Here is a 57,671-nt window from a genome sequence, read left to right on the forward strand (position 1 = left end):
CTGCGGCGCGGGGTGTGCATATTACGCTTTCCCGCTTCAGAGTCAAGCGTTTATTTTCGCTATTCTCTGCTGACCCGGCGGCGTGTGTGCCGTTGTTCCGTGTCAGTGGAGGCGCATTATAGGGAGTTATTCTGACGTGACAAGAGGAAATTTAAAAAAAGTTTTCATCCGCGTTTTTTTTCACCAACAGAGGTGAAATCAAGCTACAAATTGTTCTATTTGATGTATCTGCAACCACAATCACATTCGCGGTGGCATAATTATCAGCATGAATCTTTAAGGAATAAAAGCGATGCCATTAAGCGCGCAACAGCTGGCCGCCCAAAAAAACCTGTCTTATGTGCTGGCCGAAAAGCTGGCTCAGCGGATTTTAGCGGGTAAATATGCCCCGGGAAGCATCCTGCCGGGTGAAATGGAGCTGGGTGAGCAGTTTGGGGTGAGCCGTACCGCCGTGCGCGAAGCGGTGAAAACCCTGACGGCAAAAGGTATGGTGCTTCCGCGCCCTCGTATTGGCACACGCGTGATGCCACAAAGTAACTGGAATTTTCTCGATCAGGAGCTGCTCTCCTGGTGGATGACGGAAGACAACTTTCATCAGGTTATCGATCACTTTCTGGTAATGCGCAGTAGCCTTGAGCCTCAGGCATGTCTGCTTGCTGCCACGCTTGGAACAGCAGAGCAGAAAGCGCAGCTTAACGCGTTGATGGAAGAGATGGTGTTCCTGAAAAAACACTTCAACCGCGAACGCTGGGTTGAGGTCGATATGGCCTGGCATGAACATATCTATATGATGAGCGCCAATCCGTTCCTCACCTCTTTTGCCTCGTTATTCCATTCGGTGTACCACACTTACTTTACCTCTATTACACAAGACGACGTGGTAAAACTGGAATGGCACCAGGCGATAGTGGATGCCATTCAGGAAAGCGACGGCCAGCGAGCCCTGAGTGCGTGCCAGGCATTGCTGGCAGCGCCAACCCACCAGCAGGTAAATAAATGACAAAGAAAAAAGCGCGCAGCATGGCCGGATTGCCGTGGATTGCAGCCATGGCGTTTTTTATGCAGGCACTGGATGCCACCATCCTCAACACCGCGCTTCCCGCTATTGCGCAAAGCCTCAACCGTTCCCCGCTGGCGATGCAGTCCGCCATCATCAGCTATACCCTGACGGTCGCGATGCTGATCCCTGTTAGCGGCTGGCTGGCCGACCGCTTCGGCACCCGCAGAGTTTTCATGCTGGCCGTAACGCTCTTTACGCTCGGTTCGCTGGCCTGTGCGCTCTCCTCGTCCTTAACGGAGCTGGTTATCTTCCGCGTATTACAGGGCATTGGCGGTGCGATGATGATGCCCGTGGCGCGTCTTGCCCTGCTGCGAGCCTACCCGCGAAGCGAACTGCTTCCCGTGCTTAACTTCGTCACCATGCCGGGTTTGGTAGGGCCGATACTTGGCCCGGTACTCGGTGGCGTGTTTGTCACCTGGGCAAGCTGGCACTGGATCTTCCTGATTAATATTCCGATTGGCGTAGCGGGGCTGCTGTATGCCCGCAAATATATGCCGAACTTCACCACGCCAAGGCGCAGTTTCGATATGGGCGGCTTCTTCCTGTTTGGCCTGAGCCTGGTGCTCTTCTCCAGCGGGATGGAGCTGTTTGGCGAGAAGATCGTCGCGACGTGGATGGCGCTCTCCGTTATCCTCGCCGGGATTCTGCTTTTCCTTCTTTATATACGTCATGCGCGCCGCCATCCGACGCCGTTAATCTCTCTTGGGCTCTTCAACACCCGAACGTTTTCCGTCGGGATCGCGGGAAACATTGCCTCGCGTCTGGGGACGGGCTGCGTACCGTTCCTGATGCCGCTGATGCTGCAGGTTGGTTTCGGCTATCCGGCTCTGATTGCCGGCTGCATGATGGCGCCCACGGCGATGGGATCGATTCTGGCAAAATCGACCGTGACGCAGGTGCTACGCTGGTTTGGCTATCGCAAAACGCTGGTTGGCGTGACGGTCTTTATCGGTCTGATGATTGCGCAGTTCTCGCTGCAGTCCGCCTCGCTTCCCGTCTGGATGCTGATCCTGCCGCTGTTTGTGCTGGGCATGGCGATGTCGACGCAGTTCACATCGATGAACACCATCACCCTTGCGGATCTGACCGACGAGAACGCCAGTAGCGGCAACAGCGTGCTGGCAGTCACCCAGCAGTTGTCGATCAGTTTAGGGGTTGCCGTGAGTGCGGCGGTACTGCGGTTTTATGAAGGTTTCGACAGCGCGAACACCGTCGAGCAGTTCCACTATACCTTTATCACCATGGGCGCACTCACCGTCGTTTCAGCGCTGGTCTTTATGCTGTTAAAACCGAAAGACGGCCGAAACCTGATTAAAGAGCGTCACAAAGAGAAAGCTAAACCGAACCGCGTTCCATCAGAACAGGAGTAAGCTGTAGGCGCTGCTGCTGCAGCGTGGGCTGAGCCATTCGGTGGATCAACACATCGATGGCCAGCTCGCCCAGTTCATCTTTTGGCTGATGAATGGTGGTGAGCGGCGGCGTCATATAGCTGGCCAGCTCGATATCATCGTAGCCGATTACCGCCATATCATGGGGAACGCGCAAACCGGCCTGATATAACGCCTGATAGGCGCCAAACGCCATGGCGTCGTTGCCGATAAACACCGCCTGCGGACGCTGCGGTTGCGCCAGCAGCGTCTGCATCGCTTCAAAACCACCGTGAAACTCAAAATCACCGGTAATACGATACCCTTCCGGCACGGAAAGTCCCGCCCGCGCCATCGCGGCGAGATATCCTTCCAGACGCAAACGCGCCGGGGTTTTGTCCAGCGGACCGGTAATGCAGGCAATGCGGGTATAGCCTTTATCGATCAAATACTGAGTGGCCATATCGCCCCCCAGCAGAGAATTATCCTGAATGAGATCGCTGGTGCCGTCGAACGGCGCCCAGTCCATCATCACCGTGGGAATGGAGGGATAACGCTGGATAATCTCTTTCGAAGGCTGGTGCGTTTCGGTACACAGCAGCAGTAGCCCGTCGACGCGTTTTTGCATCAGCGTTTCCAGGTTACGGTTCATGCGCTGCTCGTCCCCTTCGGTATTGCACAGCACCAGGCTGTAGCCACGCTCGAAGCAGCTGCGCTCCACGCCGCGAACCAGCTCAGAATAAAAGGGGTTGGTACTGGCGGTGATCAGCATACCGATCGTACGCGTCTGGTTGAGCTTAAGGCTGCGCGCCAGTGCAGACGGCGCATAGTTGAGATCTTTTACTGCCGCTTCGACTTTTTCCCGAATCGCCTCGCTGACGAAGCGATCGTTATTAATGACGTGAGACACCGTCGAGGTAGAAACGCCCGCCAGGCGGGCGACATCTTTCATTGTGGCCAAGCGTTACTCCTGCTGACTTAAGAATTCATCGATCTCTTTACGCCACGGAACGGAAGGCTGAGCGCCCTTGCGCGTCACCGCAATCGCGGCAGCGGCATGCGCGAAGCGGATCGCATCATCCATTTTCTTGCCTTCCAGCAGCGCGGTCACCAGCGCACCATTGAAGGTGTCTCCCGCTGCGATGGTATCAATCGCCTTCACCTTAAAGCCCGGCACGCGACGGCCTTCACCGTTTACGCTTGCCCATACCCCACGGCTGCCCAGGGTGATGATCACGGTTCCGATGCCTTTGTCGTGCAGCGCACGCGCGGCTCTCGCGGCATCGTCATCGTTTTCAACGCGAATGCCCGTCAGCTTTTCGGCTTCGGTTTCGTTCGGCGTGATGATATCCACCAGCGCCAGCAGCTCGTCTGATAATACACGGGCTGGAGCCGGGTTAAGTACGACAGTGGTATGATTTTCATGCGCAATTTTGGCCGCGGCCAGCACGCTTTCAACCGGCGACTCCAGCTGCATCAGCAGGGCCTCGGCGCCGCCAATGATTGCACGTTGCGCTTCCACGCGCTCCGTCGTCAGCGCTGCGTTAGCGCCAGCATGAATACCGATGACATTCTCACCTTCTGCGTTGACGAAAATCAGCGCCACGCCGGTAGATTCCCCTGCAACAACGCTGACCGGTGCGATATCGATGTTGTCGCTCGCCAGCTGCTTGCGTACGCGCTCGCCGGTATCGTCATCACCCGTGCAGGCGATAAACGCAATATTCGCCCCGCTGCGACCGGCAGCGACGGCCTGGTTTGCCCCTTTACCGCCGAATGCGACCTGATACTGGTTGCCCGTGACGGTTTCGCCCGGTGCAGGGAACGATTCAAGGTTAAGAATGTGATCGGCATTGATACTGCCAAGGACGACGAGGTTGCCTGCGGTTTTCATGTATTGAGGTGTCCATCTGAGAGCGCCACCGGTATTACCCGGTGGCGTATGCCACACTTTTCTTTTATTTGGTGTCCCTCAGGCAGCCAGCGACTGCCTGAATCGCCTTTACTGCTTAATGACCAGTTTCAGGTCAACAGGATATTTGGCCTGAACTTTTTCGCCCTTCAGCACTTTATCGGCAGTTTGCACGCCAGTCGCGCCAATCTGCTCAGGCAGCTGAGCGATGGTCGCAGCCAGTTTGCCATCATTTACTGCTTTTTCACCATCCGGCGTGCCGTCAAATCCGACAACCATCACATCAGATTTACCTGCAGTCTGCAGAGCGCGCAGCGCACCCAGCGCCATTTCGTCGTTCTGCGCGAATACCGCCTGCACGTCAGGATGTGCGGTCAGCAGGTTCTGCATGACGTTCAGACCTTTAGTACGGTCGAAGTCTGCCGGCTGGCTGGCCAACACGTTGAATTTGTGCGCTGCAACCGCCTGCTGGAAGCCTTCGCCACGCTCGCGGGCGGCAGACGTACCGGCAATCCCCTGCAGTTCGATGACTTTAGCGCCTTCACCGGCTTTCTTCGCGATATAGTCACCCGCAATTTTGCCGCCCAGCACGTTGTCAGATGCGATATGGCTCACCACGTCGCCTTTCGTTGCCTGACGGTCCAGAGTGATCACCGGGATCTTCGCCTGGTTTGCCATCTTCACGGCGTTGCCTACGGCATCGGAATCGGTTGGGTTGATCAGCAGAATTTTGGTACCACGAACGGTTAAGTCCTGAACGTTAGCCAGCTCTTTCGCCGGGTTGTTCTGTGAATCCAGTACCACCAGGTTGTAGCCCAGTTTATCGGCTTCTTTCTGCGCTCCATCCTTCAGGGAGACGAAGAACGGGTTGTTCAGGGTAGAGACAACCAGCGCGATGGTATCTTTCGCCATGGCGTTAGCACTTACGGTTGCGCTCAGCGCGACAGCAGAAACCAGGGTAGCCAGTTTTTTCATGTTCATATCTAAGATGTCCTGTAGTGTCGTCAGTTACTGTTTTTTGTTGTCTACCAGTACCGCCAGCAAAATCACCACTGCCTTAACGATCATCTGGTAATAGGAGGAAACACCTAACAAATTCAAACCATTATTCAGGAAACCGAGAATCAGTGCGCCGATCAATGTCCCAACAATGCGACCTTTACCGCCCGCCAGACTCGTACCGCCCAGAACCACTGCTGCAATAGCATCCAGCTCATACCCCGTACCCGCCGTCGGCTGCGCGGAAGAGAGGCGCGCCACTTCGATGATGCCCGCCAGTGACGCCAGCAGACCGCACAGGGAGTACACGATAACTTTGACTTTATTAACGCTAATCCCGGACAAGCGCGTTGCCGCTTCGTTACCGCCCAGCGCATAGATATAACGACCCAGACGGGTATGGTGCAGCATGTACCACGCCGCCAGGAAGACGATAGCCATGATCCAGACCGGGGTCGGGACACCCAGCGGGCGACCGATACCGAACCAGCCAAACAGATCGGCGTTATCGGTGAAGCCGGTATTGACCGGGCTGCCGTTGGTATACACCATGGTCACACCGCGCAGCAGCAGCATCATCACCAGCGTCGCGATGAACGCCTGAACGCGGCCTTTTGCCACAATCACGCCGGTGACGGCACCAATCGCCGCGCCTGCCGCCAGGGCCGCGGCCACGGCCACCAGCGCGTTGACTTCAATCCCGACCAGCGAAGCGGCGATCGCGCCGGTGAGGGCCAGCAGGGAACCGACGGACAGATCGATCCCTGAGGTCAAAATCACCAGCGTCATGCCGACCGCCATAATGGCGTTCACCGACGTCTGCTGCAGAATGTTGAACAGGTTATTTACGGTGAAGAAATTCGGGCTCATGGTCGACACAATCGCGATCAGCACCAGCAGGGCAATGAGCGATTTTTGTTCCATCAGCCACGCCTTTGTGAAATAGCGGCGACCAGAAACAGCCTGGGTAGTCATCTTCTTACTCCTGATTCACGCGATTAAGCTTGCCCACAGCGGCAGCCATCAGAACTTCCTGGGTGGCCTGCTCGCGAGTGAATTCACCGCCGAGATGCCCTTCATGCATGACGATAATGCGATCGCTCATGCCCAATACTTCTGGCATCTCGGAAGAGACCAGAATGATGCTCAGACCGTCGGCCTTGAACTGGTTAATCAGCTGATAGATCTCTTTCTTCGCCCCCACGTCCACGCCGCGGGTTGGCTCATCGAGGATCAACACTTTCGGGCGCGTCATCAGCCCGCGAGCAATCGCCACTTTCTGCTGATTCCCGCCGGACAACAGGCCAATCGCCTGCTCCATCGACGGCGTTTTAACATTAAAGAGACGGATAAAATCGCTGACCGCCTGCTGCTCGTCTTTATGCTTCAGGCTGCCGCCGCTGCGGCTGAAATAGCGCAGCGCGGTCAGGGACATGTTCTCTTTTACCGACATGCCCAGCACTAAGCCGTCGCGTTTGCGGTCTTCGGAGATATAGACGATGCCGTTCGCCAGACCATCCTGCGGGGAGCGGGTGACCACTTCATGGCCGTCGAGGGTGACATAACCGCTGGTGCGCGGCAGTGCGCCGTACAACACTTTCATCAGCTCGGTACGTCCCGCGCCCATCAGGCCCGCCACGCCCAGGATCTCGCCCTGGCGCAGGGTAAAGGTCACGTCGTTCACACCCGGGCCGCAGAGGTTATCCACCTTCAGGCGGATCTCACCCGGCGCTTTATCCAGATGCGGATACTGATCTTCAAGCTTGCGTCCCACCATCATTTCGATGAGCGTATCTTCCGTCAGCGTGGCCACTTCTCGCTCGGCAATAAACTGCCCGTCGCGGAAGACGGTGACGTCATCGCAGATTTCAAAGATCTCTTTCATGCGGTGAGAGATATAGACAATCCCGCGCCCCTGTGATTTCAGCTCGCGGATAACGCGGAACAGGGATTCGGTTTCGGTATCGGTCAGGGCGTCGGTCGGTTCATCCATAATGATGACCTTCGACTCAAAGCTCAGCACCTTCGCGATTTCCACCATCTGCTGATCGCCGATGGAGAGATCGCCGACCAGCCGGTCGCTCTTAAAGCGCAGGTTCAGCTTCGCCAGCAGCTTGTCGGCTTCGGCGTACATGGTTTTCCAGTCGATCTTACCGAAGCGATTCACGAACTCACGGCCGAGGAAGATGTTCTCCGCAATGGTGAGCTGCGGGATCAGGTTCAGCTCCTGGTGAATAATGCCGATACCCGCTTCCTGAGAAGATTTCGGGCCGTTAAAGGTGGTCTCTTTACCCAGCCAGAGGAGCGAACCGGCATCGCGTTGATAGATACCGGTCAGCACTTTCATCATGGTGGATTTGCCGGCGCCGTTTTCGCCCACCAGCGCCATTACGCGCCCGGGGTAAACGTTCAGCGCCGCGCCGGAGAGGGCTTTTACGCCCGGGAACGACTTATCGATCCCTTTGAGTTGCAGTAATGCGTCCATGATGGCCTCAGAAGGTGACGCCAGCACAGAGAATGATATTCGCATACGGGGAACACTCCCCGCTGCGAATCACCGCCTGACTGTCTGCGGTTTGTTGTTTGAATTGTTCGTGCGTTGTGTAACGAATTTCGATGGTGTTTCCCTGGTGTTGTTGCAGCTGCTCAAGATGGCTGAGCAACGTTTCGTGGAGCTGCGGATTATGTTGTTTGATTTCCGCCGCGAGAATAGCCGCCTCAACCTGCATCTCCGCGGTCACCACGTCCAGTACCTGCATAAACGAAGGAACACCCTGCGTTAACGCCATATCAATACGGGTTGTGCTGCGCGGAACCGGTAAGCCTGCATCGCAAACCACCAGCGTATCGGTATGCCCAAGACGGGAAATAACCGACGAGATTTCTGAGTTGAGTACAGTGCCTTTCTTCATTTTCTTGCTCCACTAGCGAAACGTTTCGCTAAAAGGAGTGTAGCGCCAGAAATGTTCAGAAAACCACCATGACGTAACAGATTTGTGATCGACGTCGAAACGTTTCGCTAAGTGAAATATTGATGGGAGAAATTGCCCTGCGGCGCTTCGCTTGCACGGGCCTACGGGTTTGGTAGGCCGGGTAAGCGCAGCGCCACCCGGCATTTTCGAAAGGACTTAAATCTCGACCTGCGTACCCAGCTCTATCACGCGGTTAGGCGGGATCTCAAACTGGTCAGGAGCGCGCAGGGCGTTACGCTGCAGGATGAGATACAGCTTACCGCGCAGGCGCAGGTACCACGGGCGCTTACCGATGATCAGCGACTCGTGGGACATAAAGAACGACGTCTCCATCATCCGGCAGCTTAAGCCTTCCAGACCGCAGCGGTGGAACACCTCTTCCACGTTCGGCGTTTCGCGCCAGCCGTAGCTTGCCACCACGCGCCAGAAGGTCGGGGAGAGCTGCTCAATCTGCACGCGGCGTACGTTGTGAACATATGGCGCATCTTCGGTGCGCAGCGTCAGCAGGATCACGCGCTCGTGCAGCACTTTGTTGTGCTTGAGGTTATGCATCAGCGCGAACGGGATCACGTTCAGGGCGCGAGACATGTACACCGCGGTGCCGGGCACGCGGACCGGCGGGGATTTCTCCAGCGAAGCGATCATCGCCTCCAGAGAATTCCCGTGCTCATGCATACGGCGCAGCAGGCGGAAGCGCTCGCTTTTCCAGGTGGTCATGACGATGAACATCACCAGCCCCAGCGTCAGCGGCAGCCAGCCGCCGGAGACAATCTTGTCGAGGTTCGCAGAGAACAGCGGCACGTCAATACACAGGAAGCCCACCAGAATCATCGCCACGAGGAATTTATTCCAGTGCCAGTTACGGTACGCCACCGTGGTGGAGAGAAGCGATGTCAGCACCATGGTGCCGGTTACCGCAATACCGTACGCCGCCGCCAGGTTGCTGGAGTGCTCGAAGCTGACAATCACAATCACAACAGCGAAGTAGAGCAGCCAGTTAACGAACGGGATGTAGATCTGGCCCGACTCCATCTCTGAGGTATGAATGATGCGCATCGGTGAGAGATACCCCAGACGCACGGCCTGGCGCGTCAGAGAAAACACGCCGGAAATCACCGCCTGAGAGGCAATGACGGTCGCCAGCGTCGCCAGGATCAGCATCGGCACCAGCGCCCAGTCAGGTGCCAGCAGGAAGAACGGGTTCTTGATCGCCTCCGGGTTTTTGAGCAACAGCGCGCCCTGGCCGAAGTAGTTGAGCACCAGCGACGGCAGCACAACCAAAAACCAGGCCACGCGGATAGGCAGCTTTCCGAAGTGACCCATATCCGCATACAGCGCTTCCACACCGGTGATGGAGAGCACGACCGCCCCCAGCGCCACGAAGGAAACTACTTTGTATTCGAGGAAGAAATGCACGGCCCAGTATGGGTTCAGCGCATGCAGCACTTCCGGGTTCGCGATAATGCTGCGTAAACCGAGCGCCGCCAGGATCAGGAACCAGGCCAGCATAATCGGTGCAAACAGTTTTCCCACCAGCCCGGTACCGTGCTTCTGGATCACAAACAGCAGCGTCAACACGATTATCGCCAGCGGGACCACCCACGTATCAAGCTGTGGCGCGATGATCTCCAGCCCCTCTATCGCCGAGAGGACCGAAATCGCGGGCGTGATAACCACCTCTCCATAGAAGAAGCTGCCGCCAATCAGGCCGATAATCACCAGCACGGAGGTCATTCTGGCGGAGGTGTTGCGCCCTGCAAGGGACATCAGGGTCAGGATACCGCCTTCGCCCGCGTTATCAGCGCGCATAACGAAGGAGAGATACTTAACGGAAACGACCAGAATCAGCAGCCAGAAGATGAGGGACAGGAAGCCAAACACGGCATCGCGCTCAACACCAAAGCCAAACTGGCCGGACAAACATTCACGAAGCGTATAAAGCGGGCTGGTGCCAATATCACCGTAGACAACCCCGATCGCCGCAAGCGTAATTGCGGGTAATGATTGCTTATTATCAGTGCTCATAGACTAGTCTTTTCGTTTAAATAACAAATGTGTTCCTGGTCCCTTGGCCCACAAAAAGCGCACAGTATGCACGATTCATTGCAAAATCGTACCCCTAAATGCAACCGCATTAATGTAGCGCAAAGAAAATTGCGCCGCACTTCAGCCTATTACCAGCCCTGACTGAAACGTCTATACTCGCTTCAATTGGCCGCCACGACGGCGAAAGGATGCAAAACTATTATGGCTCACTCACATTTATTAGCAGAAAGAATTTCCCGCCTCAGCAGCGCGCTGGAGAAAGGCCTTTTCGAGCGTAGCCACGCCATTCGCCTGTGTTTACTGGCAGCATTGAGCGGTGAAAGCGTGTTTCTGCTTGGGCCGCCGGGCATCGCCAAAAGCCTGATTGCCCGCAGGCTTAAGTTTGCTTTTAAGAACGCCCGCGCGTTTGAATACCTGATGACCCGCTTTTCCACCCCGGAAGAGGTGTTTGGCCCCCTTTCCATTCAGGCGCTGAAAGATGAAGGACGCTACGAGCGCCTGACAGCGGGGTATCTGCCTGAGGCAGAAATTGTCTTCCTTGATGAGATCTGGAAAGCCGGCCCGGCCATTCTGAACACCCTGCTCACGGCGATAAACGAACGTCGGTTCCGCAACGGCGCCAGTGAAGAGAAAATCCCGATGCGCCTGCTGGTGGCCGCCTCAAACGAACTGCCTGAAGCCGACAGCAGCCTGGAAGCGCTGTATGACCGTATGCTGATCCGCCTGTGGCTGGACAAAGTGCAGGATAAGTCCAATTTCCGTTCCATGCTGGTCAGCCAGCAGGATGAGAACGAGAACCCGGTAGCAGCGTCATTGCAGGTATCAGACGAGGAGTATTACCAGTGGCAGGAAGAGATCGGTAAAATTAAGCTGCCTGATTCCGTCTTCGAGCTGATCTTCATGCTGCGCCAGCAGCTTGATTTACTGCCCTCTGCCCCCTATGTCTCCGATCGCCGCTGGAAAAAAGCGATCCGCCTGCTGCAGGCCAGCGCCCTGTTCAGCGGTCGCGATGCCGTTGCGCCCATCGATCTGATCCTGCTGAAAGACTGCCTCTGGCACGACGCGGAAGGCATGAATCTGATGCAGCAGCAGCTCGACGTTTTGATGACCGGACACGCCTGGGGACAGCAGGCGATGCTCAACCAACTGGGGGCGATTGCCCAGCGGCGCATCCAGCTTCAGCAGCAGCAAAGTGATAAAACCGCGCTGAAAGTGAATCGCCTGGGGGGGATGTTCGCCCGCAAACCGCACTATGAATTACCCCCTGAACTCACCAGCCCGACGCTGACCCTGCTGCTTCAGCAGCCGCTCAAGCTGCATGATATGCAGGTGGTGCACGTGACGATTGAGCGCGAGACGCTGGCGCAGTGGCTGGATAAGGGTGGAGAGATCCGTGGAAAGCTCAACGGCATCGGTTTCGCGCAGCCGCTGACCATGGAAGTGGACAGCAGCCAGCACCTGGTGATCCGCGACGTCAGCCTGCAGGGCTCGCGTCTTGCGCTTCCGGGAACCGCCTCTGAGAGCGTCCCCGAAGAGATTAAGCAGCAGCTGGACGCGCTGGACACCGAATGGCACCAGCAGCACACCCGCTTTAGCGAGCAGCAAAAATGCCTCTTTATCCATAGCGACTGGTTAGGCCGCATCGAAGCCAGCCTGCAGGACGTCAGCGCGCAGATCAAACAGGCGCGTCAATGCTAACCCTGGATACGCTTAACGTCATGCTGGCCGTCAGCGAGGAAGGGTTGATCGAAGAAGTGGTGATCACCCTTCTGGCTTCACCGCAGCTGGCGGCCTTCTTTGAAAAATTTCCGAAGCTCAAAAAGGCGATGACCGACGATCTTCCGCGCTGGCGGGATAACCTGCGTCAACGGTTTAAAGAGACCGAAGTCCCCCCTGAGTTAACGGAAGAAGTGGCCTGCTATCAGCAGTGCCAGCGACTTTCCACGTCGCAGTTTATCGTCCAGCTTCCGCAAACCCTGACGTTGCTCGACAAGGTCCACTCCCCGTTTGCCAGCCAGGCCCGGGGGCTGGTCACGGACAACGCCACGTTCACTCCCGCACTGCACACCCTCTTTTTACAGCGCTGGCGCCTCAGCCTGGTGGTGCAGGCCACGACGCTAAACCAGCAGTTGCTGGATGAAGAGCGCGAGCAGCTGCTCAGTGAAGTTCAGGAACGCATGACCTTAAGCGGCCAGCTTGAGCAGGTGCTGGTGGAAAATGAGAACGCGGCAGGGCGTCTCTGGGATATGAGCGCCGGCCAGCTCCGGCGCGGGGACTATCAGCTGATCGTCAAGTACGGCGATTTTCTGGCGCAGCAGCCCGAGCTGATGAAGCTTGCAGAACAGCTGGGACGTTCAAGGGAGGCAAAGTCGGTTCCAAAGAAAGACGCCCCGATGGAAACCTTCCGCACCCTGGTGCGTGAGCCGGCCACCGTTCCAGAGCAGGTCGACGGGCTCCAGCAGAGCGATGATATTCTGCGCCTGCTGCCCACGGAGCTGAGCACGCTCGGGATGACCGAGCTGGAGTACGAGTTTTACCGTCGGCTGGTGGAAAAACAGCTCCTCACCTACCGGCTGCACGGCGAAGCCTGGCGCGAGAAAGTCAGCCAGCGGCCGGTCATTCATCAGGATTTTGACGAGCAGCCGCGCGGGCCATTTATTGTCTGCGTGGATACGTCCGGCTCCATGGGCGGGTTTAACGAGCAGTGTGCAAAGGCGTTCTGTCTGGCGCTGATGCGCGTGGCGCTCGCCGATCGCCGCCGCTGCTTCATCATGCTGTTCTCCAGCGAAGTCGTGGGCTATGAGCTGACGAACCAGCAGGGGATCGAGCAGGCAATCCGCTTCCTGAGCCAACGCTTTCGCGGCGGAACCGATCTGGCCAGCTGTTTTCGCAGCATCGTAGAGCGGATGCAGGGCGGCGACTGGTATGACGCTGACGCGGTAGTGATATCCGATTTTATTGCCCAGCGGCTGCCGGATGACGTGGTCAATAAAGTGAAGGAATTACAGCGTGTGCATCAGCACCGTTTTCATGCGGTGGCGATGTCCGCCCATGGAAAACCCGGCATCATGCGCATCTTCGATCATATCTGGCGCTTTGATACCGGGTTGCGTAGCCGCCTGCTCAGACGCTGGCAGCGTTAATTACAGAAGAGAACCGACGCTTTCACGCACCTGCTGCGGCCAGACGCCACACTGCACCTGACCAATATGGGGCAGCTGTAGCAGCAGCATGGTCAGACGGGACTGGCCGATACCGCCGCCAATCGTCTGCGGCATTTCCCCACGCAGCAGCGCCTGGTGCCACTCCAGTTTGAGACGATCTTCATCTCCAGTCACCGCCAGCTGGCGCTTCAGCGCGTCAGCATCCACGCGGATCCCCATAGAAGAAAGCTCGAATGCGTCTTCCAGCACCGGGTTCCAGACCAGAATATCGCCGTTCAGCCCGGCAAATTCGCCCTCACCGGTGGTGCTCCAGTCATCATAATCCGGCGCACGAACGTCGTGGCGTTTGCCATCAGACAGTTTGCCGCCGATCCCAATCAGGAACACCGCCCCGAGCTCTTTGGCGATCGCCCGCTCGCGGCCTTTGGCATCCAGATCCGGGAAACGGGTCAGCAATTCCTGGCTGTGTACAAAGTGGATCGTTTCCGGCAGGAACGGCGGCAGACCAAACGCTTTGCTTACGGCCGCTTCGGTCGCTTTGATCCCGGCGTAGATCGCCTCAACGGTAGACTTCAGCGTGCCAACGTGGCGCTCACCATCGCCCATCACGCGCTCCCAGTCCCACTGGTCAACGTAAACGGAATGAATGGGAGACAGGCGGTCTTCATCGGGGCGAAGGGCTTTCATGTGCGTGTAGAGCCCTTCGCCCGCGCTGAAGTCATGTTGTCCCAGGGTCTGACGCTTCCACTTCGCCAGTGAATGAACCACTTCGAACTGGGCGTCTGGCAGCGTTTTCACTTTTACCTGTACCGCTTTTTCGCATCCAGAGAGGTTATCCTGCGTCCCGTCACCCACGCGGCTGAGGATCGGGGCCTGGACTTCAATCAGCCCAAGCTTCTCTTCCAGCTGGCGGGAAAAATGGGATTTTACGAAACTGATCTGGCGTTGTTTTGCGATGTAAGCGGTTTTCATTATTTATACTCCTGCGTCCTGTTGATATTGATTAAGCAACAGAAATGGCACCTTATTCAATAACCCATCAACAAAAAGCCGCCTTCACTTTTGATTCGATAAAATAAGGCGCTAGAATAGAGTGATTCATTAATCTTCATAAGAAAAAGCTATGGAAAATTATCAGATCGACAATCTCGACCGCGGCATTCTGGAGGCGTTAATGGCCAATGCCCGTACCGCCTACGCCGAACTGGCGAAACAGTTTGGCGTCAGCCCGGGAACCATTCACGTTCGCGTAGAGAAGATGAAGCAGGCGGGGATCATTACCGGCGCGCGCATTGACGTCAGCCCGAAGCAGCTGGGTTACGACGTCTGCTGCTTCATCGGCATCATTCTAAAAAGCGCCAAAGACTACCCTTCCGCCCTGGCGAAACTGAACGCGCTGGATGAAGTCACCGAGGCGTACTACACCACCGGGCACTACAGCATCTTTATTAAGGTCATGTGCCGCTCCATCGACGCCCTTCAGCAGGTACTTATCAACAAGATCCAAACAATCGATGAAATTCAGTCCACCGAGACACTGATCTCCCTGCAAAACCCGATCATGCGTACCATCCGCCCGTGATCGGGCAAATTCATTCCCACATTTTCCACAGGTAGATCCCAACTCGTTCACAGCGTACAATGGCCGTCTCTTTATCTGAGCGAGCGATCAATGGCGGACATTACCCTTATCAGCGGCAGCACCCTTGGCGGTGCGGAATACGTAGCGGAACATCTGGCTGAAAAGCTGGAAGAGGCGGGCTTTTCCACGGAAACCCTGCACGGCCCGTTGCTGGAAGATCTCCCGACTGACGGGGTCTGGCTGCTGATCACCTCCACGCACGGCGCGGGCGATCTGCCGGATAACCTGCAACCTTTATATGATGAACTGCTGGAACAGCAGCCCGACCTGTCAAACGTCCGTTTTGGCGCAGTGGGGATCGGCAGTCGTGAATATGACACCTTTTGCGGGGCAATAGAGAAAGTCGAAGCCGCTGTGACCTCCTGCGGAGCAAAACAGCTGGGTGAAACGCTCAAGATCAACATCCTCGATCATGACATTCCGGAGGATCCAGCCGAGATCTGGCTCGCGGAATGGAAAAAATTACTCAAAAACGATTAAAGATCGCGCGAACAGATGTGGATAACTCTGGTTAAAAGCTCGTATTAACCCGTAGTTATCCAAAGAACAACCGTAGCGCAGTTTTTAGCCTGTGTATAAAGTCGCGATCTGATCCCAGCTTATACGGCCCAGGATCACCGATCATTCACAGCAAACGATCCTTTCTAACTGCATGATCTTCTTTATGAGATCGGACTTATCCACACGGGTTCGCGATCCTAATAAGAGATCACAATAGAACAGATCTCTAAATAAAAAGATCTTCTTTTTAATAGCCCAGGATCCCAATGCTTTCTCGAAAGACTAAAGTTGAGTAGAATCCACGGCCCGGGCTTCAATCCATTTTCTTACCGCTTTACGCGAGGCAGACCACCATGTTTTATCAGGATCCTTTTGACGTCATCATCATTGGCGGGGGTCACGCAGGCACTGAGGCCGCAATGGCCGCAGCGCGAATGGGTCAGCAGACCCTGCTTTTGACACACAATATCGACACGCTGGGACAAATGTCCTGTAATCCGGCGATTGGCGGCATTGGGAAAGGACACCTGGTAAAAGAAGTGGATGCACTTGGCGGCCTGATGGCGAAGGCGATCGATCACGCAGGCATTCAGTTTAGGATACTAAACGCCAGTAAAGGCCCCGCTGTGCGTGCGACCCGTGCTCAGGCAGACCGCGTACTTTATCGCCAGGCGGTACGTACCGCGCTGGAGAACCAGCCGAACCTGATGATCTTCCAGCAGGCGGTTGAAGATCTTATCGTTGAGAACGATCGCGTCGTGGGCGCCGTGACCCAGATGGGCCTCAAATTCCGCGCCAAAGCCGTGGTGTTGACCGTGGGTACCTTCCTTGACGGTAAAATTCATATTGGTCTGGATAACTACAGCGGCGGCCGTGCTGGCGATCCGCCGTCTATCCCATTATCTCGCCGTCTGCGCGAGCTGCCGCTGCGCGTCAGCCGCCTGAAAACCGGCACGCCGCCGCGTATTGATGCGCGCACCATTGATTTCAGCGTGCTGGCGCAACAGCACGGTGATAACCCAATGCCGGTCTTCTCGTTTATGGGCAATGCGGCACAGCATCCGCAGCAGGTGCCGTGCTACATCACGCACACCAACGAGAAAACCCATGACGTGATCCGCAATAACCTCGATCGCAGCCCGATGTACGCTGGCGTGATCGAAGGGATCGGTCCACGCTACTGCCCGTCGATCGAAGACAAAGTGATGCGCTTTGCCGATCGCAACCAGCACCAGATCTTCCTGGAGCCGGAAGGGTTGACCTCAAACGAAATTTACCCGAACGGCATCTCCACCAGCCTGCCGTTCGACGTACAGATGCAAATTGTTCGCTCAATGCAGGGCATGGAGAACGCAAAAATCGTTCGCCCTGGCTACGCTATTGAGTACGATTTCTTCGATCCGCGTGACCTGAAGCCGACCCTGGAGAGCAAATTCATCCACGGTCTGTTCTTCGCGGGTCAGATTAACGGCACCACCGGCTACGAAGAAGCGGCTGCACAGGGCCTGCTTGCCGGTCTGAACGCCGCGCGCTTCTCTGCTGAGAAAGAGGGCTGGGCTCCGGCGCGTTCTCAAGCTTATCTGGGCGTGCTGGTTGACGATCTCTGCACGCTGGGTACCAAAGAACCGTACCGTATGTTTACCTCTCGCGCGGAATATCGCCTGATGCTGCGTGAAGATAACGCCGACCTGCGTCTGACCGAAATGGGCCGCGAGCTGGGTCTGGTCGATGACGAGCGCTGGGCGCGCTTCAACGAGAAGCTGGAGCGCATTGAGCAGGAACGTCAGCGTCTGAAAACCACATGGGTGAATCCGCAGGCGGAAACCGCTGCTGAAGTGAACGCTCACTTAACCGCGCCGCTGTCGCGCGAAGCCAGCGGTGAAGATCTGCTGCGCCGTCCAGAAGTCACCTACGAGAACCTGGTCAAACTGACCGCGTTCGCGCCGGGCCTGGAAGACGCTGAAGCGGCAGAGCAGGTCGAGATCCAGGTGAAGTACGAAGGTTACATCGCCCGTCAGCAGGATGAGATCGAAAAACAGCAGCGTAACGAAAACACGCTGCTGCCGGAAATGCTGGACTACCGCCAGGTGACGGGCCTTTCCAACGAAGTGATCGCCAAGCTGAACGATCACAAACCGGTGTCGATCGGTCAGGCATCCCGCATCTCGGGCGTGACCCCGGCGGCGATTTCGATCCTGCTGGTGTGGCTGAAAAAGCAGGGCATGCTGCGCCGTAGCGCATAATTGACATTGCTTTTGGCGGGTGGCGCTTCGCTGACCCGCCCTACTTATTCGTAGGCCCGGTAAGCGGCAGCGCCACCGGGCAAAAAAACTCTCAACAGGTATTCACCGTGCTCAACAAACTCTCTCGTCTGCTGGATCAGGCAGGTATTTCGCTCACCGATCACCAGAAAAATCAGCTGGTGGCCTATGTCGATATGCTGAATAAATGGAACAAAGCGTACAACCTGACGTCTGTTCGCGACCCCAACGAGATGCTCGTTCGCCACATTCTCGACAGCATCGTGGTTGCTCCCTGGCTAAAAGGTGAACGCTATATCGACGTGGGGACGGGCCCTGGTCTGCCGGGTATTCCGCTGTCGATTGTTCGCCCTGAGAGCCATTTCACGCTGCTGGACAGCCTTGGCAAACGCGTGCGCTTTTTGCGCCAGGTACAGCATGAGCTGAAGCTTGAAAACATCACGCCCGTGCAGAGCAGGGTAGAGGAGTTCCCGGCAGAGCCGCCGTTTGACGGGGTTATCAGCCGCGCATTTGCGTCGCTCAACGATATGGTGAGCTGGTGCAAGCACTTACCTGCGGAGAATGGCCGCTTTTATGCGCTGAAAGGGCAGTTGCCAGGCGATGAGATTGAACAGCTTCCGGACGGTTTTGCTGTCGAGTCTATTGAGAAATTACAGATTCCTCAGCTCGAAGGCGAACGTCACCTGGTGATAATTAAGCCAAACAATTTTTAAAAAATTAATAAAAAATGTGGAATTCGTGCTGTTCTTATCATGTTAAAAAACAGCACAACTACCGGGGATTTACCGAGGAGCTTTTAACCTCTGCTTCACTAAGGTTTTTCTTCCGGTTAACGAAGCAACCGTTATTCACCGAGAAGATAGTCATCTTTGAAAATATAAGTCTGCTAAAAGTGGAAGGCAGTAACCAGAACGCAATGTTAATTATTTATTAAGAATGTCAATAAAAGGTTTTTATTGTGTACTGGGCTGTTTTGAAAATAGTTGCGACATTTTGCGTTTAATTTCATAAAGATAAATTTCTGCGATTTGCGCCTTTGATAAATACAACCTTATCGCAAATGTGTGTTTTGTGATCTCGTGCACGCTTTATCGACAACGTTTTCGCGCTGTTTGCAGTTTTGGTCGAAGGTTGACGCTTTCAGCGAAAGTTAAAAAATAGCGGTGGGGAAAAATATTTAAACATTTATTCACCTTTTCGCTACTTAATGTTTGAAATCACGGGTGCGCACCGTATAATTTGACCGCTTTTTGATGCTTGACTCTGAGCCTTAAAGGACGTTTTATACGACACGCGGCATACCTCGAAGGGAGCAGGAGTAAAAACGTGATGTCTGTGTCGCTCTTGAGTAGAAACGTTGCTCGTAAGCTTCTGTTCATTCAGTTTCTGGCTGTGATAGCAAGTGGACTGCTGTTTAGCCTCAAAGACCCCTTCTGGGGCATCTCCGCCGTGTGCGGGGGTTTGGCGGTTGTGCTGCCAAACGTGTTGTTTATGATTTTTGCCTGGCGTCATCAGGCGCATACACCTGCCAAAGGCCGCGTGGCCTGGTCCTTCGCCCTCGGCGAAGTGTGTAAGGTGTTGCTGACCTTTGCTCTACTGGTGATGGCGCTGGCGGTTTTGAAAGTGGTCTTCATGCCGCTGATAGCAACGTGGGTTTTGGTGCTGGTGGTACAAGTTCTGGCTCCAGCTGTAATCAATAACAAAGGGTAAAAGGCATCATGGCTTCAGAAAATATGACGCCGCAGGATTACATAGGTCACCATCTGAATAACCTTCAGCTGGACCTGCGTACATTCTCGCTGGTGGATCCACATAACCCCCCGGCCACCTTCTGGACGATCAACATCGACTCCATGTTCTTCTCGGTGGTTTTGGGTCTTCTGTTCCTGGCCATGTTCCGCGGTGTTGCTAAACGAGCGACCAGCGGTGTACCAGGGAAATTCCAGACCTTCATCGAAATGATCATCGGCTTCGTCCATGGCAGCGTCAAAGACATGTACCATGGCAAGAGCAAGCTGATTGCTCCGCTGGCGCTGACCGTGTTCGTTTGGGTCTTCCTGATGAACCTGATGGACCTGCTGCCAATCGATCTGCTGCCGTTTATTGGCGAGCACATCTTCGGCCTGCCTGCACTGCGTGTTGTACCGTCTGCGGACGTGAACATCACCCTGTCGATGGCGCTGGGCGTGTTTATCCTGATTCTTTTCTACAGCATCAAAATGAAAGGCGTAAGCGGCTTTGTGAAAGAGCTTACCTTGCAGCCGTTCAACCACTGGGCGTTTATTCCGGTCAACCTGATCCTGGAAGGCGTTAGCCTGCTGTCCAAACCTGTTTCACTGGGTCTGCGACTGTTCGGCAACATGTATGCGGGTGAGCTGATTTTCATTCTGATCGCGGGTCTTCTGCCGTGGTGGTCACAGTGGGTTCTGAATGTGCCGTGGGCCATTTTCCACATCCTGATCATTACGCTGCAAGCCTTTATCTTCATGGTTCTGACGATCGTCTATCTGTCGATGGCGTCTGAAGAGCACTGATTTTTTACCAACACTACTACGTTTTAATTGAAACAAACTGGAGACTGTCATGGAAAACCTGAATATGGATCTGCTGTACATGGCTGCCGCTGTGATGATGGGTCTGGCGGCTATCGGTGCTGCGATCGGTATCGGCATCCTCGGGGGCAAATTCCTGGAAGGCGCTGCGCGTCAACCTGATCTGATTCCTCTGCTGCGTACTCAGTTCTTTATCGTTATGGGTCTGGTGGATGCTATCCCAATGATCGCTGTAGGTCTGGGTCTGTACGTGATGTTTGCTGTCGCGTAGTAGTAGTTTTAAAACCCTAAGCCACAGATATTAAAGAGGTATTGTGCTGTGAACATGAACGCAACAATCCTCGGCCAGGCCATCGCGTTTATTCTCTTTGTCTGGTTCTGCATGAAGTATGTATGGCCGCCTTTAATGGCAGCCATCGAAAAACGTCAGAAAGAAATTGCTGACGGTCTGGCTTCTGCAGAACGCGCTAAGAAAGATTTGGACCTTGCACAGGCCAACGCGACAGACCAGCTGAAAAAAGCGAAAGCGGAAGCTCAGGTTATCATCGAACAGGCTAACAAACGCCGTTCGCAGATCCTGGACGAAGCGAAAGCTGAAGCAGAACAGGAACGTACTAAGATCGTGACACAGGCTCAGGCTGAAATTGAAGCTGAGCGTAAACGTGCTCGTGAAGAACTGCGTAAGCAGGTTGCGATTCTGGCTGTTGCTGGCGCCGAGAAGATCATCGAACGTTCCGTGGATGAAGCTGCTAACAGCGACATCGTGGACAAACTTGTCGCTGAACTGTAAGGAGGGAGGGGCTGATGTCTGAATTTGTTACGGTAGCTCGCCCCTACGCCAAAGCAGCTTTTGACTTTGCTATCGAACACCAAAATGTCGATCGCTGGCAGAATATGCTGGCGTTTGCCGCTGAGGTGACGAAAAACGAACAAATGGCCGAGTTGCTTTCCGGTGCGTTAGCACCTGAAACCCTCGCCGCGTCGTTTATCGCCGTGTGCGGAGAGCAACTGGATGCCAACGGCCAGAACCTGATTAAGGTGATGGCAGAGAATGGTCGTCTCCGTGTGCTCCCGGATGTTCTCGAGCAGTTTGAGCACTTACGTGCCCTTAGTGAAGCTACCGCTGAAGTCGAAGTGACTTCTGCGACTGAACTGAGTGACGAACAGCTTGCGAAAATTACCGCCGCGATGGAAAAACGTCTGTCACGCAAAGTTAAGCTGAATTGCAAAATCGATAAGTCTGTAATGGCAGGCGTAATCATCCGCTCGGGTGATATGGTCATTGATGGCAGCGTACGCGGCCGTCTTGAGCGCCTTGCAGACGTCTTGCAGTCTTAAGGGGACTGGAGCATGCAACTGAATTCCACCGAAATCAGCGAACTGATCAAGCAGCGCATTGCTCAGTTCAATGTTGTGAGTGAAGCTCACAACGAAGGTACTATTGTTTCTGTAAGTGACGGTGTTATCCGCATCCACGGCCTGGCCGATTGTATGCAGGGTGAGATGATTTCCCTGCCGGGTAACCGTTACGCTATCGCACTGAACCTGGAGCGCGACTCCGTTGGTGCAGTTGTGATGGGTCCATACGCTGACCTCGCCGAAGGCATGAAGGTTAAGTGTACTGGCCGTATTCTGGAAGTACCGGTTGGCCGTGGCCTGCTGGGTCGCGTTGTTAACACCCTGGGTGCGCCAATCGACGGTAAAGGTCCGGTTGAGCACGATGGCTTCTCCCCAATCGAAGTTATCGCACCAGGCGTTATCGACCGTCAGTCCGTAGATCAGCCTGTTCAGACAGGTTATAAGTCCGTTGACGCCATGATCCCAATCGGTCGTGGTCAGCGTGAACTGATCATCGGTGACCGTCAGACCGGTAAAACCGCGATGGCAATCGACGCCATCATCAACCAGCGTGATTCCGGCATCAAATGTGTGTACGTGGCTATCGGCCAGAAAGCGTCCACCATTTCTAACGTGGTTCGTAAACTGGAAGAGCACGGCGCGCTGTCTAACACCATTGTTGTTGTGGCGACCGCTTCTGAATCTGCTGCACTGCAATACCTGGCACCATACGCCGGTTGCGCAATGGGCGAATACTTCCGTGACCGCGGTGAAGATGCGCTGATCGTATACGATGACCTATCTAAACAGGCTGTTGCTTATCGTCAGGTTTCCCTGCTGCTCCGTCGTCCACCTGGACGTGAAGCGTTCCCTGGCGACGTATTCTACCTCCACTCTCGTCTGCTGGAGCGTGCTTCCCGCGTTAACGCGGAATACGTCGAGAACTTCACCAAAGGTGAAGTGAAGGGTAAAACGGGCTCTCTGACCGCGCTGCCGATCATTGAAACCCAGGCGGGTGACGTTTCTGCGTTCGTTCCGACCAACGTAATCTCCATTACCGATGGTCAGATCTTCCTGGAAACCAACCTGTTTAACTCCGGTATTCGTCCGGCGGTTAACCCGGGTATCTCCGTATCCCGTGTTGGTGGTGCTGCTCAGACCAAGATCATCAAGAAACTGTCCGGTGGTATCCGTACCGCGCTGGCACAGTATCGCGAACTGGCTGCGTTCTCTCAGTTCGCATCCGATCTGGACGAAGCAACCCGTAAACAGCTGAGCCACGGTCAGAAAGTGACCGAACTGCTGAAGCAGAAACAGTACGCACCAATGTCTGTTGCTCAGCAGGGCCTGGTACTGTTCGCGGCTGAACGCGGTTACCTCGAAGATGTGGAACTGGCGAAAATCGGTAGCTTCGAAGCCGCTCTGCTGGCTTACGTCGACCGTGATCACGCTCCGCTGATGCAAGAGATCAACCAGACCGGTGGCTATAACGACGAAATCGAAGGCAAGCTGAAAGCTATCCTCGATTCCTTCAAAGCAACCCAATCCTGGTAATCGTCCGGCGGCTTGTCTCAGGACAAGCCGCCTGGCATTGAGGAGAAGCTCATGGCCGGCGCAAAAGAGATACGTAGTAAGATCGCAAGCGTCCAGAACACGCAAAAGATCACTAAAGCGATGGAGATGGTCGCCGCTTCCAAAATGCGTAAATCGCAGGATCGCATGGCGGCCAGCCGTCCTTATGCAGAAACCATGCGCAAAGTGATTGGTCACCTTGCAAACGGTAATCTGGAATATAAGCACCCTTACCTGGAAGAACGCGACGTTAAGCGCGTGGGCTACCTGGTGGTGTCGACCGACCGTGGTCTGTGTGGCGGCTTGAACATTAACCTGTTCAAAAAACTGCTGGCGGATATGAAAGCATGGTCTGAAAAAGGCGTTCAGTGCGATATCGCAATGATCGGCTCTAAAGGCGTCTCTTTCTTTAACTCCGTTGGTGGCAACATTGTCGCTCAGGTGACCGGTATGGGTGATAACCCGTCCCTGTCCGAACTGATCGGCCCGGTTAAAGTGATGTTGCAGGCCTATGATGAAGGCCGTCTGGACAGACTGTACGTTGTCAGCAACAAATTCATTAACACTATGTCTCAGGTTCCAACGCTCACTCAGATGCTGCCGTTACCGGCATCAGAAGATGACGAGCTGAAGCAAAAAGCCTGGGATTACCTGTATGAACCCGATCCGAAACCGCTGCTGGATACCCTGCTGCGTCGTTACGTTGAATCTCAGGTTTATCAGGGCGTTGTAGAAAACCTGGCCAGCGAGCAGGCCGCACGAATGGTGGCGATGAAAGCCGCGACCGATAATGGCGGCAGCCTGATTAAAGAGCTGCAGTTGGTTTACAACAAAGCTCGTCAGGCCAGCATTACTCAGGAACTCACCGAGATCGTCTCGGGGGCCGCCGCGGTTTAACCAGGTTTACGAATTACGTAGAGGATTCAAGATGGCTACTGGAAAGATTGTCCAGGTAATCGGCGCCGTGGTGGACGTCGAGTTCCCTCAGGACGCCGTACCACGCGTGTACGACGCGCTTGAGGTACAGAATGGTAACGAGAGCCTGGTGCTGGAAGTTCAGCAGCAGCTCGGCGGCGGTATCGTGCGTACCATCGCGATGGGTTCTTCCGACGGTCTGCGTCGTGGTCTGGAAGTAAAAGACCTTGAGCACCCGATCGAAGTCCCGGTAGGTAAAGCAACACTGGGTCGTATCATGAACGTATTGGGTCAGCCAATCGACATGAAAGGCGACATCGGTGAAGAAGAGCGTTGGGCTATCCACCGCGCGGCACCTTCCTACGAAGAGCTGTCCAGCTCTCAGGAACTGCTGGAAACCGGTATCAAAGTTATCGACCTGATGTGTCCGTTTGCGAAGGGCGGTAAAGTGGGTCTGTTCGGTGGTGCGGGTGTAGGTAAAACCGTAAACATGATGGAGCTGATCCGTAACATCGCGATCGAGCACTCCGGTTACTCCGTATTTGCGGGCGTAGGTGAACGTACTCGTGAGGGTAACGACTTCTACCACGAAATGACCGACTCCAACGTTCTGGACAAAGTATCCCTGGTTTACGGCCAGATGAACGAGCCACCTGGAAACCGTCTGCGCGTTGCGCTGACCGGCCTGACGATGGCTGAGAAGTTCCGTGACGAAGGCCGTGACGTTCTGCTGTTCGTTGATAACATCTATCGTTACACCCTGGCCGGTACTGAAGTATCTGCACTGCTGGGTCGTATGCCTTCAGCGGTAGGTTATCAGCCAACGCTGGCGGAAGAGATGGGTGTTCTTCAGGAACGTATCACCTCTACCAAAACCGGTTCTATCACCTCCGTTCAGGCGGTATACGTACCTGCGGATGACTTGACTGACCCATCTCCAGCCACCACCTTTGCGCACTTAGATGCAACCGTGGTACTGAGCCGTCAGATCGCGTCTCTGGGTATCTACCCAGCCGTTGACCCGCTGGACTCCACCAGCCGTCAGCTGGATCCACTGGTTGTTGGTCAGGAACACTACGACACCGCGCGTGGCGTACAGTCCCTGCTGCAGCGTTACCAGGAACTGAAAGACATCATCGCCATCCTGGGTATGGATGAACTGTCTGAAGAAGACAAACTGGTTGTAGCACGTGCGCGTAAGATCCAGCGCTTCCTGTCCCAGCCGTTCTTCGTTGCGGAAGTATTCACCGGTTCTCCGGGTAAATACGTTTCCCTGAAAGACACCATCCGTGGCTTTAAAGGCATCATGGAAGGCGAATACGATCACCTGCCAGAGCAGGCGTTCTACATGGTTGGTTCCATCGAAGAAGCTGTGGAAAAAGCCAAAAAACTTTAACGCCTTAATCGGAGGGTGATATGGCAATGACTTACCACCTGGACGTCGTCAGCGCAGAGCAACAAATGTTCTCTGGTCTGGTCGAGAAAATCCAGGTAACGGGTAGTGAAGGTGAGCTGGGTATTTTCCCGGGTCACGCACCGCTGCTCACCGCCATTAAGCCTGGTATGATCCGCATCGTTAAACAGTTCGGTCACGAAGAGTTTATCTATCTGTCCGGCGGCATTCTTGAAGTGCAGCCTGGTAGTGTGACCGTTCTGGCCGATACCGCTATTCGTGGCCAGGATCTCGACGAAGCGCGAGCCCTGGAGTCGAAGCGTAAGGCTGAAGAGCACATTAGCAGCTCTCATGGCGACGTGGATTACGCTCAGGCGTCTGCGGAGCTGGCCAAAGCGATCGCGAAACTGCGCGTTATCGAGTTGACCAAAAAAGCGATGTAACACCGGCTTGAAAAGCACAAAAGCCAGTCTGGATACCAGGCTGGCTTTTTTTTTCGGCCTTAATTCATGATGAAAAAGATGTAGAATTTTAAGCATCAAACGTTTTTACTTCTCACTCAAACTACCGTCAGGATGCGTATGTCAAACAGTGCGATGAGCGTGGTGATCCTTGCCGCAGGCAAAGGGACCCGCATGTATTCCGATCTGCCTAAAGTGCTTCACACGCTTGCAGGAAAGCCAATGGTGCAGCACGTCATTGATGCAGCGAATGAATTGGGCGCCAGTCAGGTCCACCTGGTCTACGGCCACGGCGGCGATCTGCTTAAAAAGACGCTGAGCGACGACAAGCTCAACTGGGTGCTTCAGGCCGAGCAGTTGGGTACAGGCCATGCCATGCAGCAGGCAGCGCCCTTCTTTGCGGATGACGAAGACATTTTGATGCTCTACGGCGATGTCCCGCTGATCTCCGTTGAAACGCTGACTCGCCTGCGTGAAGCCAAACCGCAGGGCGGCATCGGTTTATTAACCGTCGTGCTGGACGATCCAACCGGTTATGGCCGTATCACCCGTGAAAACGGCAACGTTACGGGTATTGTTGAGCATAAAGATGCCAGCGAGGCGCAGCGTCAGATTCAGGAGATCAACACCGGTATCCTGATTGCCAATGGTGCGGATATGAAGCGCTGGCTGTCGAAGCTCAATAACAATAACGCCCAGGGTGAATACTACATCACCGACATTATTGCTATGGCATACCTGGAAGGGCGCGAGATTGCGGCGGTCCATCCGGCGCGCATCAGCGAAACCGAAGGGGTGAACAACCGTCTTCAACTCTCCCGTCTTGAGCGCGTTTATCAGTCCGAACAGGCCGAGAGACTCCTTCTGGCTGGCGTGATGCTGCGCGATCCGGCGCGTTTCGATCTGCGTGGCACGTTATCTCACGGGCGCGACGTTGAAATTGATACTAACGTCATCCTCGAGGGTAACGTGACGCTGGGCAACCGCGTCAAAATTGGCGCTGGCTGCGTGATCAAAAACAGCGTCATTGGTGACGACTGTGAAATCAGCCCGTACAGCGTGGTGGAAGATGCCCGTCTGGATGTGGCCTGTACCATAGGCCCGTTTGCGCGTTTGCGCCCGGGCGCTGAGCTGCTGGAAGGCTCACATGTTGGAAACTTCGTTGAGATGAAAAAAGCGCGTCTGGGTAAAGGCTCAAAAGCCGGTCATTTAACCTATCTGGGCGACGCGGAAATTGGTGACAACGTCAACATTGGCGCAGGCACAATCACCTGTAACTATGACGGCGCCAATAAGTTTAAAACCATCATCGGTGATGATGTGTTTGTCGGTTCCGACACCCAGCTGGTGGCACCTGTTACCGTGGGTAACGGCGTAACGATTGCCGCCGGGACAACCGTTACGCGCGATATCGCCGATAACGAACTGGTATTAAGCCGTGTGCCGCAGGTGCACAAGCAGGGCTGGAAACGTCCTGTGAAGAAGAAGTAACAACAAGGCGGGTGGCGCTATGCTTACCCGCCCTACGATTGAGTAGGCCTGATAAGGCGTAGCCGTCATCAGGCAAACCCGGGTGAGGAGATAAACATATATCTCCCCCCACAAGCAGTACCCATAAAAATAACCCCACTCTCTACAAGGCTCGGGGCGCCCGGAAAGGGCAAATACAGGTCAGCGACAACGCAGGCATTATGCCTAAATTCGGAATCTAAAATTATGTGTGGAATTGTTGGCGCAGTTGCGCAGCGTGATATTGCTGAAATCCTTCTCGAAGGTTTACGTCGTCTGGAATACCGTGGTTACGACTCTGCCGGTCTGGCTGTTGTCGATGCAGAAGGTCATATGACCCGTCTGCGCCGTCTCGGTAAAGTGCAGATGCTGGCCCAGGCCGCGGAAGAACATCCGCTGCACGGGGGAACCGGTATTGCGCACACCCGCTGGGCGACGCACGGCGAACCGTCTGAAGGCAACGCGCACCCGCATGTGTCTGAACACATCGTGGTCGTGCACAATGGCATTATCGAAAACCACGAACCGCTGCGTGAAGCACTGAAAGCGCGCGGCTACACCTTCGTCTCTGAAACTGACACCGAAGTGATTGCTCACCTGGTGCACTGGGAACTTGAGCAGGGCGGTACGCTGCGTGATGCGGTGCTGCGTGCTATTCCTCAGCTGCGCGGTGCGTACGGTACGGTGATCATGGATTCCCGCGACCCGTCCACGCTGCTGGCCGCGCGTTCCGGTAGCCCGATGGTTATCGGTCTGGGCATGGGTGAAAACTTTATTGCTTCCGATCAGCTGGCACTTCTGCCGGTCACCCGTCGCTTTATCTTCCTCGAAGAGGGGGATATCGCCGAAGTGACTCGCCGTAGCGTGACCGTGTTCGATACCAAAGGCGAGCAGGTGAAACGTCAGGAGATCGAATCGAATCTGCAGTACGACGCGGGCGACAAAGGCGCTTACCGTCACTACATGCAGAAAGAGATTTACGAGCAGCCAAACGCCATCAAAAACACCCTGACCGGGCGCATCAGCCATGGTGAAGTGGATCTGAGCGAGCTGGGCGCAAACGCGAACGAACTGCTCAGCAAGGTTGAGCATATTCAGATCGTGGCCTGCGGCACCTCCTACAACTCCGGTATGGTCTCTCGCTACTGGTTTGAATCTCTGGCGGGCGTGCCGTGCGACGTAGAAATTGCGTCTGAGTTCCGCTATCGCAAATCTGCCGTGCGTCGTAACAGCCTGATGATCACCCTTTCCCAGTCAGGTGAAACGGCAGATACCCTGGCGGCGCTGCGTCTCTCTAAAGAGCTGGGTTATCTGGGTTCTCTGGCCATCTGTAACGTCCCGGGCTCATCGCTGGTGCGTGAATCCGATCTGGCGCTGATGACCAAAGCGGGTACCGAAATCGGCGTGGCCTCCACCAAGGCGTTTACCACTCAGCTGACGGTTCTGCTGATGCTGGTGGCGAAACTGGCGCGTCTGAAAGGTGAAGATGCCTCTGTTGAGCATGACATCGTTCACGGTCTGCAGGCGCTGCCGAGCCGTATTGAGCAGATGCTCTCCCAGGACAAACGCATTGAAGCTCTGGCGGAAGATTTCTCTGACAAACATCACGCCCTGTTCCTGGGCCGTGGCGATCAGTATCCGATTGCGCTGGAAGGCGCGCTGAAGCTGAAAGAGATCTCTTACATTCACGCTGAAGCCTATGCGGCAGGCGAGCTGAAACACGGTCCGTTGGCGCTGATTGACGCGGATATGCCGGTTATCGTCGTGGCACCGAACAACGAACTGCTGGAAAAACTGAAGTCCAACATCGAAGAAGTCCGCGCCCGTGGCGGCGTGTTGTACGTCTTTGCTGATAAAGATGCCGGTTTCGCCAGCAGCGACAACATGCACATCATCGAGATGCCGCATGTGGAAGAGGTGATTGCGCCGATCTTCTACACCGTTCCGCTGCAGCTGCTGGCCTATCACGTGGCGCTGATCAAAGGCACCGACGTTGACCAGCCGCGTAACCTGGCGAAGTCCGTTACAGTAGAATAATCTCCAGCCTACCCGAGGCTGCCAGTATTCTGGCAGCCTCATAGTCCTCCCCTCAGCGATTACTTCTTTTTATCGCAGCCTGTTTCTTTTTTCATGTTTCCTTACATTATTGCGTCATCTGATTGTCTCGCCGATTTCTGCTTAAAAAATAATCTTATTTAGCGGTGGCAAAGAAAAGATATTGATAAATTCTCAAAAAAACAGAAAAGAGACATCAATAGCATTTTTTAATTATTTTTTATTCTTATTTGTAAGGGGTTTTTTATTTTTCGTTTTTATTATTTTATTTTAAAGATATTTCATGAGAGAAAACGTGTTTGTCATAGGGCAGGAATGAATTGTACTATCGCCACGCTTTAAAGGATGGTGTGTTTTATTTGAATGTGTAAATGAAACGCATACAAATAATATAAATTATGGAGAGTTTCATGAAATTAAACGTTATAGCCACTTCGCTGGTTTTATCTTCCGCCCTGTTTTCAGGTGCGACATTAGCGGCTGACGGTACTGTTCATTTCCGTGGCGAGGTGATTGATTCTACCTGTACAGTCACGACTGATACCAGCAACCAGACTGTTAATATTGGTCGTGTGGCAGCCACTACTTTCGCAGGTATTGATTCCACCGCGTCTGTTAAAGATTTCCACATCCGTCTGGAAGGCTGCCCGGCAACCTATACTCAGGCGGCAGTACGCTTTGACGGGACGGAAGATAAAGATACCATCGGTAAAGGTTATCTCTCAATCGGTACGCCGGTGAACGAAGACGGTACGGACGGCGAGTTCACTGGCAGCGGCGACGCCATTGCCGCGACGGGCGTGGCGATTAAACTGTTCAACCTGAGCGATGATACCGCGATCCCTTTGTATAACAATTCTAAATACGTTGCCATTGCTGATGGTAAAGCGGATATGGGATTCAAAGCGAAATTCGTCCAGACTCTGGCAACAGTGACGCCGGGTACTGCGAATGCTGACTCTCAGTTTACTATTGAATATCTGAAATAATCAGCGATTATGGATTCGGAGCCTGTTAAGAACTTATTAACAGGCTCCTTTATATATAAGGACATTGGATTATGCCAGGGCGTATAGTGAATGTATTAATAGCGTGTTGTCTTACGGGTATTTCTACACTGGCATCGGCAGGTGTGGTTATTGGTGGCACACGAGTGATTTATTTGAGTGATAAATCCGACACAACCATTACTGTCAAAAATAACGAAGCGGCTATCCCTTATCTTATTCAAACATGGGTTGACCCCTTCAATAATACAGGAACCGCGAAAAAACCACCGTTTACCGTCATTCCACCGGTATCTCGTCTGGAGGCTGGGCAGGAAAAAATTCTGCGCATTATGAAAACCGAGGGCAATTTACCGCAGGATCGGGAGTCGGTGTTCTGGCTGAACATCAAAAATATTCCCCCGGCGAGCAATAAGCCGAACGCGATGGAAATCGCCATTAAGACGCGTATCAAGCTGTTCTGGCGTCCGGCCTCGTTGAACATCACCCCGGAGCACGCCGCTACGCAGGTGAAGTGGCACAGAGAAAATCGGCAGTTGGTAGTTGAAAATCCCACGCCGCTAAATATCAACGTTATGAATGTGACAGTGGACGGCAAAGATGTGCCACTCAATATCGTCCATCCCTTTGAAACCCTGCGTTTACCCTTACCGGAAGGCGTGAATGGCCATGCGCTGGTGTGGCGGTATGTGAATGATTTCGGTGCGATTAGCCAGGATTTAAAAGCAGCGCTTTAAGCAAAGGATGGTTTATTTATGGAGTGTTCCCGTATTTTCATCGCGTTTGCTTCCGGGGTGGTGCTTGGTTTATCCGCCGAGACGGCAGCGAGGGATATGTTTAACCCTGCGTTGCTTGAAATCGATCATCCTGTGGACGTTGATATCCACCAGTTTAACCGCGCGAACAATCTACCTGCCGGGAACTATAAGGTCAGTATTCATGTTAACGGCGAATATGTTGACCGCCGGGAGGTGACCTTTGTCGAAGATACTGCCACCAGCAACCTTCATCCTTGCTTCTCAGACGTCAAGACCGTGCTCGCTGAGCTTGGGGTAAAAGTGGCGGCTATCAAGGCCCTTAACGACATAGATGACAAAGCCTGTCTGAACCCCGCGCCGCTCGTTCCCGGCTCAAGCTGGACGTTTGATACGGATAAACTCCAGCTTAACGTCACGTTGCCGCAAATCTATATTGATGTATCGGCGCGCGGCTATATCAGTCCCTCACGCTGGGATGAGGGCATCAATGCGCTTATGGTGAACTACGATTTTTCCGGCTCCAGCACGGTGCATTCGAACGAGGATGTTAACGACGATTTTTATTATCTGAACCTGCGCAACGGTGCCAACCTGGGGGCATGGCGTTTACGTAACTACAGTACGCTAAACGTGACCGATGGCGAGTCTTCGTATCATTCGATCAATACCTATTTACAGCGCGATATCGCCGCGTTACGCAGCCAAATCATGCTGGGGGATACGTGGACCGCAAGCGACGTGTTTGACAGCACGCAACTGCGTGGTATGCGTCTCTACACGGATGATGACATGCTGCCTTCGAGCCTGACGGGGTTTGCGCCAGTGGTTCGCGGCGTGGCGAAAAGCAATGCGACCGTGATTGTGCGGCAAAACGGTTACATCATTTACCAGTCTGCCGTACCGCAGGGAGCGTTTGCGCTCAAGGATTTAAACACTACCAATTCGGGTGGCGATCTGGATGTTACCATCAAAGAAGAGGATGGCAGCGAGCAACATTTTACCCAGCCTTACGCCTCACTGGCGATCCTGAAGCGTGAAGATCAAACCGATGTCGATATCAGCGCGGGTGAACTGCGCGATCAAAACGATTTTCAGCCGACCGTTTTTCAGGCGCAGGTGTTACACGGTTTTCCTGCGGGTATTACCCTCTACGGGGGCGTGCAGGGAACCAGCGATTACACCTCCGCCGCGCTTGGCGTGGGGAAAGATATGGGTTCGCTGGGCGCCATTTCGCTGGACGTAACGCATGCCCGCGCGCGGTTTGAGGACGATGACGAAAGCGGGCAATCTTACCGTTTTCTCTATTCCAAACGTTTTGATGAAACTAACACAACGTTTCGGCTGGTGGGCTACCGCTACTCCACAGAGGGCTACTACACCCTGAACGAATGGGCGTCCCGGCAAAATAACGAGAGCGACTTCTGGACGACAGGTAACCGCCGTAGCCGTCTGGAGGGAACATGGACGCAGACCTTTGGCGACGGGATGGGAAATATTTATCTTACCCTTAGCCGCCAGCAGTACTGGAAGACGAATGAAGTCGAGCGGCTGGTGCAGCTGGGCTACAGCAATAGCTGGCGCTCTATTTCCTGGAACGTCTCCTGGAACTACACCGATTCACTCACCTCGGCCCAAAATAGCACCGACACTGACATCAGCGACAGCCAGGGCAGCGAACAGATTTTTATGCTCTCTCTCTCCATACCGTTGTCAGGCTGGCTGCATGATAGCTACGTCAACTATGGGTACACCCAAAACAACCATGGAAAAGGGATGCACCAGGTGGGGCTGAGCGGTAACGCGCTGGATGCGCACAACCTCTCCTGGAACGTTCAGCAGTCTTACGATGCGGATAACGAAGATTACAACAACAACGCTGGGGTGGGCTATGACGGCACATATGGTTCGGTAAACGCCAGTTACGACTATACCCAGGACAACCAGCGCCTCAACTATGGAATGAAGGGCGGGATTCTGGCCCACAGCGATGGCATAACTTTCTCTCAGGAGCTGGGGGAAACCGTCGCGCTGGTTAAAGCCCCGGGAGCTTCCGGCCTGGCGCTGGAGAATGGTACGGGTAAGGCGACGGACTGGCGCGGCTATACGGTACAGACGCAGCTCAATGCCTACGATGAAAACAGAGTGGAGATCGACAGCGATTACTTTGCGAAGGCCAACGTCGAAATCGACAACAGTATCCTCAGCGTTATCCCGACGCGCGGCGCGGTGGTACGGGCGGAGTTTGTCACTCACGTGGGCTATCGCGTCCTGTTCAATGTGCGGCAGAAGAGTGGCAAACCGGTGCCGTTTGGCGCAATGGCCTCGGCTGATTTACCCCACGGCAGCGTAACCGGCATTGTGGGTGAAAATGGCGAGCTTTATCTGTCCGGCATGCCGGAAGAGGGGGCGTTTGTCCTGAAGTGGGGCGCAGATAACACGATGACCTGCCCGGTTAACTACCATTTTACCCCGCCAGAAGGCGTTGAACTGATACAAATATCGGCATTATGCCAATAGGGAAATAAGATGAAATTCAGGACACCTCTGTTTTTAAGCGCGTTGATAATATTTATGACGCCGGTATGCAAAGCGTACACCACGGGCGACGGGATTTGTCACTCCGAAGGTGGCGCTTATATCTATAACCTTAATCTGAACGGGCAGTCGATCCCGGCGGATAAAAATAAAGCAGGTACAGAGATCAGGGATCTGGAAACGCTCAGTTCATCTACGAGTTACAAAGCGCAATGCAACTGTCTTACGCATTACTCTACGGGCTTTCGCCAAATCTACTACACCGCACGATCGCCGTTAAGTGAAGATGTGGTAAAGAACGGGTATACCTATTTTACCCTTAATAACAACCTCAGCATCGCCACGTCGATACTTGTGCTTGGCAGAGAATATATACCGGTACCTTTCAGCGCAGAACCAAACGTAATGTCTCATAGCTCCTATTGTTATGCGCCTGGCGAGGAAGGGAGCGAACCAACACTCAATACCGGTTCACAAATAAAAATATCATTCTTAATTAACAAGCCGTTTATTGGCCGGGTGAGTGTGCCAGGTACGATAGTCGCCGATCTTTATGGAGGGCTGGATGCGGCCTCCTCGACCTCCAGCACCGAAAAAATGGCAGAGATCAAAATCGCTGGCGATATCGTCGTGCCGCAAAACTGCGAGATAGCGCCCGGGCAGACGCTTGAGATAGATTTTGGCAAAATCCCGGCCCCGGAATTTTCCGCTACCAAAGGCACCGCCGTGACGAGTCACAAGGTAAAAAAGACGATTCAGGTACAGTGCACAGGCATGCTGGATGAGAATATTGTCTACTCCACTTTCCATGGAGACCCTGTTGACGCCGATGCCACGATGATGAAAGTCAACGGCAATGATGATGTAGGCATTGTGGTATACGACAAGTGGGATCGTCAGGTCAGCGTCAACGGCGGCAGGATGGACATGGATAGGGGCGAAAACAACAACGGCGCCGAAAACAATTCGCTTACCTTTTCCGCTGCGCCTGCAAGCGCAACGGGGGCTCAGCCAAAACCTGGAACGTTTGAAGCGTACGCGACGGTCACGCTGGAAATTGAACATTAATCACCCGACGGCTGTTTATGACAGCCGTTGTCATTTTCCCCCTTTTGTACCAGGCTTATCCCTTTCTGTATGACAATTCTATGACGCCACCCTAAATGAATATCATTTATTATCAGTGACTTATTTTTAGCACCTGCATTGTCATAAAACTGTCATAATTCGTACATTTATCTGTCACCTGTTTGTCCTATTTTGCTCATCGTAGCCACTAAACAACGATTTACGAAAATCTTGCAGGAGACATTATGAAAGTTATGCGTACCACTGTCGCAACTGTTGTCGCCGCGACCTTATCTCTGAGCGCGTTCTCTGTATTTGCAGAAGCAAGCCTGACTGGCGCTGGTGCAACCTTCCCTGCGCCGGTGTATGCCAAATGGGCGGATACCTACCAGAAAGAAACCGGTAACAAGGTTAACTATCAGGGTATCGGCTCCTCCGGTGGCGTAAAACAAATTACCGCGAACACGGTTGATTTCGGCGCATCAGATGCTCCGCTGTCTGATGACAAACTGGCTCAGGAAGGCCTGTTCCAGTTCCCTACCGTGATCGGTGGCGTGGTTCTGGCGATCAACCTGCCGGGCGTGAAGTCGGGTGAGCTGGTGCTGGACGGCAAAACCCTGGGTGACATCTACCTGGGCAAAATCAAAAAATGGGATGACGAAGCGATCGCCAAACTCAACCCAGGCCTGAAGCTGCCTTCTCAGAACATCGCCGTGGTTCGCCGCGCGGATGGTTCTGGTACCTCTTTCGTGTTCACCAGCTACCTGGCGAAAGTGAACGAAGAGTGGAAATCTAAAGTCGGCTCCGGCTCTACCGTTAACTGGCCTACCGGTCTGGGCGGTAAAGGTAATGACGGTATCGCCGCGTTCGTACAGCGTCTGCCTGGCTCCATCGGCTACGTAGAGTATGCGTACGCGAAGCAGAACAACCTGTCCTACACCAAACTGGTGTCTGCCGACGGCAAACCGGTTAGCCCGACCGAAGAGAACTTTGCTAACGCCGCCAAAGGCGCTGACTGGAGCAAATCCTTCGCGCAGGATCTGACTAACCAGAAGGGCGAAGGGGCGTGGCCAATCACCTCTACCACCTTCATCCTGGTGCACAAAGAGCAGAAGAAACCTGAACAGGGCGCTGAAGTGCTGAAGTTCTTCGACTGGGCATACAAAAACGGCGGCAAACAGGCTAACGCTCTGGATTACGCCACCCTGCCAGACAACGTGGTTGAGCAGATTCGCGCTGCATGGAAAACCAACGTGAAAGACAGCAGCGGTAAAGCGCTGTACTAACAGGATATATTTAACGAAGATGGCGGGTGGCGCTGCGCTTACCCGCCCTACGGTTTACTCTGTAGGCCCGGTAAGCGTCAGCGCCACCGGGCATATTCGTAAAAACGTCTCAAACAGAAGAGTAATTTATGGCTGCAACCAAGCCTGCATTTAACCCTCCGGGTAAAAAAGGTGACATGATTTTCAGCGCGCTGGTCAAACTGGCTGCGCTGATTGTGCTATTGCTGCTGGGCGGCATTATCGTGTCTCTGATTTTCTCCTCCTGGCCGAGCATCCAGAAATTCGGTTTCTCCTTCCTGTGGAGTAAAGAGTGGGATGCGCCGAACGACATCTACGGTGCACTGGTGCCGATTTACGGCACGCTGGTGACCTCGTTCATCGCCCTGCTGATTGCGGTTCCGGTAAGTTTCGGTATCGCCTTGTTCCTGACGGAGCTGGCGCCGGGCTGGCTGCGTCGCCCATTGGGTATCGCCATCGAACTGCTGGCGGCCATCCCAAGTATCGTCTACGGCATGTGGGGGCTGTTTATCTTTGCGCCGCTGTTCGCCACGTACTTCCAGGAACCGGTGGGTAACGTCCTCTCTGCCATTCCGTTTGTGGGGGCCCTGTTCTCTGGCCCGGCTTTCGGTATCGGCATTCTGGCGGCGGGTGTGATCCTCGCCATCATGATTATTCCGTACATTGCGGCGGTGATGCGCGATGTGTTCGAACAAACGCCGGTGATGATGAAAGAGTCGGCCTACGGCATCGGCTGCACCACCTGGGAAGTGATCTGGCGCATTGTCCTTCCGTTCACCAAAAATGGGGTGATCGGGGGCGTGATGCTGGGCTTAGGTCGTGCGCTGGGTGAAACCATGGCGGTTACCTTTATCATCGGTAACACCTACCAGCTCGACAGCGCGTCGCTCTACATGCCGGGCAACAGTATTACCTCTGCGCTGGCGAATGAGTTTGCGGAAGCGGAATCGGGTCTGCACGTTGCGGCGCTGATGGAGCTGGGTCTGATTCTGTTCGTTATTACCTTCATTGTTCTGGCGATTTCCAAGCTGATGATTATGCGTCTCGCTAAAAATGAGGGAGCACGCTAATGGCCACTCTCGAAATGCAAGCTACTGCTGAACTGGCGGAATCCCGCCGCAAAATGCAGGCCAGACGCCGCATGAAAAACCGCATTGCCCTGACGCTCTCTATGGCGACGATGGCATTCGGTCTGTTCTGGCTTGTCTGGATCCTCTTCTCAACGGTCGTTCGCGGGATTGACGGAATGTCACTCTCGCTGTTCACCGAAATGACGCCGCCGCCGAACACGGCGGGTGGTGGCCTGGCGAATGCCCTGGCGGGCAGCGGATTGCTGATCCTCTGGGCCACGGTCTTCGGCACGCCGCTGGGCATCATGGCGGGCATCTACCTGGCAGAATACGGTCGTAAATCCTTGCTGGCGGAAGTGATTCGTTTCATTAACGACATTTTGCTGTCAGCCCCGTCTATCGTCGTGGGTCTGTTCGTTTACACCGTCGTGGTGGCGCAGATGGAACACTTCTCCGGTTGGGCGGGTGTGATTGCGCTGGCGCTGCTGCAGGTGCCGATTGTGATTCGAACCACCGAGAACATGCTAAAACTGGTGCCGGACAGCCTGCGTGAAGCGGCTTACGCGCTGGGTACGCCAAAATGGAAGATGATCTCTGCGATTACGCTGAAGGCGTCGGTCTCCGGGATCATGACCGGTATCCTGCTGGCGGTGGCGCGTATCGCGGGTGAAACGGCACCGCTGCTGTTTACGTCCCTCTCCAACCAGTTCTGGAGCACGGACATGATGCAGCCGATCGCCAACCTGCCGGTGACGATCTTTAAATTTGCGATGAGCCCCTTCGCGGAATGGCAGCAGCTGGCCTGGGCCGGGGTGCTGATCATTACCCTTTGCGTACTGTTGCTGAACATTCTGGCGCGCGTCATTTTCGCGAAGAAGAAACACGGTTAATTTTTTACGGCGCGGCAGCTCGCGGCGCCGAATGAGGAAATGAGTCAATGAGTATGGTTGATACTGCCCCGGGTAAGATTCAGGTTCGTGATTTGAACTTCTACTACGGCAAATTCCATGCCCTGAAGAACATCAACCTGGATATCGCGAAGAACCAGGTCACGGCATTTATCGGTCCGTCCGGCTGTGGGAAATCCACGCTGCTGCGTACCTTTAACAAAATGTATTCGCTCTATCCGGAGCAGCGTGCTGAAGGGGAAATCATCCTCGACGGTGAAAACATTCTGACCCAGGCTCAGGATATCGCCCTGCTACGCGCGAAAGTGGGGATGGTGTTCCAGAAACCCACGCCATTCCCGATGTCCATTTATGACAACATCGCCTTTGGCGTTCGCCTGTTTGAAAAGCTCTCCCGTGCCGATATGGACGAGCGCGTGCAGTGGGCTTTGACCAAGGCCGCATTATGGAACGAAACCAAAGATAAGTTGCACCAGAGCGGGTACTCTCTCTCCGGTGGTCAGCAGCAGCGTCTGTGCATTGCGCGCGGTATTGCCATTCGCCCGGAAGTGTTGCTGCTGGATGAGCCGTGTTCAGCGCTGGACCCGATTTCAACCGGTCGTATTGAAGAACTGATCACCGAGCTGAAGCAGGATTACACCGTGGTTATCGTGACCCACAACATGCAGCAGGCTGCGCGTTGCTCCGATCACACGGCGTTTATGTACCTGGGTGAATTGATTGAGTTCAGTAACACGGACGATCTGTTCACTAAGCCCGCGAAGAAACAAACCGAAGATTATATTACTGGCCGCTACGGTTGATTTGCCTTAGTGCATGTGGAGAAACCATGGACAACCTCAATCTTAATAAACACATTTCCGGCCAGTTCAACGCAGAGCTGGAAAGCATTCGCACCCAGGTGATGACCATGGGCGGCATGGTCGAGCAGCAGCTTTCTGATGCGATTACGGCGATGCACAACCAGGACAGCGAGCTGGCGAAGCGCGTCATTGAAGGCGATAAAAACGTCAACATGATGGAAGTGGCTATCGACGAAGCCTGCGTGCGCATTATCGCGAAACGTCAGCCGACGGCGAGCGACCTGCGTCTGGTGATGGCGATCATCAAAACCATCGCCGAGCTGGAACGTATTGGTGACGTCGCCGATAAAATCTGCCGCACCGCGCTGGAGAAGTTTTCGCAGCAGCATCAGCCGCTGCTGGTGAGCCTCGAGTCGCTGGGCCGCCACACCGTGCAGATGCTGCACGACGTGCTGGATGCCTTTGCGCGGATGGATCTGGACGAAGCGGTGCGTATCTACCGTGAAGACAAGAAGGTCGATCAGGAGTATGAAGGCATCGTGCGCCAGCTGATGACCTACATGATGGAAGATTCCCGTACGATCCCAAGCGTACTGACCGCCCTGTTCTGCGCGCGTTCTATCGAGCGTATCGGTGACCGCTGCCAGAATATTTGCGAATACATTTTCTACTTCGTGAAGGGTCAGGACTTCCGTCACGTGGGCGGCGACGAACTGGACAAGCTGCTGGCGGGTAAAGATCCGAAAGAGTAATCCTGTCATCTGATAACAACGCCGGTACTCACCGGCGTTGTTATTTCTAGTGTAATCACAATTTTCCCCTTCATCCGTTGCCTGAGGTTCGAAACGCGCTAACGTGAGACGAAAAAACAGCAAAGGATGGTATATGAAAAATTCATTAGCGTGTCTGACGATGGCCATCAGCATCGGGATCGGTACTGGAACAGACGTGATTGCCGCACCGTTGCCGGTCACACCTGACCAGACTACCCCAGTCAGCCACTATGTGACCCAGGTTAATGCGGATAAAAGCATTACGTTTCGCCTGTTTGCACCCGGCGCAACGCGAGTCTCCGTGGTGACGGGGTCAATGCCTGAAAGCCAGGTTTCCCATGATATGACGAAAGAGAAAAATGGCGTCTGGTCATGGAAAAGCGAGCCGATGGCCCCGAATCTCTACGAATATTATTTCGACATCGATGGTTTCCGTTCAGTTGACACGGGAAGCCGCTATCAAAAACCCCAGCGGCAGGTGAACACCAGCCTTATTCTGGTTCCGGGCAGTATTCTCGACGATCGTCCTGTACCGCATGGCGATCTGACGACCTTGACCTGGCACTCGCCGTCGCTCAAGTCAGAGCGCCGCGTCTATGTATGGACTCCCCCTGGCTACAACGGCACAGGGGAACCCTTACCGGTGCTCTACTTCTACCATGGTTTTGGGGATACCGGGCTCTCTGCCATCGACCAGGGCCGTCTGCCGCAAATCATGGATAACCTGATGGCCGAAGGGAAAATCAAACCGATGCTGGTGGTGGTACCCGACACCGAGACGGAGAGCACTGAGGCCATCCCCGAGAACTTCCCACCGGCAGAACGACGGAAGTCTTTCTATCCGCTCAATGCGAAAGCCGCAGACCGTGAACTGATGAGCGAGATTATTCCGCTGGTGGATACACGCTTCAACGTGCGTAAAGATGCGGCAGGCCGGGCACTGGCGGGATTGTCACAGGGCGGTTATCAGGCGCTGGTCTCCGGGATGAATCATCTGGAGAGCTTCGGCTGGCTGGGAACGTTCAGCGGCGTTACCACGACAACCGTGCCTGACGAAGGCGTGGCCGCACGCTTTAAGCAGCCTGAGGCCATTAACCGGCAGCTGCATAACTTCACCGTCGTTGTGGGAGAGCGCGATTCGGTGACCGGCAAAGATATCGCCGGTCTGAAAGCGGAGCTGGAAAAGCAGGGCATCAAATTCGACTATAAAATGTACCCCGGTCTGAACCACGAAATGGACGTCTGGCGTCCGGCGTATGCTGAGTTTGTTCAAAAGCTCTTCAGATAAACCTGTCGCCCTCCCTGCCGGGAGGGGCGGCTTAACGCGTAATATTCCACCCGCGCGCCTTCCACTGCGCGGGTAGCTGCGCCAGATCGGTGAAGGTCGTGACTTTTGGATGATCGATCGGCTTGTTGTGCGGGTCGGCGCAGAAGTAAAACACCTCCATTCCCGCATCAATCCCCGACTGCGCGCCCGCAGACGAGTCATCCACCAGAATGCAGTGCTCTACGTTAACGTTCATCGCCTTTGCCGCATGGAACATCAGTGCCGGGTCCGGCTTCCAGCGCTGGATATCGTAGCCGCTGAACAGTTTTTCCGGGAAGTGGTGCAGCATCTCAAGCTTGCCGAGCGAGTGCTGCATTTTGCTGACCGGTCCGTTGGAGACCACGCAGATCGGCACCGTCATGGCATCCAGCAGCGCGTTTGCGCCCGGAATCACCTCCAGCTCCGAATCGAACAGGCGTGCAACCTCGGCGCGGTACACCGGTTCCAGAGCCGCCTTCTCCAGGACGACGCCGTGTTCTTCGTTAATGATGTCGATGATCTCGTAGAGCTTCACGCCCTTAAAGCGTTTAAACACCTCGTCGAGTTCCAGCGTAATGCCAAATTCCTGGAACATGGCCACATACGCGCGGGAACAAATGACCTCACTGTCGACCAGCGTACCGTCGCAGTCGAAAAATACCGCTTCAATTCCGGACATGCCTTTCCCTTTTAACCAGTTTAACGTTTACGTACGGCAGTTCACCGGAACGCAATCGTTGCCGTATAAGCAAATTCAATGAAAAAAGTATCACGTAACCGCCACTATTGTCGCATTTTGGTATAGGATAGCGACGAATTTTCCCTCCTTGTTCGGAAATTGATGATGAGTCAACAACACACTACCCAGACATCTGGTCAGGGTCTGCTTGAGCGCGTGTTTAAACTGCGCGAGCACGGCACGACGGCACGCACCGAAGTGATCGCCGGTTTCACCACCTTCCTGACGATGGTCTATATCGTTTTTGTTAACCCTCAAATTCTGGGCGTTGCTGGCATGGATACCAGCGCCGTCTTCGTGACTACCTGTCTGATCGCGGCCCTCGGCAGCATTCTGATGGGGGTGTTCGCTAACCTGCCGGTCGCGCTGGCCCCGGCGATGGGTCTGAATGCGTTCTTTGCCTTCGTGGTGGTTCAGGCGATGGGGCTGCCGTGGCAGGTGGGTATGGGCGCCATCTTCTGGGGCGCGATTGGCCTGCTGCTGCTGACCATTTTCCGCGTGCGTTACTGGATGATTGCGAACATTCCCGTGAGCCTGCGCGTAGGCATCACCAGCGGTATCGGTCTGTTTATCGGGATGATGGGGCTGAAAAACGCCGGCGTGATCGTGGCGAACCCGGATACGCTGGTGAGCATCGGTCACCTGACCTCGCATAACGTGCTGCTGGGCGTGCTGGGCTTCTTTATCATCGCCATCCTGGCTTCCCGCAATATTCATGCGGCGGTGCTGGTCTCCATCGTGGTGACCACGCTGCTGGGCTGGATGCTGGGCGACGTTCACTATAACGGCATCGTTTCCGCGCCACCGAGCGTCTCTACCGTTGTTGGTCATGTTGATCTGGCCGGTTCCCTGAACCTGGGCCTGGCGGGCGTGATTTTCTCCTTCATGCTGGTTAACCTGTTCGACTCCTCCGGTACGCTGATCGGCGTGACCGACAAAGCGGGTCTGGCAGATGAGAAAGGCAAATTCCCGCGCATAAAGCAGGCGCTGTTTGTGGACAGTATCTCCTCTGTGACCGGTTCATTTATCGGGACCTCGTCTGTGACCGCTTACATTGAATCCTCTTCCGGCGTCTCCGTGGGCGGCCGTACCGGCCTGACGGCGGTTGTAGTGGGTATTCTGTTCCTGCTGGTGATCTTCCTCTCGCCGCTGGCGGGCATGGTGCCTCCGTACGCTGCAGCCGGCGCGCTGATCTATGTGGGTGTGCTGATGACCTCCAGCCTGTCGCGCGTGAAGTGGGATGATTTAACCGAAGCGGTGCCGGCGTTTATTACCGCCGTGATGATGCCGTTCAGCTTCTCGATTACCGAAGGTATCGCGCTGGGCTTTATCTCTTACTGCGTAATGAAGATCGGTACCGGCCGCTTCCGCGACCTCAGCCCGTGCGTCATCGTTGTGGCGCTGCTGTTTGTACTGAAGATTGTGTTTATTGACGCGCACTAAGGTGTGGTTTGTGGTGTCAGGTGGCGCTTCGCTTACCTGATCTACTGACGAGTGTAGGCCCGGTAAGCGCTAGCGCCACCGGGCTTTTTTATCAGGCTTTAACCCGCTTAATGTAATCCCCGAACGCCGTCAGCTGGCCAGACAGATGATCGCGCGTGCTCAGATCCACCACCTCACCCGTTTGCGGGTCGACCTTGTTCTGAATCACTCCGCCCATAAATTCCGGCTTGTTCATCACCATCGCATCGAGGAAGACCAGGATCTGACGCAGGTGATACTGGCAGCGCGCGCCGCCAATCGCGCCCATGGAGCTGGTCTGGATCAACACCGGTTTGCCTGACAGCGGCTGCTCAGGTAAACGGGACAGCCAGTCGATGGCATTCTTTAGACCACCAGGTACAGAGTAGTTGTACTCTGGCGTGACGATGACCACGCCGTCAGCCTGGCGAATCTGCTCTGCCAGCGCTTCAACGCTCTGCGGGAACCCTTCTTCCTGCTGTACGTCAGCATCATAAAGCGGAATATCGCCAATAGACGGCAGGGCGCTAATTTCCATACCTGCAGGTGCCAGCTGTGGCAGCGTGCGGGCTACCATCCCGTTAAATGAACCTTTGCGCAGGCTTCCCAGTAACGTAACAACTTTCAACGTATCAGACATGATTACTCCTGTTTCATCATGATGACCCTGATTGGATCAGCTAAGGGTGAATGCTTTTTCTGCCGGTAAACTGGTTAATCGCATCAGACGTGCGGCGGGCTCGTTGGCGCGCTCGGGCACATCAGGAAGGCTACGCCATCCCTGTTGACTGTCAAATTCCCAGATTTTCATGCGTTCTATGGCGGGGGTCACCGCGATGGACCAGATGAGCACATCCTCCGCGTCGCAGAGCGCTTCTACCAGCGTGGCCTGGGTGGCGCGCAGACGTCCGGAACCAGGCAACAGCTGCAGCAGGCTGGCGTCGTCTGAGGCGCATCCGCAGAGCTTGCGAATGCTCTGGCGCAGGGTAATGAGCTGGGCTCTGGCTTCAACAGGATCGTTCTGGTTGCGTACCCACAGCTTCTCATTGCTGGAGAGCGGATAGTCTTCATGCGCGCTACCACCGTGGAAGCTGCGCGTCGCGCGCTGAAGCTCCATATCGAGCCCACAGTCCCCTTCGGTGGTCAGCGCGACCCCAATGATATTGCCCGTGTAGGCAATGGAAAAACGAGGGAGATCCGGGTCCGCAAAGACCGGGCGGCCTTCTGGCTGGGTAATGATGTCCGGCAGCTCGCTGGTGCCGTACAGCATAAACATCAGTTCTGCGAGAAGCGCTCGGGACGCTAAAAACCGCGACCTGCGATGCTCTGGAAGAGTGAGTGCTTCACGGTGACAGGCTGAAGAAATTCTTGCCGATACGAGACGTCCTTCTGTAAGTATCCCTCTTGCAAAGTGCGTAGCCATTTTTCGCTCCTTGATAATGGTCGTAATCGGTTAAACGGTTACATGATTATCGCTTAACTTGCCTCCTGTTTTAATCAGTAAATGGAAGTAAGAGAAGCCTTAGGACCGAACTTTACATTTTCTTAGGCAAAAATTGGATCGCTCGCACCGTACAGCGCCTTGATGGTCTCCCGCAGCCAGAGAATTTTGGGATTATGGCTGTTCCGTTTATGCCAGATCAGCGTGAAGGGTACGGTCAATTTATCCGCCTGCTCCTCATCAATGGGGATCGGAAGCGCGATCAGCTTACGCTGGTGGAGTTCATTGTAGTGGTGACAGTAGTGCGGGGCGGTGGCGATATAGTGATGGCCGGGCTGCGCCGCCATAAACATCGCCTGTTCGAAGCCCGGCAGGCTCATGGCGATAGTGCGATCGCGTCCCATCTCCTTTAACACCTCATCAAGCGCCAAGGTATCGCTGCGTTCCCTGAAGATGCTGATGTGGGGATAGCGCAGGAAGGTCTCCAGATTCCACTCTTGCTGAAGCGCTGGATGATCCTCGCGCAGATAGACGCAGGGGCGGTCGCTGAACAGGATTTCGTAGTCGATAAACCACGGCATCAGCTTAAGCAGCTCGCGGGATCGCGGATGCGTTTCACGCCCGGTGAAGCCCAAATCCACCTCGCCACGCGTAATCGCGTCCAGCGAGTCGTAATCCCACTGGCGCATTTTCACCGTCGCCTGCGGATAGCGCTGGTTCACCTGCTCCAGCAGGGTATTGAAGCGGATCAGCATCAGCGGCGTTTCCGCGGCCAGCACGAACGTCAGCCCGCCCGGAGAATCATGATGGAATTTATCGAGGATCTGGTTGCCGATTTGCATCCAGTCAGCCAGATCCTGCTCCAGGCTCACCGTCAGCGGCGTCGGCAGCAGCCCTAGCGGCGTTTTGACAAACAGCGGGTCGTCAAACCAGTCACGCAGCTTGGCCAGTGATTTACTCACTGCCGACGGCGTCACGTTCATCCGCTTCGCCGCTTTGGTAACGCTGCGCTCCTGCAGCAAAAGCTGCAGGCACAGCAACAGGTTAAGATCGAGACTGCTGATGGGCTTCTTCATAGTGCGCCGCGGGCTGGATGACCATAAGTAAGGTAATGCAGACTATGCTACAGCCAATCAGAACCCCGATCAGCATATTCAGCGCGTTAAGCCCGATGACTGCCGCCAGCCAAATCCACAGCGACGAGCCGCAGACCTGCGCGATCCCCAGCACCGAACTCGCCACGCCTGCCCGCAGCGAGAAGGGGCCAAGCGCCTGGCTCATCGCCACGCCAAAGCCAACCGAGAACCCGGCGCAAATGAGCGTAATGCCCACCAGCATCACCGCATGTGAGCTGGTGGTCGCCAGGATCGCGCCTGCGGCCATGAATAAAACCTGTGAGGTCACCATCAGCGTGCGCTGGCGGAAGATATTCAGCGCAAACGGCGTCGAAAACGAAACGGCCATACTGACCATCGCGGTTAATGCCATCACCGTGGAATACTCACCGCGATCGAAGCCCATGGTCTCCATCAGCAACACCGGGGAAACGTTTACATAGGTCAGGATCACCGCCACGCTTAACGTGGTCACGGTCAGACGGCTGAGGAAAAAGCGGTTTAGAAGCTTCTCTGCCGGGTGAATGGTTGCGGTATGGCCGGTATTCTGCGAGCCCGGGTGGGTCTCTTTCAGCACGGCAATCGACAGGACAAACACCAGCGCGCCCATCGCCGCCATGGTCCAGAACAGGCTCTGCCACGGGAACTTCAGCATGATCAGATAGCCCACGACCGGGGCCAGCACCGGGATGATGCAGGTAATGCCGTTCAGCATCGACAGCACTTTGGCGCGACGCTGGGCGCTTAAGGTGTCGCGCAAAATGGCAAACGCCACCACGTAGCAACCGCCCGCACCGATGCCCTGGATAAAGCGCCCGGTCAGGAACACGGTGCTGTTTTGCGCCTGTGAGCAGAGAAGGGATGCAAGGGCAAAAACGATGGCACCGGCGATTGCGACAGGCTGACGGCCTGCTTTATCCGCGATCTTCCCGGCAAAGACCATCGACGACGCCATCCCCGCGAGGTAGGCCGAAAACGCAATATGCAGTTGCGCTTCGCTGGCGCCCAGATCGCGGGCGATATGCGGTAATCCCACCAGATACATATCAATACCGGACGGATAAAGCAGAACTAATGCGAAACTACAAAACAGAAAACGCGCCATAAACCCCCCATAGATGCAGGCATGCAGGATAGGGGGGGAAAAGGGATTAGGCGAGTTGCCATTTGGACAATGTTGATTTCCCAGGAGGAAATCACCATGGATTAGCGGGAATTACTTGCCAATGCAGAAGCTCGAGAAGATCCGTCCCAGCAGATCGTCCGACGTAAACTCCCCGGTGATCTCGCTCAGATTCTGCTGCGCCAGACGCAGCTCTTCCGCCAGCAGTTCACCTGCCCACGCGCCAATCAGCTGCGCTTTGCCCTGGTCAAGATGGCGTGCCGCCTCTTCCAGCGCCTGCAGGTGACGGCGACGCGCCAGGAAGCCGCCTTCCATGCTGGTGTCAAAGCCCATGCTCTGCTTGAGATGGTTACGCAGGTCGTCCACGCCTTCACCGGTCCGCGCCGACAGGCGAATTAGTGAGTGACCATTCACATCGCTGATACCGAGCGTTTCGCCGGTCACGTCCGCTTTGTTACGCACCACGGTGATCGGCAGTTTTGCCGGCAGACGGGCAATAAAGTCCGGCCAGATCTCTGCCGGGTCAACGGCGTCGGTCGTGGTGCCGTCCACCATAAACAGCACGCGGTCGGCCTGCTCGATCTCCTGCCAGGCGCGTTCGATACCGATGCGCTCAACTTCGTCGCTGGCATCGCGCAGACCGGCGGTATCGATGATGTGCAACGGCATGCCGTCGATGTGGATGTGCTCGCGCAGCACGTCGCGAGTGGTGCCGGCAATGTCGGTTACGATTGCCGCTTCACGGCCCGCCAGGGCGTTCAGCAGGCTCGATTTCCCGGCGTTAGGGCGTCCGGCAATCACCACCTTCATCCCTTCACGCAGCAGGCTGCCCTGGCGCGCTTCTGCACGAACGGCGTCGAGATCGGCCATCACCTGGTTGAGCTGGGCTTCGATTTTGCCGTCAGAGAGGAAGTCGATCTCCTCGTCCGGGAAGTCGATAGCCGCTTCCACGTAGATCCTAAGGTGAGTAAGTGCTTCCACGAGGTGATTCACACGCGCGGAGAATGCCCCCTGCAGCGAGTTCAGAGCAGAGCGGGCCGCCTGTTCAGAACTGGCGTCGATCAGGTCTGCAATGGCCTCCGCCTGCGCCAGGTCGAGCTTGTCGTTGAGGAAGGCACGTTCGGAGAACTCGCCCGGCTTCGCAATGCGCAGGCCCGGCAGGGTCAGGATCCGTTTTAACAGCAGGTCGAGGATAACCGGGCCGCCGTGGCCCTGCAGCTCCAGCACGTCTTCACCGGTAAAGGAGTTCGGGCCGGGGAACCACAGCGCAATGCCCTGGTCCAGCGGGGTGCCGTCGGCATCTTTAAACGGCAGGTAATCAGCGTAGCGCGGCTTTGGCAGTTTACCCAGCACCGCTTCGGCCACCTCGCGCGCCTTCAGGCCGGAGATACGCAGAATGCCTACACCACCGCGTCCCGGTGGGGTTGCCTGGGCGACGATAGTGTCGTTATGGCTCATGGTTGCTCTCGTTCAATACAAATAAAAAAGGCGGTCAATCGACCGCCCTTATTTTAGCGTTAACTTATCGGATCAGGACTTTTTCTTTTCGCGGCTATGCAGGCCACGTTTTTCCAGACCACGGTAAATCAGCTGCTGCTGGATGATGGTCACCAGGTTGCTGACGATATAGTACAGCACCAGACCTGACGGGAACCACAGGAAGAACACGGTGAAGATGACCGGCATAAAGGTCATGATCTTCTGCTGCATCGGGTCGGTCACGGTGGTCGGCGACATCTTCTGGATGAAGAACATCGTCACGCCCATCAGGATCGGCAGGATGTAGTACGGGTCCTGTGCGGACAGGTCATGGATCCACAGCGCGAACGGCGCGTGGCGCAGCTCAACGGAACCCATCAGCATGTAGTACAGCGCAAGGAAGATTGGCATCTGAATCAGCAGCGGGAAGCAACCACCCAGTGGGTTCACTTTCTCTGCTTTATACAGGGCCATCATCTCCTGGCTCTGACGCTGTTTGTCATCGCCCAGACGCTCACGCATTGCCTGAATCTTCGGCTGCAGCATGCGCATCTTCGCCATGGAGGTGTACTGCGCTTTAGTCAGCGGGTACATGATGCCACGAACGATGAAGGTGATAACGATGATGGAGAAGCCCCAGTTACCCAGGAAGCTGTGGATGAACTTCAGCAGCTTAAACAGCGGCTGAGAGATGAACCACAACCAACCGTAATCCACGGTCAGATCCAGGTGCGGCGCAACAGCGGCCATTTTGTCCTGAATTTCCGGGCCAACCCACAGGGTGCTGGCGAGCTTACCGGTTTGACCCGGCTGTACCAGAACCGGCTGAGATTTGTAGCCGATGGCTGCAAGGCCGTTACCCAGGTTCGCGGTATAGAAGTTGTTGGTACCGTCGTTATTTGGCACCCACGCCGTCGCGAAATACTGCTGCAGCATCGCCACCCAACCGCCTTTAGCGCTGACGTTCAGGTTTTCGTTATCGGCAATGGTGTCGAATTTGTATTTCTCGTACTTCGCGTCAGGCGTGGAGTACGCCGCGCCACGGAAGGTGTGCAGCGCAAAGTTGCTGCTTCCGGTGTCACGGTGAGACGGCAGATTGATGGACTGCTTCAGCTGGCCAAAGGTCGACAGCTCCAGCGGTTTCGCACTGGCGTTCTGTACGCTGTAGCCCACGTTCACCGCATACTCACCGCGCTTCAGGGTGAAGGTTTTGGTGAAGGTGTTGCCTGCGGCGTCGGTATAGGTCATCGGGATAACGAGTTCGTTCTGGCCATCAGCCAGTACAAAGGTGTCGTTCTCGACGTTATACAGTGGACGCGCACCGTTAGCCGGGTTATCCGGGCCATCACGACCGGTCAGGCCGCTCTGCGCCTGGTAGATAAACTCAGGCGTGGTTTCCAGTAACTGGAACGGTTCGTTAGACTTCAGCTCTTTCGGGTAGGTCAACAGCAGCGCCTGCTCAACATCACCACCACGGGTGTTGATTGTCAGCTCAAGCACATCGGTCTTAACCGTAATCTGTTTCCCCTGGCCACTGGCCGGTACGCCCTGGTCGGCGGCGCTACCCGCTGCGGTGGTCGTAGTCTGCGTGGTCTGCTGCTGGGGTTGAGGATTTTTATCCTGCTCCCATGCCTGCCAGATCATGAAAGACACGAACAACAAAGCGATGATAAGAAGATTGCGTTGCGAATCCATCGTTAGTGTTCTCTGGTATCAAAGGGTCCTGGGGGGACGGGGTCGTCTCCACCGGGGTGTAAAGGGTGGCATTTTAATACGCGTTTCACCGTCAACCAACTGCCTTTTATCACTCCAAACCTGCGCAATGCCTCAATTCCGTAGCTTGAGCATGTTGGTGTGAAACGGCAGTGCGGCCCGAGTAGCGGACTAATCAGGCGTTGATAGACCCGAATGAGGGCTATCAGGACCCGGGAGCCAGGCGACAGTGGCGGCGCCATAATTTTTCCAACGCTTCCGAGAGAGCACGGTTATCGAGGTCGGCAACCCCTTTCTTCGCCACCACCACGAAATCCATTGAAGGCAGTTCGTGCTGACGTAAACGGAAGCTTTCACGCGTCAGACGTTTAATCCGATTGCGTTCATGCGCACGCTTAACATTTTTCTTGGCGACTGTGAGACCGATGCGGGGATGCCCCAGCGAATTTTGGCGGCCGAGGATGGTGATTTGCGGCGTGCCAGCCCGTTGTGGCTGCTGGAAGACGAAAGTGAAATGAGCGGGAGTTAACAAACGTAACTCCCTGGGAAATGCTAGCTTAACCACTCAGGGGTTAGCTTTATTACTTGGAAACGGTCAGACGAGCGCGGCCTTTAGCACGACGACGTGCCAGAACCTGACGACCATTTTTAGTAGCCATACGAGCACGGAAGCCGTGAGAACGGTTGCGCTTCAGTACAGACGGTTGAAAAGTGCGTTTCATGGCGATTTCTACCTAAACTTGAATAAATTCACTGACTTTTGCGTATACCCGAACGAGTTTCGAACGACTAACGCCTCAGCGTGGGTGATTAAAGAGGCCGGATTGTAATAATTGTACACTCCGGAGTCAATTCTCTTTCCTTATTTCCCGCGTATTTCCGCACGTTTTCGCGTGGAAAATGAGCAACGGACGACGCAGGAAGATGACCATCACGCGCCGGGTCGAGGATTATACGGGCTCACCGATAAAGCGCAAGGATCGTCCCGGATCTTCGTTAGATCATTTAAGCAATAAATTGGCTGTGCTCATTAATTTTTCCAATATGCGGGCTAAATCGTGGGGCACTCGCGCCAGGATCGTTTACACTTAACCGGTTTCTGATCTTCCTGTGGATAAATCGGGAAGAATCTGTGAGAAACAGAAGATCTCTGGCTCAGTTTAGGCTATGATCCGCGGTCCCGATCGGGATCCCAGGATCCTGGTCAGGATAAATTGCAGATAGCAATTCGCACGTCCCCCTTTACACAGGGTCATGCCGATGTGCGCCAACAATCATGAATATTCAATAGTTTTCTTTTATTGTTCGAGTGGAGTCCGCCGTGTCACTTTCGCTTTGGCAGCAGTGTCTTGCCCGATTGCAGGATGAGTTACCAGCCACAGAATTCAGTATGTGGATCCGCCCGTTGCAGGCGGAACTGAGCGATAACACGCTGGCTTTGTACGCGCCAAACCGTTTTGTGCTCGATTGGGTAAGGGACAAGTACCTTAATAACATCAATGGACTGCTGAACGATTTCTGCGGGTCAGATGCCCCACAGCTGCGCTTTGAAGTGGGCACAAAGCCGGTCACCCAAACCGTACGTGAAACCGTGAATGTGGCTGCGCCTGCTCAGGCCGCACCCGCGCCGGCTCCTCGCGTCGCTCCTGCTCGTCAGGGTTGGGATAATGTTCCTGCACCGGCTGAGCCAACCTACCGCTCTAACGTAAACGTCAAACACACGTTCGATAACTTCGTTGAAGGTAAGTCGAACCAGCTGGCGCGCGCGGCGGCTCGCCAGGTTGCTGATAACCCCGGTGGGGCCTACAACCCGCTGTTCCTGTATGGCGGCACGGGTCTCGGTAAAACGCACCTGCTGCACGCGGTTGGCAACGGCATTATGGCGCGCAAGCCCAATGCCAAAGTGGTGTATATGCACTCCGAACGCTTCGTTCAGGACATGGTAAAAGCCCTGCAAAACAATGCGATCGAAGAGTTTAAACGCTACTACCGTTCCGTTGACGCGCTGCTGATCGATGACATTCAGTTCTTTGCCAATAAAGAACGATCGCAGGAAGAATTTTTCCACACCTTCAATGCCCTGCTGGAAGGCAATCAGCAGATCATTTTGACCTCGGATCGTTATCCAAAAGAGATCAATGGCGTTGAAGATCGTCTGAAATCCCGCTTCGGCTGGGGCCTGACCGTGGCGATCGAGCCACCGGAGCTGGAAACCCGCGTCGCGATCCTGATGAAGAAAGCCGATGAAAACGACATTCGCCTGCCGGGTGAAGTGGCGTTCTTCATTGCCAAGCGTCTGCGCTCCAACGTGCGTGAGCTGGAAGGGGCACTGAACCGCGTTATCGCCAATGCCAACTTTACCGGTCGTGCGATCACCATCGATTTTGTGCGTGAAGCGCTGCGTGATTTGCTGGCATTGCAGGAAAAACTGGTCACTATCGACAATATTCAAAAGACGGTGGCTGAGTACTACAAGATCAAAGTGGCAGATTTACTGTCTAAACGTCGTTCCCGCTCGGTGGCGCGCCCGCGTCAGATGGCGATGGCGCTGGCAAAGGAGTTAACCAACCACAGTCTGCCGGAAATCGGCGATGCGTTTGGTGGCCGTGACCATACGACCGTGCTGCACGCCTGTCGCAAGATTGAGCAGTTACGCGAAGAAAGCCACGACATAAAAGAAGATTTTTCCAATCTAATCAGAACATTATCATCGTGACGCTATGAAATTTACCGTTGAACGTGAACATTTATTAAAACCGCTGCAACAGGTGAGTGGCCCATTAGGCGGCCGCCCAACGCTGCCTATTCTCGGAAACCTGCTGCTTCAGGTCGCGGACGGTACGCTGTCGCTGACCGGTACAGATCTGGAAATGGAAATGATCGCGCGCGTTACGCTGACGCAGCCGCACGACGCGGGCGCGACCACGGTTCCGGCACGTAAATTCTTTGATATCTGCCGCGGGCTGCCGGAAGGCGCTGAAATCGCCGTGCAGCTGGAAGGCGACCGTATGCTGGTGCGCTCTGGCCGCAGCCGTTTCTCGCTCTCCACGCTGCCTGCAGCGGACTTCCCGAACCTGGACGACTGGCAGAGCGAAGTGGAATTCACCCTGCCGCAGGCGACGATGAAGCGTCTGATTGAAGCCACCCAGTTCTCCATGGCGCATCAGGACGTTCGTTACTACTTAAACGGCATGCTGTTCGAAACCGAAGGTGAAGAGCTGCGTACCGTGGCGACCGACGGCCACCGTCTGGCGGTCTGTTCCATGCCGATTGGCGACTCTCTGCCAAACCATTCGGTGATCGTGCCGCGTAAAGGGGTGATTGAGCTGATGCGTATGCTCGACGGCGGCGACACGCCGCTGCGCGTGCAGATCGGCAGCAATAACATCCGCGCTCACGTGGGCGATTTTGTCTTCACATCGAAGCTGGTTGACGGTCGTTTTCCGGATTATCGCCGCGTATTGCCGAAGAACCCGGACAAAACGCTGGAAGCCGGTTGCGACAGCCTCAAGCAGGCCTTTGCCCGTGCCGCGATCCTCTCTAACGAGAAATTCCGCGGCGTGCGCCTGTACGTGAGTGAAAACCAGATCAAAATCACCGCCAACAACCCGGAGCAGGAAGAGGCAGAAGAGATTCTGGACGTCACCTACGCCGGGGCTGAGATGGAAATCGGCTTCAACGTTAGCTACGTGCTGGATGTGCTGAACGCGCTGAAATGCGAGAACGTGCGCATCCTGCTGACCGACTCCGTTTCGAGCGTACAGATTGAAGATGCCGCATCACAGTCGGCTGCCTATGTTGTCATGCCAATGAGACTGTAATGTCGCTCACCCGTCTGTTGATCCGCGACTTTCGCAACATCGAAAGCGCGGATCTCGCTTTATCCCCTGGCTTTAATTTCCTGGTTGGCGCGAACGGCAGCGGCAAAACCAGCGTGCTGGAAGCCATCTATACGCTCGGCCACGGTCGGGCGTTTCGCAGTTTGCAGATTGGTCGCGTGATTCGCCACGAGCAGGAATCTTTTGTTCTGCACGGGCGTTTGCAGGGCGAGGAGCGGGAGACCGCCATCGGCCTGACCAAAGACAAGCAGGGCGACAGCAAGGTGCGCATCGACGGTACCGACGGCCACAAGGTGGCCGAGCTGGCGCTGCTGATGCCGATGCAGCTGATCACGCCCGAGGGGTTTACTTTACTCAACGGCGGCCCCAAATACAGAAGAGCGTTCCTCGACTGGGGATGCTTTCACAACGAAGCCGGATTCTTTAACGCCTGGAGCAACCTGAAGCGTCTGCTCAAGCAGCGTAACGCCGCGTTGCGCCAGGTGACGCGCTACGCCCAGCTGCGTCCGTGGGACATGGAGTTAATCCCTCTTGCGGAACAAATCAGCAACTGGCGTGCCGAATACAGCGCAGGTATTGCCGAAGACATGGCCGACACCTGCAAACAGTTTTTACCCGAGTTCTCTCTCACCTTCTCCTTCCAGCGCGGCTGGGAGAAAGAGACGGACTATGCCGAGGTGTTAGAGAGAAGCTTCGAGCGCGACCGCATGTTGACCTACACCGCGCACGGCCCGCACAAGGCGGATTTCCGCATTCGTGCCGACGGTGCGCCGGTGGAAGACACGCTGTCGCGCGGGCAGCTCAAGCTCCTGATGTGTGCGTTGCGCCTGGCGCAGGGGGAGTTCCTCACCCGCGAAAGCGGGCGACGCTGCCTGTACCTGATAGATGATTTTGCCTCGGAACTTGACGACGCGCGGCGCGGGCTGCTTGCCAGCCGCTTAAAAGCCACGCAGTCGCAGGTTTTCGTCAGCGCCATTAGCGCTGAACACGTTATGGACATGTCGGACGAAAATTCGAAGATGTTTACCGTGGAAAAGGGTAAAATAACGGATTAACCCAAGTTGAAATGAGCGAGAAACGTTGATGTCGAATTCTTATGACTCCTCCAGTATCAAAGTCCTGAAAGGGCTGGATGCGGTGCGTAAGCGCCCGGGTATGTATATCGGCGACACGGATGACGGCACCGGTCTGCACCACATGGTATTCGAGGTGGTAGATAACGCTATCGACGAAGCGCTCGCGGGTCACTGTAAAGACATCGTGGTCACCATCCATGCGGATAACTCCGTCTCCGTCACCGATGACGGCCGTGGCATCCCAACCGGTATTCACCCGGAAGAGGGCGTCTCCGCGGCGGAAGTGATCATGACCGTCCTGCACGCAGGCGGTAAGTTCGACGATAACTCCTATAAAGTTTCCGGCGGCCTGCACGGCGTAGGTGTTTCGGTAGTAAACGCCCTGTCGCAGAAGCTGGAGCTGGTTATCCAGCGCGAAGGCAAAATTCACCGTCAGCTTTACACGCACGGCGTGCCGCAGGCACCGCTGGCCGTTACCGGCGAAACCGACAAAACCGGTACCATGGTGCGTTTCTGGCCGAGCCTCGAAACCTTCACCAACGTCACCGAGTTCGAGTACGACATCCTGGCGAAACGCCTGCGTGAACTGTCGTTCCTGAACTCCGGCGTCTCGATTCGCCTGCGCGACAAACGCGACAACAAAGAAGACCACTTCCACTACGAAGGCGGTATCAAGGCGTTCGTTGAGTATCTGAACAAGAACAAAACGCCTATTCACCCGAATATCTTCTACTTCTCCACCGAAAAAGACGGCATCGGCGTGGAAGTGGCGCTGCAGTGGAACGACGGTTTCCAGGAAAACATCTACTGCTTTACCAACAACATTCCACAGCGTGACGGTGGTACCCACCTTGCAGGCTTCCGTGCGGCGATGACCCGTACCCTGAACGCCTACATGGACAAAGAAGGCTACAGCAAGAAAGCGAAAGTCAGCGCCACCGGTGACGATGCCCGTGAAGGCCTGATTGCCGTGGTTTCCGTGAAGGTGCCGGATCCGAAGTTCTCCTCACAGACCAAAGACAAGCTGGTCTCTTCTGAGGTGAAATCGGCGGTTGAGCAGCAGATGAACGAATTGCTGAGCGAATACCTGCTGGAAAACCCGTCCGACGCGAAAATCGTGGTGGGCAAAATTATTGATGCGGCGCGTGCCCGTGAAGCGGCGCGTAAAGCCCGTGAAATGACCCGTCGTAAAGGCGCGCTGGACTTAGCCGGCCTGCCGGGCAAGCTGGCTGACTGCCAGGAACGCGACCCGGCGCTGTCCGAACTGTACCTCGTGGAAGGGGACTCCGCGGGCGGTTCTGCGAAGCAGGGCCGTAACCGTAAGAACCAGGCGATTCTGCCGCTGAAGGGTAAAATCCTCAACGTTGAGAAAGCCCGTTTCGACAAGATGCTCTCTTCTCAGGAAGTGGCGACACTCATTACCGCGCTGGGCTGCGGCATTGGCCGTGACGAGTACAACCCGGACAAACTGCGCTACCACAGCATCATCATCATGACCGATGCGGACGTCGACGGCTCGCACATCCGTACGCTGCTGTTGACCTTCTTCTATCGTCAGATGCCTGAAATCGTTGAGCGTGGCCACGTCTACATTGCCCAGCCGCCGCTGTACAAAGTGAAGAAAGGCAAGCAGGAACAGTACATCAAAGACGACGAAGCGATGGATCAGTACCAAATCGCAATCGCGCTTGATGGTGCGACCCTGCACGCGAACTCGCACGCCCCTGCACTGGCCGGTGAACCGCTGGAGCGTCTGGTGTCCGAGTTCAACGCCACGCAGAAAATGATTACGCGTATGGAACGCCGTTATCCGAAAACGCTGCTGAAGGAGCTGGTTTATCAGCCAACCCTGACCGAAGCCGATCTGAGCAGCGAGCAGACCGTCACCCGCTGGGTGAACGCTCTGGTGACCGATCTGAACGAAAAAGAGCAGCACGGCAGCCAGTGGAAATGCGATGTTCAGCAGAACGCTGACGGGCAGTTCGAGCCGATCGTTCGCGTGCGTACCCACGGCGTCGACACCGACTACCCGCTGGAGCACGAGTTTGTCACCGGTCCGGAATACCGTCGTATCTGCACGCTCGGCGAGAAGCTGCGAGGCCTGATCGAAGACGATGCGTTCATCGAACGTGGCGAACGTCGTCAGCCGGTAGCCAGCTTCGAGCAGGCGCTGGACTGGCTGGTGAAAGAGTCCCGTCGCGGCCTCGCGATCCAGCGCTATAAAGGTCTGGGCGAAATGAACCCGGAGCAGCTGTGGGAAACCACCATGGATCCGGAAAGCCGTCGCATGCTGCGCGTGACCGTTAAGGACGCGATTGCTGCAGACCAGCTGTTCACGACCCTGATGGGCGATGCGGTTGAACCACGTCGTGCCTTCATCGAAGAGAACGCCCTGAAAGCGGCAAATATCGATATTTAATCGACGTGATACCGC

Annotated in this window: 52 protein-coding genes; 34 read left to right on the top strand and 18 right to left on the bottom strand. The window is 55.0% G+C overall.

The annotated features are described in order from the left end of the window. Window positions 1–292 precede the first annotated feature (292 nt). Together LLF79_RS15605 and mdtD are read left to right on the top strand one after the other, a co-directional pair. On the top strand, window positions 293–1,000 hold the full coding sequence (locus LLF79_RS15605; protein WP_021242652.1) for a FadR/GntR family transcriptional regulator: 708 nt from the start codon (window positions 293–295) through the stop codon (window positions 998–1,000). Beyond that, entirely contained in the window at window positions 997–2,430 is a 1,434-nt protein-coding gene (gene mdtD / locus LLF79_RS15610) for a multidrug transporter subunit MdtD (protein WP_021242653.1), read from the top strand. Before LLF79_RS15605 ends, mdtD begins: the two co-directional genes overlap by 4 nt. Here the strand turns inward: mdtD and rbsR are convergent. From rbsR to kup, 7 genes are all read right to left on the bottom strand, one after another. Beyond that, window positions 2,396–3,388: a ribose operon transcriptional repressor RbsR gene (rbsR, locus tag LLF79_RS15615; RefSeq protein ID WP_021242654.1), complete on the bottom strand. Its 993-nt coding sequence runs from the start codon at window positions 3,386–3,388 to the stop codon at window positions 2,396–2,398. The two genes, mdtD and rbsR, sit on opposite strands and share 35 nt — an antisense overlap. 3 nt (window positions 3,389–3,391) lie before the next feature. Then, window positions 3,392–4,321, bottom strand: a complete 930-nt coding sequence (gene rbsK / locus LLF79_RS15620; RefSeq protein ID WP_206805191.1) for a ribokinase — start codon at window positions 4,319–4,321, stop codon at window positions 3,392–3,394. A 108-nt stretch (window positions 4,322–4,429) separates the two neighbouring features. Beyond that, window positions 4,430–5,320 carry a ribose ABC transporter substrate-binding protein RbsB gene (gene rbsB, locus LLF79_RS15625; protein WP_003862397.1) on the bottom strand — a complete coding sequence of 297 codons (891 nt, stop codon included), beginning with the start codon at window positions 5,318–5,320 and terminating at the stop codon, window positions 4,430–4,432. 27 nt (window positions 5,321–5,347) lie between these two features. Beyond that, complete coding sequence (rbsC, locus tag LLF79_RS15630; RefSeq protein WP_021242657.1) at window positions 5,348–6,313, bottom strand: ribose ABC transporter permease; 966 nt, start codon at window positions 6,311–6,313, stop codon at window positions 5,348–5,350. Window positions 6,314–6,317: 4 nt separating this feature from the next. Then, a complete protein-coding gene (rbsA, locus tag LLF79_RS15635) occupies window positions 6,318–7,823 on the bottom strand; it encodes a ribose ABC transporter ATP-binding protein RbsA (RefSeq protein ID WP_039024557.1) in 1,506 nt (501 codons plus the stop codon). 7 nt (window positions 7,824–7,830) lie between these two features. After that, the gene (gene rbsD, locus LLF79_RS15640; RefSeq protein WP_008503495.1) at window positions 7,831–8,250 is read right to left on the bottom strand and encodes a D-ribose pyranase; all 420 of its coding nucleotides are present in this window, start codon (window positions 8,248–8,250) and stop codon (window positions 7,831–7,833) included. Window positions 8,251–8,466: 216 nt separating this feature from the next. Next, entirely contained in the window at window positions 8,467–10,335 is a 1,869-nt protein-coding gene (gene kup / locus LLF79_RS15645; RefSeq protein WP_021242659.1) for a low affinity potassium transporter Kup, read from the bottom strand. 222 nt (window positions 10,336–10,557) lie between these two features. Here kup and ravA point away from each other — a divergent pair, with 222 nt between their 5' ends. Together ravA and viaA are read left to right on the top strand one after the other, a co-directional pair. Continuing rightward, a complete protein-coding gene (gene ravA, locus LLF79_RS15650; RefSeq protein WP_063435645.1) occupies window positions 10,558–12,054 on the top strand; it encodes an ATPase RavA in 1,497 nt (498 codons plus the stop codon). Then, on the top strand, window positions 12,048–13,499 hold the full coding sequence (gene viaA, locus LLF79_RS15655) for an ATPase RavA stimulator ViaA (RefSeq protein ID WP_008500200.1): 1,452 nt from the start codon (window positions 12,048–12,050) through the stop codon (window positions 13,497–13,499). Before ravA ends, viaA begins: the two co-directional genes overlap by 7 nt. Here the strand turns inward: viaA and asnA are convergent, their stop codons facing one another. After that, window positions 13,500–14,492: an aspartate--ammonia ligase gene (gene asnA / locus LLF79_RS15660; RefSeq protein ID WP_206805187.1), complete on the bottom strand. Its 993-nt coding sequence runs from the start codon at window positions 14,490–14,492 to the stop codon at window positions 13,500–13,502. A gap of 151 nt (window positions 14,493–14,643) precedes the next feature. Here asnA and asnC point away from each other — a divergent pair, with 151 nt between their 5' ends. From asnC to LLF79_RS15785, 25 genes are all read left to right on the top strand, one after another. Next, complete coding sequence (gene asnC, locus LLF79_RS15665; protein WP_008500198.1) at window positions 14,644–15,102, top strand: transcriptional regulator AsnC; 459 nt, start codon at window positions 14,644–14,646, stop codon at window positions 15,100–15,102. A 90-nt stretch (window positions 15,103–15,192) separates the two neighbouring features. Beyond that, window positions 15,193–15,642 carry an FMN-binding protein MioC gene (gene mioC / locus LLF79_RS15670; protein WP_206805186.1) on the top strand — a complete coding sequence of 150 codons (450 nt, stop codon included), beginning with the start codon at window positions 15,193–15,195 and terminating at the stop codon, window positions 15,640–15,642. A 374-nt stretch (window positions 15,643–16,016) separates the two neighbouring features. After that, window positions 16,017–17,906: a tRNA uridine-5-carboxymethylaminomethyl(34) synthesis enzyme MnmG gene (gene mnmG, locus LLF79_RS15675; RefSeq protein ID WP_008500196.1), complete on the top strand. Its 1,890-nt coding sequence runs from the start codon at window positions 16,017–16,019 to the stop codon at window positions 17,904–17,906. 107 nt (window positions 17,907–18,013) lie between these two features. Next, window positions 18,014–18,637, top strand: a complete 624-nt coding sequence (gene rsmG, locus LLF79_RS15680; RefSeq protein WP_023345142.1) for a 16S rRNA (guanine(527)-N(7))-methyltransferase RsmG — start codon at window positions 18,014–18,016, stop codon at window positions 18,635–18,637. 616 nt (window positions 18,638–19,253) lie between these two features. Continuing rightward, entirely contained in the window at window positions 19,254–19,634 is a 381-nt protein-coding gene (gene atpI / locus LLF79_RS15685; protein WP_008500194.1) for a F0F1 ATP synthase subunit I, read from the top strand. Window positions 19,635–19,642: 8 nt separating this feature from the next. Beyond that, complete coding sequence (gene atpB, locus LLF79_RS15690; RefSeq protein WP_008500193.1) at window positions 19,643–20,458, top strand: F0F1 ATP synthase subunit A; 816 nt, start codon at window positions 19,643–19,645, stop codon at window positions 20,456–20,458. 49 nt (window positions 20,459–20,507) lie between these two features. Then, window positions 20,508–20,747 carry a F0F1 ATP synthase subunit C gene (gene atpE / locus LLF79_RS15695; RefSeq protein ID WP_000429386.1) on the top strand — a complete coding sequence of 80 codons (240 nt, stop codon included), beginning with the start codon at window positions 20,508–20,510 and terminating at the stop codon, window positions 20,745–20,747. Window positions 20,748–20,795: 48 nt separating this feature from the next. After that, window positions 20,796–21,266, top strand: coding sequence for a F0F1 ATP synthase subunit B (gene atpF / locus LLF79_RS15700; RefSeq protein WP_003862370.1), 471 nt, complete (start codon window positions 20,796–20,798; stop codon window positions 21,264–21,266). 14 nt (window positions 21,267–21,280) lie between these two features. Continuing rightward, window positions 21,281–21,814: a F0F1 ATP synthase subunit delta gene (gene atpH, locus LLF79_RS15705; RefSeq protein WP_008500192.1), complete on the top strand. Its 534-nt coding sequence runs from the start codon at window positions 21,281–21,283 to the stop codon at window positions 21,812–21,814. 12 nt (window positions 21,815–21,826) lie between these two features. Beyond that, the gene (gene atpA, locus LLF79_RS15710) at window positions 21,827–23,368 is read left to right on the top strand and encodes a F0F1 ATP synthase subunit alpha (RefSeq protein ID WP_003862367.1); all 1,542 of its coding nucleotides are present in this window, start codon (window positions 21,827–21,829) and stop codon (window positions 23,366–23,368) included. A 51-nt stretch (window positions 23,369–23,419) separates the two neighbouring features. Beyond that, a complete protein-coding gene (atpG, locus tag LLF79_RS15715; RefSeq protein WP_008500191.1) occupies window positions 23,420–24,283 on the top strand; it encodes a F0F1 ATP synthase subunit gamma in 864 nt (287 codons plus the stop codon). Window positions 24,284–24,314: 31 nt separating this feature from the next. After that, window positions 24,315–25,697 (top strand): F0F1 ATP synthase subunit beta, encoded by a 1,383-nt coding sequence (gene atpD / locus LLF79_RS15720; protein WP_003862362.1) that lies wholly within the window; start codon window positions 24,315–24,317, stop codon window positions 25,695–25,697. 20 nt (window positions 25,698–25,717) lie between these two features. Then, on the top strand, window positions 25,718–26,137 hold the full coding sequence (locus LLF79_RS15725) for a F0F1 ATP synthase subunit epsilon (RefSeq protein ID WP_006177560.1): 420 nt from the start codon (window positions 25,718–25,720) through the stop codon (window positions 26,135–26,137). Window positions 26,138–26,275: 138 nt separating this feature from the next. Then, complete coding sequence (glmU, locus tag LLF79_RS15730) at window positions 26,276–27,646, top strand: bifunctional UDP-N-acetylglucosamine diphosphorylase/glucosamine-1-phosphate N-acetyltransferase GlmU (protein WP_227879847.1); 1,371 nt, start codon at window positions 26,276–26,278, stop codon at window positions 27,644–27,646. Between the two features lie 225 nt (window positions 27,647–27,871). After that, window positions 27,872–29,701, top strand: coding sequence for a glutamine--fructose-6-phosphate transaminase (isomerizing) (gene glmS / locus LLF79_RS15735; protein ID WP_008500188.1), 1,830 nt, complete (start codon window positions 27,872–27,874; stop codon window positions 29,699–29,701). 428 nt (window positions 29,702–30,129) lie between these two features. Further along, a complete protein-coding gene (locus LLF79_RS15740) occupies window positions 30,130–30,708 on the top strand; it encodes a chaperone-usher fimbrial major subunit (RefSeq protein ID WP_227879848.1) in 579 nt (192 codons plus the stop codon). Between the two features lie 71 nt (window positions 30,709–30,779). Further along, complete coding sequence (locus LLF79_RS15745) at window positions 30,780–31,463, top strand: fimbrial chaperone (RefSeq protein ID WP_045353381.1); 684 nt, start codon at window positions 30,780–30,782, stop codon at window positions 31,461–31,463. A gap of 18 nt (window positions 31,464–31,481) precedes the next feature. Further along, a complete protein-coding gene (locus LLF79_RS15750) occupies window positions 31,482–34,001 on the top strand; it encodes a fimbria/pilus outer membrane usher protein (RefSeq protein ID WP_227879849.1) in 2,520 nt (839 codons plus the stop codon). A gap of 9 nt (window positions 34,002–34,010) precedes the next feature. Beyond that, window positions 34,011–35,087, top strand: a complete 1,077-nt coding sequence (gene stgD / locus LLF79_RS15755; protein ID WP_023326365.1) for a fimbrial protein StgD — start codon at window positions 34,011–34,013, stop codon at window positions 35,085–35,087. Between the two features lie 245 nt (window positions 35,088–35,332). Next, the gene (gene pstS, locus LLF79_RS15760; protein WP_008500186.1) at window positions 35,333–36,373 is read left to right on the top strand and encodes a phosphate ABC transporter substrate-binding protein PstS; all 1,041 of its coding nucleotides are present in this window, start codon (window positions 35,333–35,335) and stop codon (window positions 36,371–36,373) included. A 128-nt stretch (window positions 36,374–36,501) separates the two neighbouring features. After that, window positions 36,502–37,461, top strand: coding sequence for a phosphate ABC transporter permease PstC (gene pstC, locus LLF79_RS15765; protein WP_008500185.1), 960 nt, complete (start codon window positions 36,502–36,504; stop codon window positions 37,459–37,461). Next, a complete protein-coding gene (pstA, locus tag LLF79_RS15770) occupies window positions 37,461–38,351 on the top strand; it encodes a phosphate ABC transporter permease PstA (RefSeq protein WP_008500184.1) in 891 nt (296 codons plus the stop codon). The genes pstC and pstA overlap by 1 nt, the downstream gene beginning before the upstream one ends. A 47-nt stretch (window positions 38,352–38,398) precedes the next feature. Then, entirely contained in the window at window positions 38,399–39,172 is a 774-nt protein-coding gene (gene pstB, locus LLF79_RS15775) for a phosphate ABC transporter ATP-binding protein PstB (protein WP_008500183.1), read from the top strand. Between the two features lie 26 nt (window positions 39,173–39,198). After that, window positions 39,199–39,924 (top strand): phosphate signaling complex protein PhoU, encoded by a 726-nt coding sequence (gene phoU / locus LLF79_RS15780; protein ID WP_008500182.1) that lies wholly within the window; start codon window positions 39,199–39,201, stop codon window positions 39,922–39,924. Window positions 39,925–40,084: 160 nt separating this feature from the next. Continuing rightward, window positions 40,085–41,233, top strand: a complete 1,149-nt coding sequence (locus LLF79_RS15785) for an esterase (protein ID WP_087450469.1) — start codon at window positions 40,085–40,087, stop codon at window positions 41,231–41,233. A 31-nt stretch (window positions 41,234–41,264) separates the two neighbouring features. Here the strand turns inward: LLF79_RS15785 and yieH are convergent, their stop codons facing one another. Further along, window positions 41,265–41,930, bottom strand: coding sequence for a 6-phosphogluconate phosphatase (yieH, locus tag LLF79_RS15790; protein ID WP_032675679.1), 666 nt, complete (start codon window positions 41,928–41,930; stop codon window positions 41,265–41,267). Window positions 41,931–42,095: 165 nt separating this feature from the next. On the opposite strand from yieH, the gene adeP reads away from it, so the two are divergent. After that, the gene (gene adeP / locus LLF79_RS15795) at window positions 42,096–43,433 is read left to right on the top strand and encodes an NCS2 family permease (RefSeq protein ID WP_227879921.1); all 1,338 of its coding nucleotides are present in this window, start codon (window positions 42,096–42,098) and stop codon (window positions 43,431–43,433) included. 91 nt (window positions 43,434–43,524) lie between these two features. Here adeP and LLF79_RS15800 read toward each other — a convergent pair whose 3' ends face one another. From LLF79_RS15800 to rpmH, 9 genes are all read right to left on the bottom strand, one after another. Next, a complete protein-coding gene (locus LLF79_RS15800; RefSeq protein ID WP_227879850.1) occupies window positions 43,525–44,091 on the bottom strand; it encodes an NADPH-dependent FMN reductase in 567 nt (188 codons plus the stop codon). A gap of 36 nt (window positions 44,092–44,127) precedes the next feature. Next, window positions 44,128–44,874 (bottom strand): 4'-phosphopantetheinyl transferase superfamily protein, encoded by a 747-nt coding sequence (locus tag LLF79_RS15805; protein WP_046091923.1) that lies wholly within the window; start codon window positions 44,872–44,874, stop codon window positions 44,128–44,130. A gap of 122 nt (window positions 44,875–44,996) precedes the next feature. After that, window positions 44,997–45,968: an HTH-type transcriptional regulator YidZ gene (yidZ, locus tag LLF79_RS15810; protein ID WP_227879851.1), complete on the bottom strand. Its 972-nt coding sequence runs from the start codon at window positions 45,966–45,968 to the stop codon at window positions 44,997–44,999. Then, window positions 45,937–47,112 (bottom strand): MFS transporter, encoded by a 1,176-nt coding sequence (locus LLF79_RS15815; protein ID WP_204624642.1) that lies wholly within the window; start codon window positions 47,110–47,112, stop codon window positions 45,937–45,939. The genes yidZ and LLF79_RS15815 overlap by 32 nt, the downstream gene beginning before the upstream one ends. Window positions 47,113–47,223: 111 nt before the next feature. Continuing rightward, window positions 47,224–48,588, bottom strand: coding sequence for a tRNA uridine-5-carboxymethylaminomethyl(34) synthesis GTPase MnmE (mnmE, locus tag LLF79_RS15820; protein ID WP_032654291.1), 1,365 nt, complete (start codon window positions 48,586–48,588; stop codon window positions 47,224–47,226). 72 nt (window positions 48,589–48,660) lie between these two features. Next, complete coding sequence (gene yidC / locus LLF79_RS15825) at window positions 48,661–50,304, bottom strand: membrane protein insertase YidC (RefSeq protein WP_008500173.1); 1,644 nt, start codon at window positions 50,302–50,304, stop codon at window positions 48,661–48,663. A gap of 2 nt (window positions 50,305–50,306) precedes the next feature. After that, entirely contained in the window at window positions 50,307–50,564 is a 258-nt protein-coding gene (yidD, locus tag LLF79_RS15830; RefSeq protein ID WP_001307474.1) for a membrane protein insertion efficiency factor YidD, read from the bottom strand. After that, window positions 50,528–50,887: a ribonuclease P protein component gene (gene rnpA, locus LLF79_RS15835; protein ID WP_021242673.1), complete on the bottom strand. Its 360-nt coding sequence runs from the start codon at window positions 50,885–50,887 to the stop codon at window positions 50,528–50,530. Before rnpA ends, yidD begins: the two co-directional genes overlap by 37 nt. A 16-nt stretch (window positions 50,888–50,903) precedes the next feature. Beyond that, window positions 50,904–51,044: a 50S ribosomal protein L34 gene (gene rpmH, locus LLF79_RS15840; RefSeq protein ID WP_000831330.1), complete on the bottom strand. Its 141-nt coding sequence runs from the start codon at window positions 51,042–51,044 to the stop codon at window positions 50,904–50,906. 599 nt (window positions 51,045–51,643) lie between these two features. Here rpmH and dnaA point away from each other — a divergent pair. The 4 genes from dnaA to gyrB are packed head-to-tail and all read left to right on the top strand — an operon-like array spanning window position 51,644 to window position 57,656. After that, window positions 51,644–53,038 (top strand): chromosomal replication initiator protein DnaA, encoded by a 1,395-nt coding sequence (dnaA, locus tag LLF79_RS15845; RefSeq protein ID WP_010426558.1) that lies wholly within the window; start codon window positions 51,644–51,646, stop codon window positions 53,036–53,038. 4 nt (window positions 53,039–53,042) lie between these two features. Next, window positions 53,043–54,143, top strand: coding sequence for a DNA polymerase III subunit beta (gene dnaN, locus LLF79_RS15850; RefSeq protein WP_008500170.1), 1,101 nt, complete (start codon window positions 53,043–53,045; stop codon window positions 54,141–54,143). Beyond that, a complete protein-coding gene (recF, locus tag LLF79_RS15855; RefSeq protein WP_008500169.1) occupies window positions 54,143–55,216 on the top strand; it encodes a DNA replication/repair protein RecF in 1,074 nt (357 codons plus the stop codon). Before dnaN ends, recF begins: the two co-directional genes overlap by 1 nt. A gap of 28 nt (window positions 55,217–55,244) precedes the next feature. After that, window positions 55,245–57,656, top strand: coding sequence for a DNA topoisomerase (ATP-hydrolyzing) subunit B (gyrB, locus tag LLF79_RS15860; protein WP_008500168.1), 2,412 nt, complete (start codon window positions 55,245–55,247; stop codon window positions 57,654–57,656). The last annotated feature ends 15 nt before the right edge of the window (window positions 57,657–57,671 follow it).

This window comes from Enterobacter cloacae complex sp. 2021EL-01169, from assembly GCF_020733125.1.
GTDB lineage: Bacteria > Pseudomonadota > Gammaproteobacteria > Enterobacterales > Enterobacteriaceae > Enterobacter > Enterobacter roggenkampii.

What these genes read in the sequence shown, in the direction of transcription:
- LLF79_RS15605 (WP_021242652.1), top strand. Translation starts at nt 293, where the DNA reads ATGCCATTAAGCGCGCAACAGCTGGCCGCCCAAAAAAACCTGTCTTAT.
- mdtD (WP_021242653.1), top strand. Translation starts at nt 997, where the DNA reads ATGACAAAGAAAAAAGCGCGCAGCATGGCCGGATTGCCGTGGATTGCA.
- rbsK (WP_206805191.1), bottom strand. Translation starts at nt 4,321, where the DNA reads ATGAAAACCGCAGGCAACCTCGTCGTCCTTGGCAGTATCAATGCCGAT.
- rbsB (WP_003862397.1), bottom strand. Translation starts at nt 5,320, where the DNA reads ATGAACATGAAAAAACTGGCTACCCTGGTTTCTGCTGTCGCGCTGAGC.
- rbsC (WP_021242657.1), bottom strand. Translation starts at nt 6,313, where the DNA reads ATGACTACCCAGGCTGTTTCTGGTCGCCGCTATTTCACAAAGGCGTGG.
- rbsA (WP_039024557.1), bottom strand. Translation starts at nt 7,823, where the DNA reads ATGGACGCATTACTGCAACTCAAAGGGATCGATAAGTCGTTCCCGGGC.
- rbsD (WP_008503495.1), bottom strand. Translation starts at nt 8,250, where the DNA reads ATGAAGAAAGGCACTGTACTCAACTCAGAAATCTCGTCGGTTATTTCC.
- kup (WP_021242659.1), bottom strand. Translation starts at nt 10,335, where the DNA reads ATGAGCACTGATAATAAGCAATCATTACCCGCAATTACGCTTGCGGCG.
- ravA (WP_063435645.1), top strand. Translation starts at nt 10,558, where the DNA reads ATGGCTCACTCACATTTATTAGCAGAAAGAATTTCCCGCCTCAGCAGC.
- viaA (WP_008500200.1), top strand. Translation starts at nt 12,048, where the DNA reads ATGCTAACCCTGGATACGCTTAACGTCATGCTGGCCGTCAGCGAGGAA.
- asnA (WP_206805187.1), bottom strand. Translation starts at nt 14,492, where the DNA reads ATGAAAACCGCTTACATCGCAAAACAACGCCAGATCAGTTTCGTAAAA.
- asnC (WP_008500198.1), top strand. Translation starts at nt 14,644, where the DNA reads ATGGAAAATTATCAGATCGACAATCTCGACCGCGGCATTCTGGAGGCG.
- mioC (WP_206805186.1), top strand. Translation starts at nt 15,193, where the DNA reads ATGGCGGACATTACCCTTATCAGCGGCAGCACCCTTGGCGGTGCGGAA.
- mnmG (WP_008500196.1), top strand. Translation starts at nt 16,017, where the DNA reads ATGTTTTATCAGGATCCTTTTGACGTCATCATCATTGGCGGGGGTCAC.
- atpI (WP_008500194.1), top strand. Translation starts at nt 19,254, where the DNA reads ATGTCTGTGTCGCTCTTGAGTAGAAACGTTGCTCGTAAGCTTCTGTTC.
- atpB (WP_008500193.1), top strand. Translation starts at nt 19,643, where the DNA reads ATGGCTTCAGAAAATATGACGCCGCAGGATTACATAGGTCACCATCTG.
- atpE (WP_000429386.1), top strand. Translation starts at nt 20,508, where the DNA reads ATGGAAAACCTGAATATGGATCTGCTGTACATGGCTGCCGCTGTGATG.
- atpH (WP_008500192.1), top strand. Translation starts at nt 21,281, where the DNA reads ATGTCTGAATTTGTTACGGTAGCTCGCCCCTACGCCAAAGCAGCTTTT.
- atpA (WP_003862367.1), top strand. Translation starts at nt 21,827, where the DNA reads ATGCAACTGAATTCCACCGAAATCAGCGAACTGATCAAGCAGCGCATT.
- atpG (WP_008500191.1), top strand. Translation starts at nt 23,420, where the DNA reads ATGGCCGGCGCAAAAGAGATACGTAGTAAGATCGCAAGCGTCCAGAAC.
- atpD (WP_003862362.1), top strand. Translation starts at nt 24,315, where the DNA reads ATGGCTACTGGAAAGATTGTCCAGGTAATCGGCGCCGTGGTGGACGTC.
- LLF79_RS15725 (WP_006177560.1), top strand. Translation starts at nt 25,718, where the DNA reads ATGGCAATGACTTACCACCTGGACGTCGTCAGCGCAGAGCAACAAATG.
- glmU (WP_227879847.1), top strand. Translation starts at nt 26,276, where the DNA reads ATGTCAAACAGTGCGATGAGCGTGGTGATCCTTGCCGCAGGCAAAGGG.
- glmS (WP_008500188.1), top strand. Translation starts at nt 27,872, where the DNA reads ATGTGTGGAATTGTTGGCGCAGTTGCGCAGCGTGATATTGCTGAAATC.
- LLF79_RS15740 (WP_227879848.1), top strand. Translation starts at nt 30,130, where the DNA reads ATGAAATTAAACGTTATAGCCACTTCGCTGGTTTTATCTTCCGCCCTG.
- LLF79_RS15745 (WP_045353381.1), top strand. Translation starts at nt 30,780, where the DNA reads ATGCCAGGGCGTATAGTGAATGTATTAATAGCGTGTTGTCTTACGGGT.
- LLF79_RS15750 (WP_227879849.1), top strand. Translation starts at nt 31,482, where the DNA reads ATGGAGTGTTCCCGTATTTTCATCGCGTTTGCTTCCGGGGTGGTGCTT.
- stgD (WP_023326365.1), top strand. Translation starts at nt 34,011, where the DNA reads ATGAAATTCAGGACACCTCTGTTTTTAAGCGCGTTGATAATATTTATG.
- pstS (WP_008500186.1), top strand. Translation starts at nt 35,333, where the DNA reads ATGAAAGTTATGCGTACCACTGTCGCAACTGTTGTCGCCGCGACCTTA.
- pstC (WP_008500185.1), top strand. Translation starts at nt 36,502, where the DNA reads ATGGCTGCAACCAAGCCTGCATTTAACCCTCCGGGTAAAAAAGGTGAC.
- pstA (WP_008500184.1), top strand. Translation starts at nt 37,461, where the DNA reads ATGGCCACTCTCGAAATGCAAGCTACTGCTGAACTGGCGGAATCCCGC.
- pstB (WP_008500183.1), top strand. Translation starts at nt 38,399, where the DNA reads ATGAGTATGGTTGATACTGCCCCGGGTAAGATTCAGGTTCGTGATTTG.
- phoU (WP_008500182.1), top strand. Translation starts at nt 39,199, where the DNA reads ATGGACAACCTCAATCTTAATAAACACATTTCCGGCCAGTTCAACGCA.
- LLF79_RS15785 (WP_087450469.1), top strand. Translation starts at nt 40,085, where the DNA reads ATGGCCATCAGCATCGGGATCGGTACTGGAACAGACGTGATTGCCGCA.
- yieH (WP_032675679.1), bottom strand. Translation starts at nt 41,930, where the DNA reads ATGTCCGGAATTGAAGCGGTATTTTTCGACTGCGACGGTACGCTGGTC.
- adeP (WP_227879921.1), top strand. Translation starts at nt 42,096, where the DNA reads ATGAGTCAACAACACACTACCCAGACATCTGGTCAGGGTCTGCTTGAG.
- LLF79_RS15800 (WP_227879850.1), bottom strand. Translation starts at nt 44,091, where the DNA reads ATGTCTGATACGTTGAAAGTTGTTACGTTACTGGGAAGCCTGCGCAAA.
- LLF79_RS15805 (WP_046091923.1), bottom strand. Translation starts at nt 44,874, where the DNA reads ATGGCTACGCACTTTGCAAGAGGGATACTTACAGAAGGACGTCTCGTA.
- yidZ (WP_227879851.1), bottom strand. Translation starts at nt 45,968, where the DNA reads ATGAAGAAGCCCATCAGCAGTCTCGATCTTAACCTGTTGCTGTGCCTG.
- LLF79_RS15815 (WP_204624642.1), bottom strand. Translation starts at nt 47,112, where the DNA reads ATGGCGCGTTTTCTGTTTTGTAGTTTCGCATTAGTTCTGCTTTATCCG.
- mnmE (WP_032654291.1), bottom strand. Translation starts at nt 48,588, where the DNA reads ATGAGCCATAACGACACTATCGTCGCCCAGGCAACCCCACCGGGACGC.
- yidC (WP_008500173.1), bottom strand. Translation starts at nt 50,304, where the DNA reads ATGGATTCGCAACGCAATCTTCTTATCATCGCTTTGTTGTTCGTGTCT.
- yidD (WP_001307474.1), bottom strand. Translation starts at nt 50,564, where the DNA reads ATGGCGCCGCCACTGTCGCCTGGCTCCCGGGTCCTGATAGCCCTCATT.
- rpmH (WP_000831330.1), bottom strand. Translation starts at nt 51,044, where the DNA reads ATGAAACGCACTTTTCAACCGTCTGTACTGAAGCGCAACCGTTCTCAC.
- dnaN (WP_008500170.1), top strand. Translation starts at nt 53,043, where the DNA reads ATGAAATTTACCGTTGAACGTGAACATTTATTAAAACCGCTGCAACAG.
- recF (WP_008500169.1), top strand. Translation starts at nt 54,143, where the DNA reads ATGTCGCTCACCCGTCTGTTGATCCGCGACTTTCGCAACATCGAAAGC.
- gyrB (WP_008500168.1), top strand. Translation starts at nt 55,245, where the DNA reads ATGTCGAATTCTTATGACTCCTCCAGTATCAAAGTCCTGAAAGGGCTG.